Annotated in this window: 55 protein-coding genes and 7 tRNA genes (2 of these 62 running past the window's edge); 43 read left to right on the forward strand and 19 right to left on the reverse strand. The window is 53.7% G+C overall.

What is annotated here, in order from left to right:
* From ybfF to fur, 4 genes are all read left to right on the forward strand, one after another.
* Positions 1–482 carry the 3' portion of an esterase gene (ybfF, locus tag PanJK_RS10650; RefSeq protein WP_256695921.1) on the forward strand. 283 nt of this gene lie to the left of the window's left edge, so only the last 482 of its 765 coding nucleotides appear in the window; its start codon lies beyond the left edge, outside the window; it ends in the stop codon at positions 480–482.
* Positions 483–649: 167 nt separating this feature from the next.
* The gene (gene ybfE, locus PanJK_RS10655) at positions 650–925 is read left to right on the forward strand and encodes a LexA regulated protein (protein ID WP_007890670.1); all 276 of its coding nucleotides are present in this window, start codon (positions 650–652) and stop codon (positions 923–925) included.
* A gap of 137 nt (positions 926–1,062) precedes the next feature.
* Positions 1,063–1,593, forward strand: a complete 531-nt coding sequence (gene fldA / locus PanJK_RS10660; protein WP_265299559.1) for a flavodoxin FldA — start codon at positions 1,063–1,065, stop codon at positions 1,591–1,593.
* 354 nt (positions 1,594–1,947) lie between these two features.
* Positions 1,948–2,397 (forward strand): ferric iron uptake transcriptional regulator, encoded by a 450-nt coding sequence (gene fur, locus PanJK_RS10665; RefSeq protein ID WP_007890672.1) that lies wholly within the window; start codon positions 1,948–1,950, stop codon positions 2,395–2,397.
* A 58-nt stretch (positions 2,398–2,455) separates the two neighbouring features.
* On the opposite strand, the gene PanJK_RS10670 is transcribed toward fur, so the two are convergent.
* The 3 genes from PanJK_RS10670 to nagE form a co-directional block, all read right to left on the reverse strand.
* The gene (locus PanJK_RS10670) at positions 2,456–2,851 is read right to left on the reverse strand and encodes a hypothetical protein (protein ID WP_265299560.1); all 396 of its coding nucleotides are present in this window, start codon (positions 2,849–2,851) and stop codon (positions 2,456–2,458) included.
* Between the two features lie 235 nt (positions 2,852–3,086).
* The gene (glnS, locus tag PanJK_RS10675; RefSeq protein WP_256695920.1) at positions 3,087–4,754 is read right to left on the reverse strand and encodes a glutamine--tRNA ligase; all 1,668 of its coding nucleotides are present in this window, start codon (positions 4,752–4,754) and stop codon (positions 3,087–3,089) included.
* A gap of 152 nt (positions 4,755–4,906) precedes the next feature.
* A complete protein-coding gene (nagE, locus tag PanJK_RS10680; protein ID WP_265299561.1) occupies positions 4,907–6,940 on the reverse strand; it encodes an N-acetylglucosamine-specific PTS transporter subunit IIBC in 2,034 nt (677 codons plus the stop codon).
* Positions 6,941–7,276: 336 nt separating this feature from the next.
* On the opposite strand from nagE, the gene nagB reads away from it, so the two are divergent.
* The 12 genes from nagB to PanJK_RS10740 all read left to right on the forward strand — a co-directional run bounded on the left by nagB (position 7,277) and on the right by PanJK_RS10740 (position 14,168).
* Positions 7,277–8,077: a glucosamine-6-phosphate deaminase gene (gene nagB, locus PanJK_RS10685; RefSeq protein ID WP_061717380.1), complete on the forward strand. Its 801-nt coding sequence runs from the start codon at positions 7,277–7,279 to the stop codon at positions 8,075–8,077.
* A gap of 59 nt (positions 8,078–8,136) precedes the next feature.
* Positions 8,137–9,285: an N-acetylglucosamine-6-phosphate deacetylase gene (nagA, locus tag PanJK_RS10690; RefSeq protein ID WP_256695916.1), complete on the forward strand. Its 1,149-nt coding sequence runs from the start codon at positions 8,137–8,139 to the stop codon at positions 9,283–9,285.
* Positions 9,286–9,292: 7 nt separating this feature from the next.
* A complete protein-coding gene (gene nagC / locus PanJK_RS10695) occupies positions 9,293–10,513 on the forward strand; it encodes a DNA-binding transcriptional regulator NagC (protein WP_137385370.1) in 1,221 nt (406 codons plus the stop codon).
* Positions 10,514–10,555: 42 nt separating this feature from the next.
* Entirely contained in the window at positions 10,556–11,308 is a 753-nt protein-coding gene (locus PanJK_RS10700) for an HAD-IIA family hydrolase (RefSeq protein WP_036649098.1), read from the forward strand.
* 317 nt (positions 11,309–11,625) lie between these two features.
* Positions 11,626–13,293, forward strand: coding sequence for an asparagine synthase B (asnB, locus tag PanJK_RS10705; RefSeq protein WP_265299562.1), 1,668 nt, complete (start codon positions 11,626–11,628; stop codon positions 13,291–13,293).
* A gap of 215 nt (positions 13,294–13,508) precedes the next feature.
* A tRNA-Met gene (locus tag PanJK_RS10710) sits at positions 13,509–13,585 on the forward strand.
* Between the two features lie 7 nt (positions 13,586–13,592).
* Positions 13,593–13,677: transfer RNA gene (locus tag PanJK_RS10715), tRNA-Leu, on the forward strand.
* 21 nt (positions 13,678–13,698) lie between these two features.
* Positions 13,699–13,773: transfer RNA gene (locus PanJK_RS10720), tRNA-Gln, on the forward strand.
* Positions 13,774–13,807: 34 nt separating this feature from the next.
* Positions 13,808–13,882 (forward strand) — tRNA-Gln (locus tag PanJK_RS10725).
* 26 nt (positions 13,883–13,908) lie between these two features.
* Positions 13,909–13,985 (forward strand) — tRNA-Met (locus PanJK_RS10730).
* A gap of 6 nt (positions 13,986–13,991) precedes the next feature.
* Positions 13,992–14,066, forward strand: a tRNA-Gln gene (locus PanJK_RS10735).
* Between the two features lie 27 nt (positions 14,067–14,093).
* Positions 14,094–14,168: transfer RNA gene (locus PanJK_RS10740), tRNA-Gln, on the forward strand.
* A 103-nt stretch (positions 14,169–14,271) separates the two neighbouring features.
* Here the strand turns inward: PanJK_RS10740 and ubiF are convergent.
* Entirely contained in the window at positions 14,272–15,444 is a 1,173-nt protein-coding gene (ubiF, locus tag PanJK_RS10745; RefSeq protein WP_265299563.1) for a 3-demethoxyubiquinol 3-hydroxylase, read from the reverse strand.
* Between the two features lie 169 nt (positions 15,445–15,613).
* Here ubiF and miaB point away from each other — a divergent pair, with 169 nt between their 5' ends.
* The 9 genes from miaB to PanJK_RS10790 all read left to right on the forward strand — a co-directional run bounded on the left by miaB (position 15,614) and on the right by PanJK_RS10790 (position 24,920).
* Complete coding sequence (gene miaB, locus PanJK_RS10750) at positions 15,614–17,038, forward strand: tRNA (N6-isopentenyl adenosine(37)-C2)-methylthiotransferase MiaB (RefSeq protein WP_008103648.1); 1,425 nt, start codon at positions 15,614–15,616, stop codon at positions 17,036–17,038.
* Between the two features lie 207 nt (positions 17,039–17,245).
* Positions 17,246–18,319 carry a PhoH family protein gene (locus PanJK_RS10755; protein ID WP_008103649.1) on the forward strand — a complete coding sequence of 358 codons (1,074 nt, stop codon included), beginning with the start codon at positions 17,246–17,248 and terminating at the stop codon, positions 18,317–18,319.
* Positions 18,316–18,789, forward strand: coding sequence for an rRNA maturation RNase YbeY (ybeY, locus tag PanJK_RS10760; protein WP_256695912.1), 474 nt, complete (start codon positions 18,316–18,318; stop codon positions 18,787–18,789). Before PanJK_RS10755 ends, ybeY begins: the two co-directional genes overlap by 4 nt.
* 82 nt (positions 18,790–18,871) lie before the next feature.
* Positions 18,872–19,753, forward strand: coding sequence for a CNNM family magnesium/cobalt transport protein CorC (gene corC, locus PanJK_RS10765; RefSeq protein ID WP_256695911.1), 882 nt, complete (start codon positions 18,872–18,874; stop codon positions 19,751–19,753).
* A 4-nt stretch (positions 19,754–19,757) separates the two neighbouring features.
* A complete protein-coding gene (lnt, locus tag PanJK_RS10770; protein WP_265299564.1) occupies positions 19,758–21,284 on the forward strand; it encodes an apolipoprotein N-acyltransferase in 1,527 nt (508 codons plus the stop codon).
* Between the two features lie 437 nt (positions 21,285–21,721).
* Entirely contained in the window at positions 21,722–22,615 is an 894-nt protein-coding gene (locus PanJK_RS10775; RefSeq protein ID WP_265299565.1) for a glutamate/aspartate ABC transporter substrate-binding protein, read from the forward strand.
* Positions 22,616–22,776: 161 nt separating this feature from the next.
* On the forward strand, positions 22,777–23,517 hold the full coding sequence (locus PanJK_RS10780) for an amino acid ABC transporter permease (protein ID WP_008103659.1): 741 nt from the start codon (positions 22,777–22,779) through the stop codon (positions 23,515–23,517).
* Positions 23,517–24,194 (forward strand): glutamate/aspartate ABC transporter permease GltK, encoded by a 678-nt coding sequence (gene gltK / locus PanJK_RS10785; RefSeq protein WP_007890689.1) that lies wholly within the window; start codon positions 23,517–23,519, stop codon positions 24,192–24,194. The genes PanJK_RS10780 and gltK overlap by 1 nt, the downstream gene beginning before the upstream one ends.
* The gene (locus PanJK_RS10790) at positions 24,195–24,920 is read left to right on the forward strand and encodes an amino acid ABC transporter ATP-binding protein (RefSeq protein WP_008103661.1); all 726 of its coding nucleotides are present in this window, start codon (positions 24,195–24,197) and stop codon (positions 24,918–24,920) included.
* A 96-nt stretch (positions 24,921–25,016) separates the two neighbouring features.
* Here PanJK_RS10790 and PanJK_RS10795 read toward each other — a convergent pair whose 3' ends face one another.
* On the reverse strand, positions 25,017–25,499 hold the full coding sequence (locus PanJK_RS10795) for a zinc ribbon-containing protein (protein WP_007890691.1): 483 nt from the start codon (positions 25,497–25,499) through the stop codon (positions 25,017–25,019).
* Between the two features lie 222 nt (positions 25,500–25,721).
* On the opposite strand from PanJK_RS10795, the gene leuS reads away from it, so the two are divergent.
* The 14 genes from leuS (at position 25,722) to PanJK_RS10865 (ending at position 40,374) form a co-directional block, all read left to right on the forward strand.
* Complete coding sequence (leuS, locus tag PanJK_RS10800) at positions 25,722–28,304, forward strand: leucine--tRNA ligase (RefSeq protein ID WP_256695908.1); 2,583 nt, start codon at positions 25,722–25,724, stop codon at positions 28,302–28,304.
* A 14-nt stretch (positions 28,305–28,318) separates the two neighbouring features.
* Positions 28,319–28,918, forward strand: a complete 600-nt coding sequence (lptE, locus tag PanJK_RS10805) for an LPS assembly lipoprotein LptE (RefSeq protein WP_008103668.1) — start codon at positions 28,319–28,321, stop codon at positions 28,916–28,918.
* Positions 28,915–29,946 (forward strand): DNA polymerase III subunit delta, encoded by a 1,032-nt coding sequence (gene holA, locus PanJK_RS10810; protein ID WP_265299566.1) that lies wholly within the window; start codon positions 28,915–28,917, stop codon positions 29,944–29,946. The genes lptE and holA overlap by 4 nt, the downstream gene beginning before the upstream one ends.
* Positions 29,939–30,583 carry a nicotinate-nucleotide adenylyltransferase gene (gene nadD, locus PanJK_RS10815; protein WP_265299567.1) on the forward strand — a complete coding sequence of 215 codons (645 nt, stop codon included), beginning with the start codon at positions 29,939–29,941 and terminating at the stop codon, positions 30,581–30,583. Before holA ends, nadD begins: the two co-directional genes overlap by 8 nt.
* A gap of 91 nt (positions 30,584–30,674) precedes the next feature.
* Positions 30,675–30,992: a ribosome silencing factor gene (gene rsfS, locus PanJK_RS10820; protein ID WP_061717393.1), complete on the forward strand. Its 318-nt coding sequence runs from the start codon at positions 30,675–30,677 to the stop codon at positions 30,990–30,992.
* 3 nt (positions 30,993–30,995) lie between these two features.
* A complete protein-coding gene (rlmH, locus tag PanJK_RS10825) occupies positions 30,996–31,466 on the forward strand; it encodes a 23S rRNA (pseudouridine(1915)-N(3))-methyltransferase RlmH (RefSeq protein WP_008103678.1) in 471 nt (156 codons plus the stop codon).
* Positions 31,467–31,499: 33 nt separating this feature from the next.
* Positions 31,500–33,404, forward strand: a complete 1,905-nt coding sequence (mrdA, locus tag PanJK_RS10830) for a peptidoglycan DD-transpeptidase MrdA (RefSeq protein ID WP_265299568.1) — start codon at positions 31,500–31,502, stop codon at positions 33,402–33,404.
* 8 nt (positions 33,405–33,412) lie between these two features.
* On the forward strand, positions 33,413–34,525 hold the full coding sequence (gene mrdB, locus PanJK_RS10835; protein WP_036648258.1) for a peptidoglycan glycosyltransferase MrdB: 1,113 nt from the start codon (positions 33,413–33,415) through the stop codon (positions 34,523–34,525).
* 10 nt (positions 34,526–34,535) lie between these two features.
* The gene (gene rlpA, locus PanJK_RS10840; RefSeq protein ID WP_265299569.1) at positions 34,536–35,627 is read left to right on the forward strand and encodes an endolytic peptidoglycan transglycosylase RlpA; all 1,092 of its coding nucleotides are present in this window, start codon (positions 34,536–34,538) and stop codon (positions 35,625–35,627) included.
* A 117-nt stretch (positions 35,628–35,744) separates the two neighbouring features.
* Entirely contained in the window at positions 35,745–36,956 is a 1,212-nt protein-coding gene (gene dacA, locus PanJK_RS10845; protein ID WP_256695901.1) for a D-alanyl-D-alanine carboxypeptidase DacA, read from the forward strand.
* 97 nt (positions 36,957–37,053) lie between these two features.
* A complete protein-coding gene (gene ybeD / locus PanJK_RS10850; protein ID WP_008103691.1) occupies positions 37,054–37,317 on the forward strand; it encodes a DUF493 family protein YbeD in 264 nt (87 codons plus the stop codon).
* A gap of 69 nt (positions 37,318–37,386) precedes the next feature.
* Complete coding sequence (gene lipB, locus PanJK_RS10855) at positions 37,387–38,037, forward strand: lipoyl(octanoyl) transferase LipB (RefSeq protein WP_008103694.1); 651 nt, start codon at positions 37,387–37,389, stop codon at positions 38,035–38,037.
* Between the two features lie 176 nt (positions 38,038–38,213).
* Positions 38,214–39,179, forward strand: a complete 966-nt coding sequence (gene lipA / locus PanJK_RS10860) for a lipoyl synthase (protein WP_265299571.1) — start codon at positions 38,214–38,216, stop codon at positions 39,177–39,179.
* Between the two features lie 148 nt (positions 39,180–39,327).
* Positions 39,328–40,374, forward strand: a complete 1,047-nt coding sequence (locus PanJK_RS10865) for a hypothetical protein (protein ID WP_265299572.1) — start codon at positions 39,328–39,330, stop codon at positions 40,372–40,374.
* Positions 40,375–40,462: 88 nt separating this feature from the next.
* Here PanJK_RS10865 and tatE read toward each other — a convergent pair whose 3' ends face one another.
* From tatE to PanJK_RS10895, 6 genes are all read right to left on the reverse strand, one after another.
* Positions 40,463–40,666 (reverse strand): twin-arginine translocase subunit TatE, encoded by a 204-nt coding sequence (gene tatE / locus PanJK_RS10870; RefSeq protein ID WP_256695897.1) that lies wholly within the window; start codon positions 40,664–40,666, stop codon positions 40,463–40,465.
* Between the two features lie 94 nt (positions 40,667–40,760).
* Positions 40,761–41,531 carry an amino acid ABC transporter ATP-binding protein gene (locus tag PanJK_RS10875; RefSeq protein WP_256695896.1) on the reverse strand — a complete coding sequence of 257 codons (771 nt, stop codon included), beginning with the start codon at positions 41,529–41,531 and terminating at the stop codon, positions 40,761–40,763.
* The gene (locus PanJK_RS10880) at positions 41,528–42,487 is read right to left on the reverse strand and encodes an amino acid ABC transporter permease (RefSeq protein WP_256695895.1); all 960 of its coding nucleotides are present in this window, start codon (positions 42,485–42,487) and stop codon (positions 41,528–41,530) included. Before PanJK_RS10880 ends, PanJK_RS10875 begins: the two co-directional genes overlap by 4 nt.
* A complete protein-coding gene (locus PanJK_RS10885) occupies positions 42,484–43,371 on the reverse strand; it encodes an ABC transporter substrate-binding protein (RefSeq protein WP_265299577.1) in 888 nt (295 codons plus the stop codon). Before PanJK_RS10885 ends, PanJK_RS10880 begins: the two co-directional genes overlap by 4 nt.
* A gap of 19 nt (positions 43,372–43,390) precedes the next feature.
* Positions 43,391–44,185, reverse strand: a complete 795-nt coding sequence (locus PanJK_RS10890; RefSeq protein WP_265299989.1) for a deaminated glutathione amidase — start codon at positions 44,183–44,185, stop codon at positions 43,391–43,393.
* Between the two features lie 2 nt (positions 44,186–44,187).
* Positions 44,188–45,147, reverse strand: coding sequence for an ABC transporter substrate-binding protein (locus PanJK_RS10895; RefSeq protein WP_256695893.1), 960 nt, complete (start codon positions 45,145–45,147; stop codon positions 44,188–44,190).
* Between the two features lie 137 nt (positions 45,148–45,284).
* Here PanJK_RS10895 and PanJK_RS10900 point away from each other — a divergent pair, with 137 nt between their 5' ends.
* A complete protein-coding gene (locus PanJK_RS10900; RefSeq protein ID WP_256695892.1) occupies positions 45,285–46,640 on the forward strand; it encodes a PLP-dependent aminotransferase family protein in 1,356 nt (451 codons plus the stop codon).
* Here PanJK_RS10900 and PanJK_RS10905 read toward each other — a convergent pair.
* The 3 genes from PanJK_RS10905 to pagP form a co-directional block, all read right to left on the reverse strand.
* On the reverse strand, positions 46,624–47,049 hold the full coding sequence (locus tag PanJK_RS10905; protein WP_256695891.1) for a GNAT family N-acetyltransferase: 426 nt from the start codon (positions 47,047–47,049) through the stop codon (positions 46,624–46,626). The genes PanJK_RS10900 and PanJK_RS10905 overlap by 17 nt on opposite strands.
* A 195-nt stretch (positions 47,050–47,244) precedes the next feature.
* Entirely contained in the window at positions 47,245–47,454 is a 210-nt protein-coding gene (gene cspE / locus PanJK_RS10910) for a transcription antiterminator/RNA stability regulator CspE (protein WP_007890714.1), read from the reverse strand.
* A 150-nt stretch (positions 47,455–47,604) separates the two neighbouring features.
* Complete coding sequence (gene pagP / locus PanJK_RS10915) at positions 47,605–48,177, reverse strand: lipid IV(A) palmitoyltransferase PagP (protein WP_372340019.1); 573 nt, start codon at positions 48,175–48,177, stop codon at positions 47,605–47,607.
* A gap of 947 nt (positions 48,178–49,124) precedes the next feature.
* On the opposite strand from pagP, the gene PanJK_RS10920 reads away from it, so the two are divergent.
* Positions 49,125–49,370: a hypothetical protein gene (locus PanJK_RS10920; protein ID WP_008103719.1), complete on the forward strand. Its 246-nt coding sequence runs from the start codon at positions 49,125–49,127 to the stop codon at positions 49,368–49,370.
* Between the two features lie 107 nt (positions 49,371–49,477).
* Complete coding sequence (locus PanJK_RS10925; RefSeq protein ID WP_265299583.1) at positions 49,478–50,560, forward strand: malate/lactate/ureidoglycolate dehydrogenase; 1,083 nt, start codon at positions 49,478–49,480, stop codon at positions 50,558–50,560.
* 39 nt (positions 50,561–50,599) lie between these two features.
* Here the strand turns inward: PanJK_RS10925 and gntT are convergent, their stop codons facing one another.
* Positions 50,600–51,916, reverse strand: coding sequence for a gluconate transporter (gene gntT, locus PanJK_RS10930; RefSeq protein ID WP_256695889.1), 1,317 nt, complete (start codon positions 51,914–51,916; stop codon positions 50,600–50,602).
* A gap of 125 nt (positions 51,917–52,041) precedes the next feature.
* Between gntT and PanJK_RS10935 the strand changes: the two genes are divergently transcribed.
* Positions 52,042–53,352, forward strand: a complete 1,311-nt coding sequence (locus PanJK_RS10935; RefSeq protein WP_265299586.1) for an iron-containing alcohol dehydrogenase — start codon at positions 52,042–52,044, stop codon at positions 53,350–53,352.
* A gap of 33 nt (positions 53,353–53,385) precedes the next feature.
* On the opposite strand, the gene PanJK_RS10940 is transcribed toward PanJK_RS10935, so the two are convergent.
* The 4 genes from PanJK_RS10940 to PanJK_RS10955 form a co-directional block, all read right to left on the reverse strand.
* Positions 53,386–55,314 (reverse strand): methyl-accepting chemotaxis protein, encoded by a 1,929-nt coding sequence (locus tag PanJK_RS10940; RefSeq protein ID WP_265299588.1) that lies wholly within the window; start codon positions 55,312–55,314, stop codon positions 53,386–53,388.
* 125 nt (positions 55,315–55,439) lie between these two features.
* Positions 55,440–56,264: a Cof-type HAD-IIB family hydrolase gene (locus PanJK_RS10945; protein WP_265299590.1), complete on the reverse strand. Its 825-nt coding sequence runs from the start codon at positions 56,262–56,264 to the stop codon at positions 55,440–55,442.
* Positions 56,265–56,373: 109 nt separating this feature from the next.
* Positions 56,374–56,865, reverse strand: a complete 492-nt coding sequence (locus PanJK_RS10950; protein WP_265299592.1) for an RcnB family protein — start codon at positions 56,863–56,865, stop codon at positions 56,374–56,376.
* 797 nt (positions 56,866–57,662) lie between these two features.
* On the reverse strand, positions 57,663–57,671 hold the final stretch of the coding sequence (locus PanJK_RS10955; protein ID WP_256695884.1) for a DUF1272 domain-containing protein. It continues 222 nt past the right edge of the window; the window shows 9 of its 231 coding nt (coding positions 223–231); its start codon lies beyond the right edge, outside the window; it ends in the stop codon at positions 57,663–57,665.

Here is a 57,671-nt window from a genome sequence, read left to right on the forward strand (position 1 = left end):
CCATGGCGCTCAGTGCCATCGCGCCGGAACGTATCGAAAAAATGGTGATGATCGATATCGCGCCCGTTGATTACCAAACGCGCCGCCATGACGAAATTTTTGCCGCTATTCGGGCCGTGAGCGCCGCGGGCGTCACGCGCCGCAGCGAAGCCGCTGAAGTAATGCGTCAGCATATTGATGAAGAAGGCGTGATCCAGTTCATCCTCAAATCTTTCGCAGAGGGCGAATGGCGCTTTAATGTGCCGGTGCTGTGGGATAACTACAGCACCATTTCCGGCTGGGAAGAGATTCCTGCGTGGCCGCATCCGGCACTGTTTATCCGCGGCGGCGACTCGCCTTATCTGGATAATCAGCATCGCGATGCGCTGCTGCGTCAGTTCCCGCAGGCGCATGCACATGTGATCAGCGGCGCTGGACATTGGGTGCACGCCGAGAAACCCGATGCGGTGTTACGCGCCGTTCGGCGTTTTTTTAACCTGTAAAAGCAAAAGCTTGCCGCTTGCGCTTTAGGGTTGGCGTCAGGGAAGGCGCTGGAGTATGATGTCGCGCTAAAAATTTGCCACGGATATTTTTTCACCGTGGTCGGGCCGATAATGTTTTAATCGCGCAGCGCCTTTCCGCCGTTCGCGCCCACTCAGTTTTACAAACCATGGCAAAAGAACAGACAGACCGCACGACGCTTGATCTCTTCGCAGACGAGCGGCGTCCTGGTCGCCCGAAAACCAGCCCGCTGACGCGTGATGAACAGTTACGCATCAACAAACGCAACCAGCTCAAGCGCGATAAAGTGCGTGGGCTGCGTCGTGTTGAGCTGAAGATGTCGAGCGAGGCGGTTGACGCGCTCAGCACGCTGGCCGATCAGCAAAACATCAGTCGCAGCGAATTGATTGAACAAATGCTGCTGGCACAGCTCAAACTGTCTTAACGCGCGAAGACCGCACGCTGGAACACAAAGTCACGGCTTTACAAGTTCCGCACTTTTTACCGGTCTGCTATTATTCGCATAACTGTGCAGTCAACTGACTTACTTTCACAATCAGGATTCAAGAGGTTACCTAACCCATGGCAATCGTAGGCATTTTCTTCGGCAGCGATACCGGCAACACTGAAAACATTGCAAAGATGATCCAGAAACAACTGGGTAAAGATGTCGCCGAAGTGCATGACATTGCTAAGAGCACCAAAGAAGATCTCGATGCGTTCGACATCCTGCTGCTGGGCATTCCAACCTGGTATTACGGCGAAGCGCAGTGCGACTGGGATGATTTCTTCCCGACGCTGGAAGAGATTGATTTCAATGGCAAGCTGGTAGCGCTGTTTGGTTGTGGCGATCAGGAAGATTACGCCGAATACTTCTGTGACGCGATGGGCACCATCCGTGACATCATCGAGCCTAACGGTGCGGTGATTGTGGGTCACTGGCCAACCGAAGGCTATCACTTCGAAGCCTCTAAAGGCCTCGCCGATGACAAAAACTTCCTCGGTCTGGCAATTGATGAAGATCGTCAACCAGAATTGACCAACGAACGTGTTGATAAATGGGTGAAGCAGATCTTCGACGAGTTGCAGCTGAAAGAGATTATTGAAGCTTAATTCCCTCCTCTGCCCGATGTGCGCGCTGCCTCACATCGGGCAACGGAATTACCTATAAAAATAATAGCTACGGTTTTTTAACTTTTCCCCGCAAATCTGTAGAATACCCGCAATGGTCATCCGCTTATTCCTCTGGCAGTAGAATGAGGCTGAGTGAAATGGAATCCAAAACCCAAGCGTCCTGAAGACATTAGTGACGTTATCCTTACAACCTTTGGTGATTAAGGACGTTGCCTTGGTTTTCATTTCACTGCTTGAGTTCTATAATGAGACGCAAATGAGAATGCGCGTTGACCTAAACATTCAAGGCCCCTGCGCCGCAAGTGACTAGCAAAGTAACAGGACAATATCCGCATGACTGACAACAACTCCGCATTGAAGAAGGCTGGCCTGAAAGTCACGCTACCCAGACTGAAAATTCTGGAAGTGCTTCAGGGACCCGGCCCCGAGTCCCATCACGTCAGTGCGGAAGATTTGTATAAGCGCCTGATCGATATGGGCGAAGAGATTGGTCTGGCAACGGTTTATCGCGTTCTTAACCAGTTTGACGACGCGGGCATCGTAACCCGTCATAACTTTGAAGGCGGTAAGTCTGTCTTCGAACTGACTCAGCAACATCATCACGATCATTTGATCTGCCTGGATTGTGGCAAAGTTATCGAATTCAGCGATGAATCAATCGAAACGCGTCAGCGTGAAATTGCTACTCGCCACGGCATCAAGCTTAGCAACCACAGCCTGTACCTGTATGGTCACTGTGCTCTGGGAGACTGCCGCGAAGACGATACGCTCCACGATAAGTAATTGAGTGTGCTATGCAGTATAAAAAAACCGGCTTAAGCCGGTTTTTTTATATCTGAAATCAGGCAACGAGCGTTTCCTGCAAGTAGCGCCAGCGCGGAATGGCGGTGCTGCAATCCAGCACCGCAAGAGAAATGCGGCTCTGATTGATGCCATTCATCATCTGCAATTCACGATACTGAATCGTGACTTCCTCACTTTGCTGCGAAATGATGGCGTGCTCACTGGTGGCAATTCGCATCCCTTCACGCTGTCCCTGCAACTGGCGAAACAGTGTTTCCATCTCATTAAGATCAAGCTGTTTACCCTGTGGCGTGACCATTTTGAAGTCGGGATGAAAGTACGACAAGAACAGATCAATGCTGTCATCACTGCCTTCTGCCTGATTAAAAATACGTTCGATAAGCTGATGTAAAACCACCACGCTATGTTTGGCTTCCAGGGCGAGACTTGTCATTTTTTATCCTTTGATTACCCGCAGAGCAACGGCTGAGAGCGCATAGCCTACCTGAAAAAAAGTTTTTCACACTGGCAAATGGTTTAATTTTGCTAAAGTCAGAATAGTCGCAAATAAGGAATTAATGGCTAATTGCAGGGAGCAGCATAAAAGGTCGTATCTGGTTAAATCGAGACAATAAAAAAGGGCGATTGCTCGCCCTTTCATGATCATATCGTGCTAGCGACAAAAAATATTAATCGCCGATTTTTGCCCAGGTATCACGTAAACCAACGGTGCGGTTAAACACCAGCTTGGATGGCTGTGAATAGACGCTATCCGCACAGAAATAGCCTTCACGTTCAAACTGGTACGGCGCCATTGGATCGGCTGCACGCAAACCTGGCTCCACGAAGCCCTGTTTGATTTCCAGTGAGTTCGGGTTGATGGTGGTGAGGAAATCCTCCGCCGCGCCCGGATTTGGCACACTGAAAAGACGATCGTACAGGCGGAATTCCGCTGGCAGCGCGTGAATCGCAGAAACCCAATGGATAACGCCTTTCACTTTGCGGCCATCGGCCGGATCTTTGCTCAGCGTATCAACGTCGCAGGTACAATAGATGCAAGTGATATTGCCCTCATCATCCTTCGCTACTCGCTCGGCACGGATCACGTATGCATTACGCAGACGCACTTCTTTGCCCAGTACCAGACGTTTGTACTGCTTGTTGGCTTCTTCACGGAAATCCGCGCGATCAATCCACACTTCACGACTGAATGGCACTTCACGCGTGCCCATCTCCGGTTTATTCGGATGATTCGGCATGCTGATGATCTCTTCGTGACCGGCAGGCAGGTTCTCGATCACCACTTTAAGCGGATCCATTACGGCCATCGCACGCGGTGCGTTTTCATTAAGATCGTCACGAATGCACGATTCCAGTGAAGCCATCTCCACGATATTGTCCTGTTTGGTCACACCAATACGGCGGCAGAATTCACGGATGGAAGCGGCGCTGTAACCACGACGACGCAGACCAGATACGGTCAGCATGCGCGGATCGTCCCAGCCTTCGACAACCTTCTCGCTCACCAGCTGAGTCAGTTTACGCTTCGACATCACCGCGTATTCCAGATTCAGGCGTGAAAATTCGTACTGCCGTGGATGAACCGGAATGGTGATGTTATCCAGCACCCAATCGTACAGACGACGGTTGTCCTGGAACTCCAGCGTACAGAGTGAGTGCGTAATGCCTTCAATCGCATCCGAAATGCAATGGGTGAAGTCGTACATCGGATAGATGCACCACTTGCTGCCAGTCTGATGGTGATCGGCAAACTTAATGCGATACAGCACTGGATCACGCATCACGATGAAACTGGACGCCATGTCGATTTTGGCACGCAGACAGGCTTTGCCCTCTTCGAAACCGCCATCGCGCATCTTCTGGAACAGCGCTAAGTTCTCTTCCACGCTGCGATCGCGATACGGACTGTTTTTGCCCGGTGCCGTCAGGGAACCGCGATATTCACGGATCTCATCTGCTGACAGTTCATCAACATAGGCCAGGCCTTTGTTGATCAGCTCAACCGCATAGTTGAACAGTTGGTCGAAGTAGTCTGAGGAGTAACGAATGTTGCCGCTCCACTCAAAGCCCAGCCATTGCACATCACGCTTAATGGATTCAACAAACTCCAGATCTTCTTTTACTGGGTTAGTGTCGTCGAAACGCAGATTGCACTGACCTTGGTAGTCTTGCGCGATACCAAAGTTCAGGCAGATAGATTTCGCATGGCCAATATGCAGATAACCATTGGGCTCAGGCGGGAAACGGGTATGCACACTGTTGTGCTTACCGCTCGCCAAATCTTCGTCGATGATCTGACGAATAAAGTTCGTTGGGCGGGCTTCAGCCTCACTCATCTCAAAATCCTCAAAAACTATAACGGGTGATTTGTACCACGAAGTAACGGAGTATGATCCACAAAGCACAGGAGGGAAACAACCGTTTGTTGGTCGTTTTAAAACAAAAAAGGCAGGAATCGCTTCCTGCCTTCTGGCTCAATCACAAGGACTTAGCCTTTAACCTCGTACAGCGGGGTTTGGCCTGCAACCACTGAACCGGTTGCCAGTAAATTCAGACCAGCGAAATCATCGCTGTTGCTGACCACAACCGGACTGATCATCGAGCGGGCGTTGGCATTGAGGAAGTCTAAATCCATTTCCAGGATTGGCTGACCTGCAGTGACCGTTGTGCCCTCTTCAACCAGACGCGTGAAGCCTTTACCTTCCAGTGCCACCGTATCCAGCCCCATGTGCACGACGATCTCGACACCGTTTTCCGCTTCGAGGCAGAACGCATGGTTAGTATTGAAGATTTTCACTACGGTTCCGGCGGTTGGCGCAACCACAGTTTTACCGGTTGGTTTGATCGCCAGACCATCGCCGACTGCCTTACTGGCGAACGCTTCGTCAGGCACATTTTCCAGCGCAACAATGTCACCGGTTACTGGTGCCAGCAGCGTAGCAATCACAGCTTTTTCGCTGTTTAGCACCGCCTGTGGTTTCACAGCCGCAGCAGGCGCAGCCGTTGACGCGGCAGCAGATGCCGCAACCGGACCTTTGCTCAGGACAGTTTTCATTGCCATCGCAATGCTTTCCGCCTGAGTACCGACGATGACCTGCACGCTTTGTTTGTTCAGACGAATCACACCGGAAGCACCGAGACGCTTAGCCACACCTTCATTAACCTGCGCAGAATCTTTAACGTTCAAACGCAGACGAGTGATACAGGCATCGATGTGGGTCAGGTTTTCTGAGCCCCCCACCGCCGCAATGTAACGACGTGCCAGCGATTCAGTTTGGCTTTCACCGTTGCCGCTGTTATCGACATTGACGTCATAACCATCAGTTTCATCGCCCGCAGAGAGTTCGCGGCCCGGCGTCATCAGGTTAAATTTCTGGATGGTGAAGCGGAACACCGCGTAGTAGATAACGAAGAACACCAAACCTTGTGGGATCAGCATCCACCAGTGGACCGCCAGCGGGTTTCGCGTTGACAGCACCATATCCACCAGACCCGCACTGAAGCCGAAACCGGCAATCCACTGCATGCTCGCGGCGATGAACACAGAAAGACCTGTCAGTGCCGCGTGAATCACATACAGCACCGGCGCCACGAACATGAAGGAGAATTCCAGCGGTTCGGTGATACCGGTAAAGAAGGCTGCAAAAGCCGCCGCCAGCATGATACCGCCGACTTTGGCGCGGTTTTCTGGGCGTGCGCAGTGGTAAATTGCCAGCGCTGCACCTGGGAGACCGAACATCATGATTGGGAAGAAGCCCGCCTGATAACGACCGGTGATGCCTGGGATACCGGTACCTTCAGCGATAGACTGCGCGCCGCCGAGGAATTTAGGAATATCGTTAATGCCAGCAACGTCGAACCAGAATACCGAGTTCAGTGCGTGATGCAGGCCAACAGGAATCAGCAGACGGTTAAAGAAGGCATAGACGCCCGCACCGATTGAACCCATTTTTTGGATGTGCTCACCAAAGCTTACCAGTCCACCGAAAATGATCGGCCAGATGTACATCAGTACGAAGGCGACGACGATCATCAGGAAGGAGACAAGGATCGGCACCAGACGGCGGCCGCTGAAGAATGACAGCGCTTTTGGCAGCTCAACATGGCTGAAGCGGTTATAAACCTCAGCAGAGAGAATACCCACCAGGATACCAACAAACTGGTTATTGATTTTACCGAAGGCGGCAGGCACTTGCTCCACCGGTATTTTCTGAATCATCGCTACCGCAGCCGGTGAACAGAGTGTGGTCACCACCAGGAAGCCGACGAAGCCGGTTAACGCTGCTGCACCATCTTTATCTTTTGACATACCGTATGCCACACCAATGGCAAACAGCACGGACATGTTGTCGATGATCGCCGAACCGGATTTGATCAGCAGTGCCGCCAGCGCATTACCTGCGCCCCAGCTATCTGGATCGATCCAATATCCAACACCCATCAAGATTGCCGCTGCCGGCAGAGTCGCTACTGGCACCATAAGCGCGCGGCCGACCTTTTGCAGATATCCTAATACACTCACCTTATTCTCCCCCTATGAGACTGGCGTTTTGCCGTGACGCAGGTTGATTTTATTATCCTGTCGCCCGGTACCTTGATGACACTTTTCACCACGAGGCGCAGTGTAAAGACAAATTAATTCGCCTCGCAAATTAAAACCACTACAACTGTGACTTTAATCACCAAAATGGTGGTTTGATAATGCGAAATGCTAGCCAGCACCACAAACTTATTTTATGATGAAAAATATCGAGTCGCACTTTTCCCGGATGGCTACGCTTAAACGCATTACGCTTAAAGCAGAAAACTGTCAGAGAAACGGCAACTCCACATTTCCAATCTTAATTGAGGTGAAGACATGAGACTGATCCCGTTGGCCACACCGACCCAAGTGGGTAAATGGGCTGCACGCCACATTGTTAACCGCATTAATGCGTTTAAGCCTAGCGCAGAACGTCCTTTCGTGCTGGGTCTGCCAACCGGTGGAACACCACTGGAAGCGTACAAGCACCTGATTGACATGCACAAAGCGGGCCAGGTTAGTTTCGAGCACGTTGTCACCTTCAATATGGATGAGTACGTTGGCCTGCCAAAAGAGCATCCGGAAAGTTACCACAGCTTTATGTACCGTAACTTTTTCGATCATGTTGATATTCAACCGAAAAATATCAATCTTCTGAATGGCAATGCCGAAGATATTGACGCAGAATGTCGTCAATACGAAGAGAAGATCCGCGCTTACGGCAAAATTAACCTGTTTATGGGCGGCGTGGGCAACGACGGTCACATCGCCTTCAACGAACCGGCTTCTTCACTCTCCTCACGTACACGCATCAAAACCCTGACGCACGACACGCGCATCGCAAACTCACGTTTCTTTAACGGTGATGTGGATCAGGTGCCGAAATACGCCCTGACGGTCGGTGTCGGTACGCTGCTGGATGCCGAAGAAGTGATGATTCTGGTTACCGGCCATCTGAAAGCGCAAGCGCTGCAGGCGGCGGTTGAAGGTAACGTCAACCACATGTGGACCATCAGCTGCCTGCAGCTGCATGCCAAATCTGTCGTGGTCTGTGACGAGCCCGCCACCATGGAACTGAAAGTGAAAACCGTGAAATATTTCCGCGAAATGGAAGCGGAAAATATGAAAGGTGTGTGAGAACACGTTGTAACAAAACCTGCTGCGTTCAGGCAGCAGGCTTAGCTGGGAGAGAAACGATGTACGCATTAGTAAACGGCCGAATTTTTACCGGTCATGAAATACTGGACAATCATGCGGTTGTGATTGCGGATGGCCTGATTGAGCGCGTGTGTCCGCGTGATGCCCTGGACGCGGCAATTGCACAGCAGGATGTGGCTGGTGCGTTTATCGCTCCTGGTTTTATTGATTTGCAGCTCAACGGCTGCGGTGGCGTGCAGTTCAACGATGACATCAATGCACTGAGCGTTGAAACGCTGGAGATCATGCAGCGCGCCAACGAGAAGTCAGGCTGCACCAGCTATCTGCCGACGCTGATTACCAGCACCGATGCGCTGATGAAACGCGCCGTCGAAACCATGCGCGCCTATCTGGAAAAGCATCAGAATCAGGCCATCGGCCTCCATCTGGAAGGTCCGTGGCTGAATAAAGCCAAGAAAGGCACGCACAATCCTGAACTGATTCGTTTGCCGGATGCCGAGCTGGTAGATTTCCTGTGCGCCAATGCCGATGTCATTACTAAAGTCACGCTGGCACCTGAAAATGCAGGCAGCGAAGTGATTCGGAAGCTGCGCAATGCCGGCATCATTGTTTCAGCCGGTCACTCCAACGCAACTTATGAAGAAGCAAAAATTGGCTTCAGCGCGGGCGTCAGTTTTGCCACGCATCTTTATAATGCTATGCCAACCTTTGCCGGACGTGAGCCAGGTCTGATCGGTGCGCTGTTTGATTCGCCTGATGTATACTGCGGCATCATTGCGGATGGTTTACATGTCCATTACGCTAATGTGCGCAATGCAAAACGCATTAAAGGCGACAAACTGGTGTTAGTGACGGATGCCACAGCACCGGCGGGCGCGTCGATTGATCAATTCATTTTTGCAGGCAAAACAATATACTATCGCGATGGCCTGTGCGTTGACGAGAACGGTACGCTCAGCGGTTCTGCCTTGACCATGATTGAAGCGGTGCAGAACAGCGTTGAACATTGCGGTATCGCTCTTGATGAAGCGCTGCGTATGGCGACGCTCTATCCGGCGCAGGCGATGGGTGTGGAGAAGCAGTTAGGCACGGTCGAAGCAGGAAAAGTCGCCAACCTGACTGTCTTTACCCGCGATTATCAAATCACTAAGACGTTCGTCAACGGAGACAACGTCCTCAGCGAGTAAGCATTGAATGACCACTGGCGGCCAGTCTCAAATAGGAAATGTTGATCTTGTTAAACAACTTAATAGTGCAGCCGTCTATCGGCTAATCGATCAACAGGGGCCGATTTCGCGCATTCAGATTGCCGAACACAGTCAACTTGCGCCCGCCAGTGTCACCAAAATTACCCGCCAGCTCATCGAGCGCGGCCTCATCAAAGAGGTGGAGCAACAGGCCTCCACCGGTGGGCGTCGCGCCATCTCCATCATTACTGAAACCCGGCATTTTCATACTATAGGCGTGCGCTTAGGGCGTAATGACGCCACGTTGACGCTGTTTGATCTGAGTGGGAAATCGCTGGCGCAGGAAGATTATCCGCTGCCGGAGCGCACCCAGGAAACGCTGGAGAATGCGCTGTTCAATGCCATCAGCGCCTTTATGGCGGCGCATCAGCGGAAGATTCATGAGCTGATTGCCATTTCAGTGATTCTGCCCGGTTTGGTCGATCCCATTAACGGCATCATTCGCTATATGCCGCACATCGCGGTAAGTCACTGGCCTCTGGTTTCCAGCCTGAAAAAACGCTTTAACGTCACCAGCTTTGTGGGCCATGACATTCGCAGCCTGGCGCTGGCCGAGCACTACTTCGGTGCAAGTCGCGACTGCGCAGACTCCATTCTGGTGCGTTTGCATCGCGGAACCGGTGCCGGAATCATCGCCAACGGCCACATTTTCCTCGGCAGTAACGGTAACGTCGGTGAGATTGGTCATATTCAGGTTGATCCTTTGGGTGAACGTTGCCACTGCGGCAACTTTGGCTGCCTGGAAACCATTGCAGCGAACGGTGCGATTGAAAACCGCGTGCGCCACCTGTTGAACCAAGGCTATCCCAGTTCATTAACCTTGAATGACTGTCTGATGCCGCAGATTTGCCGCGCCGCTAATCACGGCGACGCACTGGCGTGTGAAGTAATTGAATATGTCGGCCGCTATTTAGGAAAGGCGATTGCTATCGCCATCAACTTATTCAATCCACAAAAAGTGGTGTTAGCCGGTGAAATCACTGAAGCCGATAAAGTGCTGTTTCCTGCCATTGAAGGGTGCATTAACACGCAGACGCTTCCCGCTTTTCGTAAAAACTTGCCGGTGGTGCGTTCCGAGCTCGATCATCGCTCGGCTATTGGCGCCTTTGCGCTGGCAAAACGCGCTATGCTGAATGGCATTTTGCTGCAACATCTGCTGGAAGAGTAATCACCAGCCTGCTTTTTTAGCGGGCCCGACCGGATGCAATTTATGACGATTAAAAGCGTAATCTGTGACATCGACGGCGTGTTGATGCACGACAATACCGCCGTTCCCGGCGCGAACGAATTTCTGCAGCGCATTCTGGCGAAGGATATGCCGTTGGTGGTGTTGACCAACTATCCTTCGCAAACCGCGCTGGATCTAGCGAACCGTTTTGCCAACGCTGGCATTGACGTCCCCGATTCAGTGTTTTACACCTCGGCGATGGCGACCGCCGATTTCCTGCGCCGCCAGGAAGGGAAAAAAGCCTACGTGATCGGTGAAGGTGCGCTGATTCATGAGCTGTATAAAGCCGGCTTCACCATCACTGATGTCAATCCAGATTTCGTCATCGTTGGAGAAACGCGCTCCTTCAACTGGGAGATGATGCATAAAGCCGCTTTCTTCGTGGCCAATGGCGCACGTTTTATCGCCACCAATCCCGATACGCACGCGCGCGGCTTTGTTCCGGCGTGCGGAGCGCTCTGCGCGGGCATCGAAACCATTTCCGGCCGTAAACCGTTTTATGTCGGCAAGCCGAGTCCGTACATCATGCGCGCAGCGTTAAACAAGATGCATGCGCATTCGGAAGAGACGGTGATTGTCGGCGATAACTTGCGCACAGACATTCTGGCAGGCTTCCAGGCGGGTTTGGAAACCATTCTGGTGCTGTCTGGCGTATCCACGCTGAGTGATATTGATGCCATGCCTTTCCGCCCGGATTGGATTTATCCGTCGGTTGCCGATATCGACCTGTTCTGAACCCAGTCATCACCTCTTCTTATAGCCCTGCTCATGCAGGGCTTTTGTTTTTTCTGGGGTTAAGCCTGAGTTTGCCGCTCGCAGCATGACCACAAAATGAACAAAAAGGCCATTTCATTAGATGACATCTAAAATAACCACGCATAAAGTGAATAATATTCAATATTACTTGCCCATCAACATTCTTTTTATCAAAGAATCGCAATTTTGCTTGCGCTAACACCACCATTTAGCGCATTTTCTTATGCATCACGCAGTCAAGGCTGCCGGACAAACGTAGAAATAACTTCGCCACAAGGTGAGATCAGGAGTCAGTTATGTGTTCAATTTTTGGTGTGCTGGATCTGAAAAGCGATCCTATTGAGCTGCGCAAGAAAGCGCTGGAATCTTCTCGTCTGATGCGTCATCGCGGCCCGGATTGGTCAGGTGTTTATGCAGATGATAAAGCCATTCTGGTGCATGAGCGTCTGTCGATTGTTGACGTTAACAACGGCGCACAACCGCTGTATAACGCTGACCACACCCACGTACTGGCTGTTAACGGCGAAATTTACAACCATCAGGCGCTGCGTGCTGCGTTGAGCGATCGTTACGCTTTCCAAACCGGTTCTGACTGTGAAGTTATCCTCGCGCTGTATCAGGAAAAAGGCGTTGATTTCCTCGACGAACTGCAAGGCATGTTCGCCTTCATCCTGTGGGACAGCGTGAAGCAACAATATCTGATTGGCCGCGACCATATCGGCATTATCCCGCTGTATATGGGCAACGACGAGCACGGCAATCTGTATGTCGCTTCCGAGATGAAAGCACTGGTACCGGTGTGCCGCAGCATCAAAGAATTCCCGCCGGGAAGCTACATGTCGAGCGCCGATGGTGAAATCCGTCGTTACTGGCAGCGTGACTGGATGGAATATTCCGCCGTTGAACACAACACCACAGATGCCGCCGAATTGAAGCATGCTCTGGAAGAGTCCGTAAAAAGTCACCTGATGTCTGACGTGCCTTACGGCGTGCTGCTGTCCGGCGGTCTGGACTCATCCATCATCTCTGCCGTGACCAAACGCTTTGCTGCCAAACGCGTAGAAGATGCGGATAAAAGCGATGCATGGTGGCCGCAGCTGCACTCCTTCGCGGTTGGCCTGGAAGGTTCTCCAGACCTGAAAGCGGCGAAATCGGTCGCAGAACATCTTGGCACCGTGCACCACGAAATCCATTTCACCGTGCAGGAAGGTCTGGATGCGATTCGTGACGTGATTTACCACATCGAAACCTATGATGTGACCACCATTCGCGCCTCTACGCCGATGTATTTAATGTCGCGTAAGATCAAAGCGATGGGCATCAAAATGGTGTTGTCCGGTGAAGGTGCAGATGAAGTCTTTGGCGGCTACCTCTATTTCCATAAAGCGCCAAATGCCAAAGAATTCCACGAAGAGAACGTGCGTAAACTGCTGGCTCTACACATGTTTGACTGTGCTCGCGCCAACAAAGCGATGTCCGCATGGGGCGTGGAAGCGCGTGTGCCGTTCCTCGACAAGAAATTCCTCGACGTGGCGATGCGCATCAATCCGGCAGACAAGTTGTGCGGCAGCAACGGTAAGATGGAAAAACACATCCTGCGTGAATGCTTCTCTTCTTATCTGCCAGAAAGTGTGGCGTGGCGCCAGAAAGAGCAGTTCTCAGACGGTGTTGGCTACAGCTGGATCGATACGTTGAAAGAAGTGGCGGCGAAGCAAATCACTGACCAACAGCTGTCGACTGCGCACTTCCGCTTCCCGTACAACACGCCGAACTCGAAAGAAGCGTATCTGTATCGCGAGATCTTTGAAGAGTTGTTCCCGATCGCCAGCGCTGCTGAGTGTGTGCCGGGCGGTCCATCGGTGGCCTGCTCTTCTGCTAAAGCGATTGAGTGGGATGAAGCCTTTAAATCAATGGATGACCCTTCAGGTCGTGCCGTTGGCGTGCATCAGTCCGCGTACAAATAAGGTTTTTACTCAACAAGATAAGGGGCTCATTCGAGCCCCTTTTTTATGCAATCTATCGTACAACCTTTGAAATTTGCCGAATAAATCACCAGCCTGGTTACAAGCCAGACAAACAGGCGTTTTAAGGCGAAAAACGGCAAAAAAATTGTTGACGCTACAAGACTCAATACGCATAATGCGCCCCGCAACGCCGATGAAGGTTACGCGAAAAAGATGGCTACGTAGCTCAGCTGGTTAGAGCACATCACTCATAATGATGGGGTCACAGGTTCAAATCCCGTCGTAGCCACCATCTTTTTGCGGGAGTGGCGAAATTGGTAGACGCACTAGATTTAGGTTCTAGCGCCGCAAGGTGTGCGAGTTCAAGTCTCGCCTCCCGCACCATTTCAGTCTTCGGCAGCCGGATGGGGTATCGCCAAGCGGTAAGGCACTGGTTTTTGATACCAGCATTCCCAGGTTCGAATCCTGGTACCCCAGCCAATCCGGAATATGTTGTGGATACAAAATCGACGAATGGGATATCGCCAAGCGGTAAGGCACCGGTTTTTGATACCGGCATTCCCTGGTTCGAATCCAGGTATCCCAGCCATCGTCGGACGCAGTAAGCAGTACCAAGGCTACGTAGCTCAGCTGGTTAGAGCACATCACTCATAATGATGGGGTCACAGGTTCAAATCCCGTCGTAGCCACCAAATTATTGGGGTGTCGCCAAGCGGTAAGGCTCTGGTTTCTGATACCAGCATTCCGGGGTTCGAATCCCTGCACCCCAGCCATAAAAGACAATTTGATAAAACACCTATTGGGGTGTCGCCAAGCGGTAAGGCACTGGTTTCTGATACCAGCATTCCGGGGTTCGAATCCCTGCACCCCAGCCAAATTGCACAATAAAGCCCGCTTATGCGGGCTTTATTGTTTTCTGCGTTTGGCAAAGTGGTGAGCACACTTTTAACCAGGAGCGCGTAAATGCGCTCCCTACAATCACAAACCTAATGCGTAACGCAGCACCTTGCGTTTCAACGCTCCGGCATTCTCCGCCGCAATCAGCGCCAGGTTTCGCGCAAAGCGCAGCGGCGGCAGTTTATTGCTGAAGGTGAAGTAGAACAGATCCATCCCGCCCTGCATCAGTAAATTATCTTTGTAACGCTGACGATGATAACGCTGCAGCACAGCGTCCGATGACCAGAGCTCAGCCTGGTTGCGCGCCTCGACCAGCGTAGTGATCAACGCATCCACATCCCGATAGCCCAGATTAACGCCCTGCCCGGCCAGCGGATTGATGGTGTGCGCCGCATCGCCCACCAGCGCCAATCCCGGCATCACATAACGTGTGGCATGGCGTCGCACCAGCGGGAAAGAGGCGGCGGTTTTGACCCGAATACGCCCAACACGTGCTGGGAAGTGGGCATAAATCTCTTTCTCCAGTTGCTGGAGTGGCAAACTTTGCAGCTGACGGATGCGCGCGGGCGCGTCGTACCACACCAGCGAAGCACGACGATCAAACAGCGGCAGGAAAGCGCGCGGCCCTTGTGGCGTAAACTGCTGCCAGGTGGAATCGCCTGCATCCTGCTCGCACTCCACGCTGATCAGCATGCAGGATTGCGCATAGTTCCAGCCACGCACGCCAATGCCCGCTAACTGCCGCACACGCGAGTTGGCTCCATCTGCGCCGACCACTAAACGCGCATCCAGCGTTTGGCCGTTATCGAGTTGCACATGCCAGCCAGCACGGTGCGGCTGCAAACCCTGTAAGCTCGCCGGGCAGATCAGCGTGATGCCCTCTTCCTGCATTTTTTCCCACAGCGCACGTTGCAGCACGCTATTTTCCACCATAAAGCCCAGCTCAGGCAGCCCAAGCGACGCCGCATCAAACTTCACATGTGCGTTTTGCCACTCCCAGGTTTCCAGCTGACGATAAGGTGCACAACGCATCGCCTGCACGCGCGACCAGACATCCAGTTGCTGCAACAACGCCACCGACGAGGCACCAATGGCGGAGATGCGCACATCCGGCTCGCTGCTGGCATCAAAGATTGCGGGTTCCGCCCGTTCAATCACCGCTACGCGGAACTGCTGCTGCGCCACACCACATGCCAGCGCCGCACCGACCATGCCACCGCCCACGATCACCACATCAAAATGTGAATCCTGCATCGACTCTAATCCTTCTTTTTGCCGTGAGGCCTTCCAGCATCACGTTGATAGCTAAAGTGTACCGGAAATTAGCCACGTGATGCGATGCAGATGCGTGAAGCCTGGTAACAACAGCGTCGAAGCATTACAATACGCGCCCTGCACTTCGCTTGAATCAATGGCTAGTTCGATGACCAAAAAACTGCACATCAAAACCTGGGGCTGTCAGATGAATGAATACGATTCATCGAAGATGGCCGATCTGCTGAACAGTACGCACGGCTACACTCTTACCGAGGAAGCTGAAGAGGCGGATGTTCTGCTGCTCAACACCTGCTCTATCCGTGAAAAGGCGCAGGAGAAGGTTTTTGCTCTGTTAGGCCGTTGGAAAAAGCTGAAAGCAACCAATCCCGATCTGATTATCGGCGTGGGTGGCTGTGTCGCCTCACAGGAAGGTGAACGCCTGCGTCAGCGCGCCAGTTACGTCGATATCGTCTTTGGCCCGCAAACGTTGCATCGCCTGCCGGAGATGATCAACACCGTGCGCGGCAGCAAAAGCCCGGTTGTTGACATCAGCTTTCCGGAAATCGAGAAGTTTGACCGCCTGCCAGAACCGCGCGCCGATGGCCCAACTGCCTTCGTATCGATCATGGAAGGCTGCAATAAATATTGTACTTTCTGCGTGGTGCCTTACACCCGTGGCGAGGAAGTCAGCCGCCCAAGCGACGATATTCTGCTGGAAATCGCGCAGCTTGCCGCTCAGGGCGTACGTGAAGTTAACCTGCTGGGCCAGAACGTCAACGCCTATCGCGGTGCCACTTTTGATGGCGACATCTGCACCTTTGCGGAATTGCTGCGCTTAGTGGCGGCGATCGACGGCATTGACCGAATTCGCTTCACTACCAGCCATCCGATTGAATTTACCGATGACATCATCGAGGTTTACCGCGATACGCCTGAGCTGGCGAGTTTCCTGCACCTGCCGGTTCAAAGCGGCTCAGATCGCATCCTGACGCTGATGAAGCGCGCGCACACCGCACTCGAGTACAAAGCGATTATCCGCAAGCTGAAAGCTGCGCGTCCGGATATCCAGCTGAGCTCGGATTTCATCATTGGTTTCCCCGGCGAAACGCAGCAGGATTTTGAGCAGACCATGAAGCTGGTTGGCGAAGTTAATTTCGATGTTAGCTTCAGCTTTATCTACTCGATGCGTCCAGGTACGCCGGCCGCCGATCTGCCCGACGATGTAACAGAAGAGGAGAAAAAGCAGCGTCTCTTCATTCTGCAGGACCGCATCAATCAGCAGGTGATGGCGTGGAGCCGCCGCATGCTGGGCACCACACAGCGCGTGTTGGTAGAGGGCATTTCACGTAAGAATGTGATGGAGCTGACCGGCCGCACCGATAATAACCGCGTGGTGAACTTTGAAGCGCCGGTAGAAATGATCGGTAAGTTTGTTGATGTCGAAATTGTTGATGTCTATGCCAGCTCCCTGCGCGGCGTGCTGGTGCGCACCGAAGATCAAATGGCGCTGCGTGTGGCCGAAAGCCCGGCGTCGGTGATTGCCCGTACCCGCAAAGAGAACGACATCGGCGTCGGCATGTTCCAGCCTTGAAACCTCGAACGTTGAGCGACAGCGCACAACGCGCTGTCGCCTGTTTCATCCCAAAGCCCTTGCTTTCCACAAGTGCTGCCCAAATATCGTTTCTGAAGCTTGCGCCTCGGCGTAGCGCCATAAATAATTCCCTAAAGATGTTGAGAGATTGCTCTTCAGCATCCGGCACACTTTTTCAACTGGCCCTGAGTGACCTTAAGGATTCATTTGAATATCGAAACGCGTGAAATCGCCCTTGAACCGGCAGATAACCAACGACTGATGAGCTTGTGCGGTCCGATGGATGACAATGTGAAACAGCTGGAGCGCCGTTTGGGCCTTGAAATCAAACGCCGCGATAACCAGTTCACCCTCACTGGCCGCTCGCTGTGCGTGGACGCCGCCGTCAATATTCTGCGCACGCTGTACGTTGATACCGCCCCGATGCGCGGTCAGATTAAAGATATCGAACCGGACCAGATTCACCTAGCGATCAAAGAGAGCCGCGTGCTGGAACAGAGCGCTGAGAGCGTGCCTGAGTTCGGCAAAGCGGTGAACATCAAGACCAAACGCGGTGTAATCAAACCGCGTACGCCTAATCAGGCGCAGTACATCGCCAATATCTTCGCGCACGACATCACCTTTGGTATCGGCCCAGCCGGTACCGGTAAAACCTATCTGGCGGTCGCTGCGGCAGTGGATGCGCTGGAACGTCAGGAGATTCGCCGTATTCTGCTGACGCGTCCTGCGGTTGAAGCCGGGGAAAAACTCGGCTTCCTGCCCGGCGATCTCAGCCAGAAGGTCGATCCCTATCTGCGCCCGCTGTACGACGCGCTGTTCGAAATGCTGGGCTTTGAACGTGTAGAGAAGCTGATTGAGCGCAACGTGATTGAAGTGGCTCCGCTGGCCTATATGCGCGGACGTACGCTCAACGACGCCTTTGTGATTCTCGATGAGAGCCAGAACACCACCATCGAGCAGATGAAGATGTTCCTGACGCGTATCGGCTTCAATTCCAAAGCGGTCATTACCGGCGACATCACGCAGATTGACTTGCCGCGCAGCACCAAATCCGGCCTGCGCCACGCCATTGAAGTGCTGGCAGAAGTCGATGAGATTAGCTTTAACTTTTTCCACAGTGAAGACGTGGTGCGTCATCCGGTTGTCGCACGCATCGTGAATGCTTATGAAGCCTGGGAAACCGCCGACCAGAAACGCCGTGATCAACAGGCAGAAGAGCGCAAACGCGAAGCTATTGCAGCGCAGCTTGCCAGCCAAACCAGCCCGCAGGAGCGTTCATGAGCGCGGTGATTCTTGATTTACAACTGGCCTGTACTGATGAAAACCATCTGCCGGCAGAGAGTGATTTTCAACGCTGGCTGGAAGCGGCGGTAACGCCGTTTCAACCAGAAAGCGAAGTCACGATTCGTCTGGTGGATGAAGCTGAGAGTAATGAGCTTAATCTGACTTATCGCGGCAAAGATAAGCCGACCAACGTGCTGTCATTCCCGTTTGAAGCACCGCCGGGGATTGAACTGCCGTTGCTCGGCGATCTGATTATTTGCCGTCAGGTTGTCGAGCAAGAGGCTGCTGAACAAGGCAAAACCGTCGAAGCGCACTGGGCGCATATGGTGGTGCACGGTACGCTGCATCTGCTGGGTTACGACCATATCGAAGATGAAGAAGCCGAAGAGATGGAGGCGCTGGAGACCGAGATAATGCTTGCTCTTGGTTATCCTGATCCGTACATTTCGGAGAAAGAAGACGCCTGAGCCGCTGGTTCAGGTTATTGCGCTGCTGGCGCGGATGCCGGCAGCCCCAATCCCTCATTAGAGAGAACTAAATAAAAACGCCATGAGCGACGACCATTCTCAAAACAGCGACGCACCCAGTAGTAAAAAGGGATTTTTCTCCCTGTTAATCAACCAACTGTTTCACGGTGAACCTAAAAACCGTGATGAACTGCTGGGGTTAATCCGCGATTCTGAGCAAAAAGAGCTGATCGATCAGGACACCCGCGACATGCTCGAAGGGGTGCTGGATATTGCCGAACAGCGCGTGCGCGACATCATGATCCCACGCTCGCAAATGATCACCCTGAAACGCAACCAAACTCTGGAAGAGTGCCTTGCGGTGATTATTGAATCCGCGCATTCACGCTTCCCGGTGATCAGCGAAGACAAAGATCACGTTGAAGGCATTTTGATGGCCAAAGACCTGCTGCCGTTTATGGCCAGCGCGTCTGAGCCGTTCAGCATCGAAAAAGTGCTGCGTCCCGCCGTGGTGGTACCGGAAAGCAAGCGCGTCGATCGCATGCTGAAGGAGTTCCGCTCGCAGCGTTATCACATGGCGATTGTGATTGATGAATTTGGTGGCGTCTCGGGTCTGGTGACCATTGAAGATATTCTTGAGCTGATTGTCGGCGAAATTGAAGATGAGTATGACGATGAAGAAGATCGTGATATCCGCCAGCTCAATCGTTACACCTATACCATGCGCGCCTTAACGCAAATTGAAGATTTTAATGAGGTCTTTGGCACCGATTTCAGCGATGACGAAGTCGATACCATTGGCGGATTGGTCATGCAGGGATTCGGCCACCTTCCCGCTCGCGGCGAAAGTATTGTCATTGATGGCTATCAGTTCAAAGTCGCCATGGCTGACAGCCGCCGTATCATCCAGGTGCATGTAAAAATTCCCGAAGACTCACCACAACCGCAACTGGAAGACGAATAATTTTATGGCTTTAGCCTCTCTTTACTCGCAGCAGCGGGTTCGCCTGCTGCTGGCGTTAATTACGGGTGCCATTGGCACCCTTTCCTTTTCCCCCTACGATTTCTGGCCCGCAGCGTTAATTTCGCTGTTTGGTCTGCAACTGTTGCTGCTGGAACGTCGCACTGCGCAGGCAGCAGCGATCGGCTTTGTTTGGGGCTTTGGACTATTTGGCAGCGGCATCAACTGGGTTTACGTCAGCATCGCCACCTTTGGCGGCATGCCCGGCCCGGTGAATATCTTCCTGGTGATTCTGCTCGCGGCCTATCTGTCGCTTTATCCATTGCTGTTTGCCCTCGTGCTCAACCGTTTCTGGCCGCGCGCCACAATCTGGCGTTTGGCATTAGCGGCACCGGCACTGTGGCAGATTAGCGAGTTCCTGCGCGGTTGGGTGCTTACCGGTTTTCCGTGGCTGCAGTTTGGCTACAGCCAGATCGATGGTCCGCTAAAAGGCCTCGCGCCGCTGGCGGGCGTGGAAACCATTACCTTCCTGTTAATGGTGATTGCGGGCCTGCTGGTGCACGCATTGCATCATCGTACCGTGAAAAGTTTGATTGCCGCCGCGCTACTGCTGTTATTGCCGTGGCCGCTGCGCATGTTGCAGTGGTATCAACCGCTACCTGAACGCAGCGTTGATGTTGCGATGGTGCAAGGCAATATTCCGCAGTCGATGAAGTGGGATCCGCAGCAGCTGCTGAACACGCTGCGCGTTTACACCTCATCCAGCCAGCCATTTATCGGCAAAGCGCCGATCATTATCTGGCCCGAATCAGCGATAACCGATTTAGAAAGCAACCAGCAGCCGTTCCTTCGAGCGCTGGACGCTAACCTGCGCGCACGCGGCAGCTCACTGATTACCGGTATCGTGGATTCACGGGTGGAAGGCGATAATCGTTATCACGACTACAACTCGGTGATCGTGCTGGGTGGCGAGCAGCCTTACAGCTATCAGAGCCAGAACCGCTATCAGAAGAATCATCTGGTGCCATTCGGTGAGTTTGTGCCGCTGGAAGCGTTGCTGCGTCCGCTGGCGCCGTTTTTCGATTTGCCAATGTCCTCTTTCAGCCGTGGCGCCTATGTCCAGCCGCAGCTAAAAGTGTCGGGTTATAACCTGACCAGCGCTATCTGCTATGAGATTGTGCTGGGCGAACAAGTGCGCGCTAACTTCCGTCCCGATACCAACTTCCTGCTAACCGTCTCCAACGATGCCTGGTTCGGTCACTCCATCGGGCCGTGGCAGCATTTCCAGATGGCACGCATGCGCGCACTGGAGCTGGGACGTCCGTTACTGCGCTCCACCAATAACGGTGTCACAGCGGTGGTGAATGCCAACGGTGAGGTGGAGAAAGCGTTGCCACAGTTCACCCGTGATGTGCTGGAAGCCAAAGTGACGCCAACAACCGGCGAAACGCCGTATGCCAAAGCGGGCATCTGGCCGGTGTGGATGCTGACATTGATTGGCATTGTGGTGGCCATTCTGCGCCGTCGCCACTAGTTCAGGCTGCTATGCAAACAGGCGAAGTGAATACTTCGCCTTTTTTATGCGCTGTTTTCTCTTCCTTCCGTTGTGCTTTCCCCGATTCTCTGCTGGCTTTTTACACTTATTCATCGTGCTGGCACGATCATTGCTATTTATTTCAGTGATTTTCGCAAACATCGGCTTTTGTAAGCGTAGTGCAACCTTGACGCACTAATTTATGGCAATGATGCGCACTCTATTAGCGCATCGGTGAATTTTTGCCTTTTATTGGTGCGGAGCGGCTCGCAAAAAAGAAACTTTTTTGTTTCATTGCGTTAACAATTCGCTATGTTAATCACTATCCTGCGTGCAGTTGCGCTATGGGATAACTAAAAAAGCAGCACGAAATACACACAACATCACAATCTGCGCAGTTTATGTTCTGCGCGACATCCATACGAAGGAGTTGGAACATGCAGATACGCAAAGTGGCATTATCTCTTTTGCTGTTGGGAGCAGCAGCGGGAGCGGCCCAGGCGGAAGATCTCACTGGTACCCTGAAAAAAATCAATGATAGCGGCGTGATCGTCGTTGGGCATCGTGAATCATCAGTTCCCTTTTCTTACTATGACAACCAGCAAAAAGTGGTTGGCTATTCACAGGATTATTCAAACGCCATCATTGCGGCTATCAAGGCCAAACTGAATAAGCCTGATTTGCAGATCAAAATGCTGCCGATTACCTCGCAGAACCGTATTCCCCTGTTGCAGAACGGGACTTACGATTTTGAGTGCGGCTCTACCACCAATAACCTGGAGCGCCAGAAGCAAGCGGCATTCTCTGACACCGTATTCATCATCGGTACGCGTCTGCTGGTGAAAAAAGGCGGCGACATCAAAGATTTCCCTGATCTGAAGGGCAAAACCGTTGTCGTGACCTCCGGAACCACCTCTGAAGTTCTGCTGCACAAGCTGAACGACGAGCAGAAAATGGATATGCGCATCATTAGCGCGAAAGACCATGGCGATTCTTTCCGTACGCTGGAGACCGGTCGTGCTGTGGCCTTCATGATGGATGACGCGCTGCTGGCGGGTGAACGTGCCAAAGCCAAGAAGCCAGACAACTGGGATATCGTGGGTACGCCGCAATCGAAAGAAGCTTACGGCTGCATGCTGCGCAATCAGGATCCACAGTTCAAACAGCTGATGGATGAAACCATTGCTAAAGCGCAGACCTCTGGCGAAGCCTCAAAATGGTTTGAAACCTGGTTCAAACAGCCGATTCCACCGAAGAATCTGAACCTGAACTTCGATCTTTCAAGCGATATGCAGGCCCTGTTCAAAGCACCGAACGACAAAGCACTCTGAATTAACAACGACAACAAGGGCAGCCCCGCTGCCCTCTCGATTGCTGAACATGCGGTGCGGACAGACAGACTGTAACAGGCCGTTCCCCTGAAGCAGGATGCAAGACACCGCTCAACAATCTTATGGGTAGCCTCGCTACCCTTTTTTTACCGGAGCTCGTTATGGGTATCGATTGGAACTGGGGCATTTTTCTTGAACAGGCCCCGTTCGGCAATACGACTTACCTCGGCTGGCTGTGGTCCGGTTTTCAGGTCACCATTGCGGTGTCCTGCTGCGCCTGGATTATCGCCTTCCTGGTAGGTTCCTTATTTGGCATTCTGCGTACCGTGCCCAACCGCCTGCTGGCGGCGATTGGCACCTGCTACGTGGAACTGTTCCGTAATATCCCGCTGATTGTGCAGTTCTTCTTCTGGTATCTGGTGGCGCCAGAACTGGTGGGCGAAAAGCTGGGCATGTGGTTTAAGTCGGAGCTGGATCCGAACATTCAGTTCTTCCTCTCTTCCACCATCTGTCTCGGCTTGTTCACCGCCGCACGCGTGTGTGAACAGGTGCGCGCCGCGATTCAGTCGCTGCCACGTGGTCAGAAAAATGCAGGCTTAGCGATGGGCCTGACGCTGCCGCAAACCTACCGCTATGTGCTGTTGCCGAATGCGTATCGCGTGATTGTGCCGCCGATGACCTCGGAAATGCTTAACCTGGTGAAGAACTCGGCGATCGCCTCGACCATCGGTTTGGTGGATATGGCCGCGCAGGCCGGCAAGCTGCTGGATTACTCCGCGCATGCCTATGAATCCTTTACCGCCATCACTCTGGCGTACGTCGGCATTAATCTGGTGATCATGCTGATTATGAGTGTGGTAGAACGCAAAATTCGCCTGCCTGGCAATATGGGAGGCAAATAATGTACGAGTTTGACTGGAGTTCGATTGTTCCCAGCCTGCCTTACCTATGGAATGGCTTGATCATTACCTTCAAGATCACCGCGATTGCCGTGGTGTTTGGCATTATCTGGGGCACGATTTTGGCGGTGATGCGCTTATCGCCAATCGCGCCGGTGCGCTGGTTTGCCAAGCTGTACGTCAACCTGTTCCGTTCCGTACCCCTGGTGATGGTGCTGCTGTGGTTTTATCTGGTGGTGCCCGCATTCCTGCAGCAGGTACTGGGCTTATCGCCTAAATCGGATATCCGCCTGATTTCCGCCATGGTGGCATTTGCGCTCTTTGAAGCGGCGTACTATTCGGAAATCATCCGTGCCGGTATTCAGAGCATCTCTCGCGGCCAATCCAATGCCGCACTGGCGCTTGGCATGACGCATTGGCAATCGATGAAACTGATCGTGCTGCCGCAAGCGTTCCGCGCCATGGTGCCGCTGCTGCTAACCCAGGGCATCGTGCTGTTCCAGGATACCTCGCTGGTCTATGTACTGAGCCTGGCTGATTTCTTCCGCACCGCGTCCACCATTGGTGAGCGTGACGGAACCCAGGTTGAAATGATTTTGTTTGCTGGTCTGGTCTACTTTGTGATCAGCCTGAGCGCTTCGCTGTTGGTTACCTATCTGAAAAGAAAGAGGACGGTTTAAATGATTAGCCTGAAAAATGTTTCAAAGTGGTATGGGCACTTTCAGGTGCTGACCGACTGCTCCACCGAAGTGAAAAAAGGTGAAGTGGTGGTGGTCTGCGGTCCGTCTGGCTCAGGTAAATCAACGCTGATTAAAACCGTGAACGGCCTGGAGCCGATTCAAAAGGGCAGCATTCAGGTGACCGGCACCGAAGTGAACAACAAAAAAACCAACCTTGCTCAGTTACGTAGCAAAGTCGGCATGGTGTTCCAGCACTTTGAGCTGTTCCCGCATCTTAGCATCATTGAGAACCTGACGCTGGCGCAGGTTAAAGTGCTGAAGCGTGACAAAGCGGCCTCGCGTGAGAAAGCACAAGGCCTGCTAAAACGCGTCGGGCTCTCTGCGCACGCGGATAAATTCCCTGGTCAGCTTTCCGGTGGTCAGCAGCAGCGCGTGGCAATCGCGCGTGCGTTATGTATGGATCCGGTGGCGATGCTGTTTGATGAGCCAACGTCAGCGCTTGATCCTGAAATGATCAACGAAGTGTTGGACGTGATGGTTGAATTAGCCAATGAAGGCATGACCATGATGGTGGTGACGCATGAGATGGGCTTTGCACGCAAAGTCGCCAACCGCGTGATCTTTATGGATGAAGGGAAAATTATTGAAGACACCAATAAGGATGACTTCTTTAATAACCCGCAATCCGACCGTGCAAAAGACTTCCTGGCGAAGATTCTGCACTGATTCAATATCCTCAAGCCAGGTGCGCATTAATGCGCACCCTACAAAATCACCTCACTTTTGTAGGGTCGTCATTAATGACGACCTGGCTACCTTTCATCAGGGTTCAAACGGCTGACGCTGGAACTGATCGTGCCCACACTCCGGGCAGCGCGTTAAGCTCTCTGGCGTATAAATCGCCCGCGTGAAGCCGCACTTCTCACAGACTAAATTCCCCAGGCCGACCACTTCGCCGCTCTGGTAAACGCCGTGATGGCGCAAATCCTGAAACACCTCACGCCACTCCAACTGACTTTTATCGGTGATATCCGCCAGCTCCTTCCACAGGCTTTCGCGGATTACGCGCAAAAACACCGAATCGCCAACCACATCAGAAGACTCCTGATAGCTCAGCGCAAACTCGTGTAAATCACGGCGCACAGCACGCATTACTTCATTCACCTCGGCGGGTGACAGCGTTTTTTTCGCCAGCAAACTTTGCCGCGCCTCGGCCACCAGCGCATCAACATCGCGCTCGCCATGATCCAATCGCTGGGATAATGCTTCAATCGTTGCACGGTATTCCTGCGCCACGTTATTCATTTTGTTCTCCTTTTCGCTGCGGATACTGCTGTTAAGTTTAGCGGTTTTGTCACAATTGCATGGGCAGCAACCGAAGAAATCACAAAAGGGTGAAAGCGGCGGCGCATTCGGCAGAAATCCGGCCTGCGAGGGCGTGAAAAGTTGTTGAGGCGCAGCCTTATGGGTATGCTATGCGGATCTAAAAGTATGCTTAGCGATTTTCACAAAGGACCACAGGCAGCCATGCAAGAGCAATACCGCCCGGAAGAGATAGAATCCCGCGTCCAACAACACTGGGACGAAAACGAAACCTTTAAAGTGACCGAGCAGGAAGGCAAAGAGAAATATTACTGCCTTTCGATGCTGCCCTATCCTTCTGGCCGCCTGCACATGGGTCACGTGCGTAACTACACCATTGGCGATGTGATTGCGCGCTACCAGCGTATGCTCGGCAAAAACGTCCTTCAGCCGATTGGTTGGGATGCATTTGGTCTGCCAGCTGAAGGCGCTGCGGTAAAAAACAACACTGCGCCTGCGCCGTGGACCTACGACAATATCGCCTACATGAAGAACCAGCTGAAATTGCTGGGCTTTGGCTACGACTGGAGCCGCGAACTGGCGACCTGCCAGCCAGAATACTATCGCTGGGAACAGTGGTTCTTCACAAAGCTGTATGAAAAAGACATGGTCTACAAAAAGACCTCTGCGGTGAACTGGTGCCCGAATGATCAGACCGTACTGGCCAACGAACAGGTTATCGACGGCTGCTGCTGGCGCTGCGATACCAAAGTTGAGCGCAAAGAGATCCCACAGTGGTTCGTTAAAATCACCGCCTATGCGGAAGAGCTGCTCAACGACCTCGACAAGCTGGAAGATTGGCCGGAACAGGTCAAAACCATGCAGCGCAACTGGATTGGCCGTTCTGAAGGCGTGGAAATCACCTTTGACGTTGCCAACAGCGCCGAGAAGCTGACCGTTTACACCACCCGTCCAGACACCTTTATGGGCGCTACTTATGTAGCAGTAGCTGCAGGTCATCCACTGGCGCAGCAAGCGGCTGCCACTCATCCTGCGCTGGCTGAATTCATCGACGAATGCCGTACCACCAAAGTCGCCGAGGCTGATATGGCAACGATGGAGAAAAAAGGCATGGCCACCGGCCTGTTTGCTATCCATCCGCTGACCGGTGAAGAGATTCCGGTGTGGGTTGCTAACTTCGTATTAATGGAGTACGGCACCGGCGCGGTAATGGCCGTTCCAGGCCACGATCAGCGTGACTGGGAGTTCGCCACCAAATACAACCTGAACATCAAGCCAGTGATCCTGAATCTTGACGGTTCAGAACCGGATGTAAGTGCTGCCGCGATGACCGATAAAGGCGCGCTGTTCAACTCAGGTGAATACAACGGTCTGGATCATCAGGCGGGCTTCAACGCCATCGCCGACGCGCTGGCAGCCAAAGGCGTGGGCGAGCGTAAAGTAAATTACCGTCTGCGCGACTGGGGCGTTTCCCGTCAGCGTTACTGGGGGGCACCAATCCCAATGGTGACGCTGGAAGATGGCACCGTGATGCCAACGCCAGAAGATCAGTTGCCGGTCATCCTGCCAGAAGACGTAGTGATGGACGGTATCACCAGCCCAATCAAAGCCGATCCTGAATGGGCCAAAACCACCGTTAACGGTCAACCTGCGCTGCGTGAAACCGACACCTTCGACACCTTTATGGAGTCATCCTGGTACTACGCGCGCTATACCTGCGCCAACTACCATGAAGGCATGCTGGATCCGGCGGCGGCGAACTACTGGCTGCCAGTCGATCAGTATGTTGGCGGTATCGAACACGCCATCATGCACCTGATGTATTTCCGCTTCTATCACAAGCTGCTGCGTGATGCTGGCCTGGTCAACTCGGATGAGCCGGCCAAACGCCTGCTGTGTCAGGGCATGGTGCTGGCTGATGCGTTCTATTACCTCGGCGTGAACGGCGAGCGTAACTGGGTTTCTCCGGTTGACGTCACCGTGGAGCGCGATGAGAAAGGCCGCATTATTAAAGCCATCGACCACGAAGGTCGTGAAGTGGTTTACGCCGGCATGAGTAAAATGTCGAAGTCGAAAAACAACGGCATCGATCCACAGCTGATGGTTGAGCGTTACGGTGCAGATACCGTGCGCCTGTTCATGATGTTTGCTTCGCCAGCAGAGATGACGCTGGAGTGGCAGGAATCGGGCGTTGAAGGTGCCAACCGCTTCCTGAAGCGCGTATGGAAACTGGCTTACGAACACATTGCTAAAGGCGCGACCGTGGCGCTGGACGTCAACAGTCTGAATGACGATCAGAAAGCGCTGCGTCGCGATCTGCACAAAACCATCGCCAAAGTGGCCGATGACGTCGGTCGTCGTCAGACGTTCAACACCGCCATCGCCGCCATCATGGAACTGATGAACAAGCTGATCCGTGCCCCGCAGGAGAGCGAGCAAGATCGCGCGCTGCTGCAGGAAGCGCTGGTCGCTGTGACGCGTCTGCTCTATCCGTTCACCCCGCACGCCAGCTTTGTATTGTGGCAAGCGCTGGGCGGCGAAGGCAGCATTGACGAAGCCAGCTGGCCGGTAGCCGATGAAGCGGCCATGGTGGAAGATTCGCTGCTGGTCGTGGTGCAGGTGAATGGCAAAGTGCGCGGCAAGATTACCGTTGCGACGGATGCCACGCAGGAGCAGGTGCAGGCGCGTGCTGCGCAGGAGCATTTGGTGGCGAAATATCTGGATGGCGTCACCATTCGTAAAGTGATTTATGTCCCCGGCAAACTGCTTAACCTGGTCGTAGGTTAAGTTCAGGAGGAACTGTGCGACAACTGATTATCAGGCTGTTTGTCCTGCTTGCGGTATTGATTACCGCAGGCTGTGGTTTCCACCCGCGCGGCACCACGTCGGTGCCGAGTGAGATGAAAACCCTTATCGTCCAGAGCGGCGATCCCTATGGCCCACTGGCGCGAGCCGTGCGCCAGCAGCTGCGGATCAACAATGTCACCATCATTGAAGACAGCAAAGCAGCCAGCGCCAAATACCCAACGCTGCGTTTGGGTGCTGAAGGCCAGGGACGTGATACCGCTTCGGTGTTCATCAGCGGTACTACCGCAGAATACTCGCTGGTGATGACGGTCACTGCACAGGTTCTGCTGCCGGGTAAAGGTATCTACCCGATCAGCACCACCGTGTATCGCTCCTTCTTCGACAACCCGAATGCCGCACTGGCGAAGGATGCCGAACAGGATATGATCGTGCAGGAGATGCGTCAGCGCGCGTCCGAGCAGTTAGTCCGTAAACTGCTGACCGTGCATGCCGCGCAGGAAAGCAACAAAGATACTTTGCCGCAGCCTGAGACGATTGCACCGGGACAGAACTCACCGGAAGTGTCTTCTTCGTCAGCCACCAGTCTGCAATGATCAGGATTTATCCTGAACAACTGAGCGCGCAGCTCCGAGAGGGGCTGCGCGCCTGTTATTTTCTCACCGGTAATGAACCTCTGCTGATTCAGGAAAGCGCGGATGCGATCCGAGCTACCGCCAGCGCACAGGGATTTGAAGAGCACTTCAGCATCACCATCGATGCGCAAACCGATTGGGATGCGATCTTCGTTAGCTGCCAATCGCTCAGCCTGTTTACCCAACGCCAAACCCTGACGCTGCAACTGCCAGAAAACGGTCCAAACGCCGCTATCGCCGAGCAGTTGGTGAAACTCGCCACGCTGCTACACAGCGATATTTTGCTGGTGTTGCGCATGGCGAAATTAACTAAGGCGCAGGAAAACAGCGCCTGGTTTAAAGCGCTGAGCGCGCAGGCGGTGTTGGTGCCGTGCCAGACGCCTGAACAAGCGCAACTGCCGCGCTGGGTGGCGAGTCGCGCCAAAGCGATGAAGCTGAGCGTTGATGATGCAGCGATCCAGCTGCTTTGCTACTGCTATGAAGGGAATCTGCTGGCGCTGTCGCAGGCGCTGGAACGCTTATCGCTGTTGTGGCCGGATGGCAAATTGACGCTGCCGCGCGTCGAGGCCGCCGTCAACGATGCCGCGCACTTTACCCCGTTCCATTGGGTGGATGCGCTGCTGGCGGGAAAAAGCAAACGCGCCCTGCACATCCTGCATCAGCTGGAGAAAGAGGACAGCGAAGCGGTGATTCTGCTGCGCACGCTGCAACGCGATTTACTCACGCTGCTGCATCTGCAACGTAATCAGGCCAAACAAGCGCTGCGCACGCTAATGGATCAGCAACGCATCTGGCAAAACCGCCGCGCGTTGTTTACCGAAGCCTTGCAGCGCCTTGATGCGCAGCGTTTACAGCGTGCGGTGCATTTGCTGGCAGAGCTGGAACTCAGCATGAAGCAGGATTACGGCCAAAACCTGTGGCCGCAGCTGGAAACGCTGTCGCTGCTGCTGTGTCACCGCGATTTCCCACTGAGCTTTACCGATGTCTAAACTCTACTCCCTGTTTGGCGGCACCTTCGATCCGATTCACTACGGCCATCTCCGCCCGGTTGAAGCGCTGGCCCAGCAAGTGGGTTTGAAAAAGGTCACATTGCTACCCAACAACGTGCCGCCGCATCGCCCGCAGCCGGAAGCCAGTGCGCAACAGCGCGTTGAGATGCTGCGCTGTGCCATCGCCGATCGCCCACTGTTTGATATCGATACGCGTGAACTGGAGCGTGCAACGCCGTCCTGGACGGTGGCTACGCTGGAAGCACTGCGTGCGGAACGCGGCACAGAACAGCCCCTCGGGTTTATCATCGGCCAGGATTCTCTGCTAACGTTAGCCAAATGGCATCGCTGGCAAGATTTGCTGTCGCTGTGCCATTTGCTGGTGTGTAAGCGTCCGGGTTACGCCGCCCAGATGGAAACCCCTGAGATGCAGCAATGGCTTGATGAGCATCTCGCCGATGATGTGCAGCAGCTTCATCACTCACCAGCAGGACACATCTGGCTGGCAGATACGCCGCTGCTCGACATTTCCGCCACCGAAATCCGTCAGCGCCGCCATGCCGGAATCTCCTGCGCGGATTTACTGCCAGATGCAGTGATCGACTACATCGATAGCGTTGGCTTATATCGCTGCTAAAGGCAGCATGCTATACTGCGCCGCTTCATTTTCGGCTACCTTTCTCGCATCGTTAGCCCGTCCGTAATCACCTGTTTTTAAGGGGAACCTTTTGCAAGGTAAAGCACTCCAAGAGTTCGTTATTGATAAGATTGATGATCTCAAAGGCCAGGACATCATTGCTATTGATGTTCAGGGCAAATCCAGCATCACCGATTGCATGATTATTTGCACCGGCACTTCAACACGTCACGTCGCTTCTATCGCCGATCATGTGGTGCAGGAATCGCGCACTGCGGGCCTGAGGCCACTGGGTGTTGACAGCAAAACCGCCTCCGATTGGGTGGTCGTTGACCTGGGTGACGTGATTGTGCACGTGATGGAAGCAGAGAGCCGCCAGCTGTACGAGCTGGAAAAACTCTGGAGCTAAGACGTGAAACTGCAGCTTGTAGCCGTCGGCACTAAAATGCCCGACTGGGTTCAGACCGGTTTCATGGAGTATCTGCGCCGCTTCCCGAAAGATATGCCGTTTGAACTGATCGAAGTGACTGCCGGCAAACGCGGCAAGAACGCCGACATCAAACGCATTCTGGAAAAAGAAGGTGAAGCGATGCTGGCCGCCGTGGGCAAAGGCAATCGTATTGTCACGCTGGATATCCCCGGACAGCCGTGGGAAACCCCACAGCTGGCGCAGCAACTTGAACGCTGGAAACTGGATGGCCGCGATGTCAGCCTGTTGATCGGCGGTCCGGAAGGACTGGCACCCGCGTGCAAGGCCGCTGCCGAACAAAGCTGGTCACTGTCAGCGCTCACGTTGCCACATCCGCTGGTGCGTGTGCTGGTAGCGGAAAGCCTGTATCGTGCGTGGAGCATCACCACGAATCATCCTTATCATCGTGAATAAACGCCTGACAACCCCAGACAATAAATGTAGCGGATGAAATTACAGAGCAACGCCTTTCGCGATTACACTGCCGAACAGAAACTTTTTGTCCGCCGAGCATTGGTGGCTTTTGTTGGCATCCTGCTGCTCTCCAGCATTCTGGTGGTCAATATGTACCACCTGCAAATACTGCGCTTTGACGACTACAGCACCCGTTCGAATGAAAACCGCATCAAACTGGTGCCGGTGGCGCCGAGTCGCGGCATTATTTTTGATCGTAACGGCGTGCCGCTAGCGTTAAATCGCACCATCTATCAGGCCGAACTGATGCCGGAAAAGGTCGAAAACCTGAAGCAGACCTTGCAGGATCTGCGTCCGGTGCTGGATCTGACCGACGACGATATCGATACGTTTGAAAAAGAGCGCAAACGCTCACGCCGCTTTACCTCGATTCCGGTCAAAATCGGTTTAAACGAGGTGCAGGTAGCGCGTTTTGCCGTCAATCAGTACCGTTTTCCTGGCGTGGAAGTAAAAGGCTATCAGCGCCGCTACTATCCTTACGGCCAGACGCTGACGCACGTGGTGGGCTACGTCTCTAAAATTAACGATCGCGATGTCACACGCCTCGATCAGGAAGGCAAATGGCCGAACTATGCGGCTACCCATGATATCGGCAAGCTCGGCATCGAGAACTATTACGAAGATGTGCTGCACGGTAAAACCGGTTATGAAGAGGTTGAAGTTAACAACCGTGGCCGCGTCATCCGCCAGCTGCACGAGCAGTCTCCGCAGGCCGGACGCGATATTTATCTGACGGTTGACCTCAAGCTGCAGCAATACATCGAAACCTTGCTCACCGGCAGCCGCGCGGCGGTGGTGGTGAGCGATCCGCGCACCGGCGAAATCCTTGCGCTGGTGTCAACGCCGAGCTATGACCCGAACCTGTTTGTCGACGGCATCTCCAGCAAAGATTACAAAGCACTGTTGAGCGACGAAAACCGTCCGCTGTACAACCGTGCGCTGCAAGCTTCCTATCCACCGGCTTCTACGGTGAAACCTTACGTGGCCGTGTCGGCACTGAGCGCAGGCGTAATCAACCGCAACACCAGCCTGTTCGATCCCGGCTGGTGGCAACTGCCCGGCTCGGAAAAGCGCTATCGCGACTGGAAAAAATGGGGCCACGGCCGCCTGAACGTCACCAAATCGCTGGAAGAATCAGCGGATACCTTCTTCTATCAGGTCGCCTACGATATGGGCATCGATCGCCTGTCGGAGTGGATGACTAAGTTTGGTTACGGCCATCGCACCGGCATTGACCTGCCGCAGGAGAGCGCGGGCAACATGCCTACACGCGAGTGGAAGCTTAAGCGCTTTAAGAAACCGTGGTATCAAGGTGACACCATTCCGGTGGGTATTGGTCAGGGCTACTGGACCGCGACACCGATTCAGATGAACAAAGCGATGATGATTCTGATTAACGACGGTGTGATCAAGGTGCCGCACTTACTGCGCGCCACGCGTGAAGGCCAAACCATGGTGCCCTATCGCCAGCCGCCGGATGCACCGATTGGCGACATTCACTCAGGCTACTGGGAAATTGCTAAAGACGGCATGTATGGCGTAGCGAACCGCGCCAACGGTACGGCACACAAGAGTTTTGCCGATGCGCCTTACAAAATCGCCGCCAAATCCGGTACCGCACAGGTTTACGGCCTGAAAGAAAATGAAGTCTATAACGCGCACAAGATTGCAGAGCGCTTGCGCGACCATAAATTAATGACCGCTTACGCGCCGTACGATAAGCCGCGCGTGGCCGTCACCATGATTCTGGAAAACGGCGGCGCAGGTCCGGCTGTTGGCACCGTGATGCGCCAGATTCTCGACCACATTATGTTAGGCGACAATAATACCGTGCTGCCAGAAGCCGCACCGATGCCGCCCGGCTACGAAGGTGAATAACAATGTCCATGAACGATAGTCCGCAGAAAAGATCGATCTGGACGCGCATCCATATCGACCCGCTGTTTATGCTGATCATTCTCAGCTTGCTGACCTACAGCGCCATTGTCATCTGGAGCGCCAGCGGACAGGATCCCGGCATGACCGAGCGTAAGTTCGGGCAGATTGCCATGGGCATCGTCATCATGCTGGTGCTGGCGCAGGTGCCGCCGCGCGTTTACGAAAGCTGGGCACCCTATCTCTATATTGTCTGCGTGATATTGCTGATCGCGGTGGATGCCTTTGGCCACATCAGTAAAGGCGCACAGCGCTGGCTCGATTTGGGTTTTGTGCGCTTTCAGCCCTCGGAGATCGCCAAGATTGCCGTGCCGCTGATGGTGGCGCGCTTTATTAACCGCGATGTCTGTCCGCCGACGCTGAAAAACACCGGCATCGCGCTGGTGCTGATTTTCATGCCGACGCTGCTGGTGGCGGCACAGCCTGACCTGGGTACGTCGATTCTGATCGCCGCTTCCGGTCTATTTGTGCTGTTTTTATCCGGTATGAGCTGGAAGCTAATTGGTATCGCCGTGCTGCTGGTGGCGGCCTTTATCCCGATTTTGTGGTTCTTCCTGATGCACGATTATCAGCGTGACCGCGTGATGATGCTGCTGGATCCGGAAAGCGATCCGCTCGGCGCCGGTTACCACATCATCCAGTCGAAGATTGCTATCGGTTCCGGTGGCCTGCGCGGCAAAGGCTGGCTGCATGGCACCCAATCGCAGCTGGAATTCCTGCCTGAGCGTCATACCGACTTTATTTTTGCCGTGTTAGCGGAAGAACTCGGCCTGGTTGGCGTGTTGTTATTGCTGGTACTCTATTTGCTGCTGATCATGCGCGGACTGATTATTGCGGCGCGCGCGCAAACCACCTTTGGTCGCGTGATGGCGGGCGGTTTGATGCTGATTTTATTCGTTTATGTTTTCGTTAACATTGGCATGGTAAGTGGTATCTTACCGGTGGTTGGCGTACCGCTGCCGCTGGTGAGCTACGGCGGATCGGCATTGATTGTGTTAATGGCTGGATTTGGCATTGTGATGTCGATCCATACTCATCGAAAAATGTTATCTAAAAGCGTTTAAGAGGCTGCACATGCGTAAGGACTGGCTTGGGGTTGCACTGGCATCATTGGTACTGGCTGCCTGTTCCACACCGGAACCGCAGAATAATACTGCGCCACCGCAACCGGCCTATAACGGCCCGGTAGTGGAAATTCCTGGCGTGGAACCACGCTATGAACCGATCAATCCTTCCACCAGCCAGGATTACAGCGTCAACGGTAAAAACTACCGCGTGATCAAAGATCCGTCGAACTACAGTGAAGTGGGTTTAGCCACCTGGTACGGTGACGAAGCGCAGGGTAATCGCACTGCTATCGGTGAATCTTACGATCCGGAAGGCATGACAGCCGCGCACCCTACGCTGCCGCTGCCGAGCTATGTGCGCGTCACTAACCTCGCCAACGGTCGCCAGATTGTGGTGCGCGTTAACGATCGCGGTCCTTATACGCCAGGCCGCATTATCGACCTGTCGCGTGCGGCGGGCGATCGCCTGAATATCTCTAACAATACCCGCGTGCGCGTTGATTACATCAAAGTGGCTCCGGATGGCTCAGTTTCTGGTCCCGGCACCATCGGAACCACCGTCGCCAAACAGAGCTATGCCCTGCCCGCGCGTCCGGACCTCGGCGGCGGTATGGTGATGATGGGCGGTAGCGCCAATGCGGCACCCGCGCCTGCACCGCAAGATGTGCGCGCCGTAGATAACAGCACCTTGCAAAGCAGTGACAGCATGGGTGCGCCAGTGCAAAGCAGCGGTTTTCTCGGTGCGCCGCAGCCGTTAGCCACGGGTGTGCTGGAAGGCAGCGAGCCGGTTGCCGCGCCAGCAGCACCAACCTCTCCCGCACCAGCCGTAGCCGCGCCTGCCAGCAGCCAGAATGCCCATGCTGGCAGCGGTTATGTGGTGCAGGTTGGTGCGATTAACGATCCAGCGCGGGCGCGCCAGCTGGCGGAAAGCCTGGGTAAACGTTTTGGCGTACCGGGCGCCGTTGAAGCCAATGGCAACGTCTATCGTATTCAGTTAGGTGGCTATCAAAGCCGTGCCGAAGCCGCCGCGTTGCAGCAGCGTCTAAACACTGAAGCGCAAATGAGCTCATTTATTACCACTGCCCGTCCATCAATGTAACGGACAGTGACATTTCCTGCTGAAACTGATTTGCAAAGCAAGATGTCGCCCGATCGGGCGTTTGCTATAGTTAGGCACTTTTTTCACTCTAAACCCACGGATGTTGTAGTCCTGAACATGAATACGCTGAAACCTTCTCGTTTTCTGAAACGCCTGACAGTGGGATCACTGGTCGCTCTTTCTCTCAGCCATGCCGCTTTTGCGGACGATATTAACCTTAAGACTATGATTCCGGGCGTACCGGACATTGATGCTGAAGCTTATGTGCTGATCGACTATAACTCCGGCAAAGTGCTGGCCGAAAAGAACGCGGATGCACGCCGCGATCCGGCAAGTTTGACCAAAATGATGACCAGCTACGTTATTGGTCAGGCGGTCAAAGCGGGCAAAATCCATAACGATGACATCGTGACCGTGGGCAAAGATGCCTGGGCAACCGGTAATCCGGTATTCAAAGGTTCATCCCTGATGTTCCTGAAGCCTGGCGATCGTGTACCGGTTTCTCAGCTGACGCGCGGCATCGTGCTGCAATCAGGTAACGACGCTTGTGTGGCGATGGCGGATTATGTTGCCGGCAGCCAGGACGCATTCGTTAACCTGATGAACAACTACGTTGGCGCACTGGGCCTGAAAAACACCCACTTCCAGACCGTGCACGGTTTGGATGCCGAAGGCCAATACAGTTCGCCGCGCGATATGGCGTTGATCGGCCAGGCGCTGATCCGTGACGTGCCCGATGAGTACGCGGTTTACCGTGAAAAAGATTTCACCTTTAACAACATCAAGCAGACTAACCGCAACGGTTTGCTGTGGGATACCAGCCTGAACGTGGATGGCATCAAAACTGGTCACACAGACGCAGCGGGCTACAACCTGGTTGCCTCTGCCACTGAAGGCCAGATGCGTTTGATCTCCGCAGTGATGGGCGGTCGGACTTATAAAGGCCGTGAAACCGAGAGCAAGAAATTGCTGACGTGGGGCTTCCGCTTCTTCGAAACCGTGGCACCGCTGAAAGCAGGCAAAGAATTTGCGTCTGAGCCCGTGTGGTTCGGTGACAGCGATCGTGTTCAGCTGGGCGTGGAAAAAGATGCCTATCTGACCATCCCACGTGGCCGCATGAAAGACCTGAAAGCCAGCTATGTGCTGAACAACACTGAACTGCACGCACCGCTGCAGAAAAATCAGGTCGTGGGCAGCATCAACTTCCAGTTGGATGGCAAAACCGTTGAACAGCGTCCGCTGGTGGTGCTGAACGAAGTGAAAGAAGGCGGTTTCTTCGGCCGCATCATCGATTACATCAAACTGATGTTCCACCACTGGTTTGGCTAAGGCGCGCTTGAAAAAACGCCAATTTGCCCCCAAATAAGCTACTATCTTTGCTCCCGCCTCGGCGGGAGCCTGTTTTTTTAAGCACCGGAGTCAATGTATGAAAACCAAATTGAATGAACTGCTCGAATTCCCTACGCCTTTCACCTACAAAGTGATGGGTTTGGCGCAACCGGAGCTGGTTGATCAAGTGGTTGAAGTGGTGCAGCGCCACGCGCCAGGCGATTACAAACCGGATGTTAAGCCAAGCAGCAAAGGCAACTATCACTCGGTTTCCATTACCATCATCGCCACCCACATTGAGCAGGTTGAAACCCTGTACGAAGAGCTGGGCAACATCGAAATCGTGCGTATGGTGCTGTAATTCTGGCGCTGGCAAAGTCCGCTTTGCCAGCGTTATACTCTGCCTTCCACTCTTTACCGGATCTCTGCTTTGTCAGCTAATACGCTTCTTGTTCGTCAACTCGGCCAGCGCGATTGGCAACCCATCTCCGATGCGATGCATCACTTTACCGATCAACGCGACAGCAACACCGCCGATGAAATCTGGCTGGTGGAACATCATCCCGTGTTTACCCAAGGTCAGGCAGGTAAAGCCGAACATCTGCTGATGCCGGGCGATATTCCGGTGGTACAAAGCGATCGCGGCGGCCAGGTCACCTATCACGGCCCCGGCCAACAGGTGATGTATGTGCTGATCGACGTGAAACGCCGCAAGATGGGCGTACGCGAGTTAGTGACGGCACTGGAAGAAACGGTGATCGCCACGCTGGCCGACTATGACATCAGCGCGCGCGCGCGACCGGATGCGCCAGGCGTGTACGTGGGCGATGACAAGATTTGTTCGCTGGGGCTGCGCATCCGTAAAGGCTGCTCGTTTCACGGCCTGGCGCTGAATGTGGCGATGGATCTCGCGCCCTTCCTGCGCATCAATCCGTGCGGTTATGCCGGGATGCAGATGACGCAGCTCAGCCAGCTGCAGCCGGGCGTTACGCCCGCAGATGTGCAGCCGCGTCTGGTGCAGCATTTCGCCCGTTTAAGCGGATTTACCCAACTGGAATGGCAAAGTGATGCTGCGGTCTGACCTTGACTGTACGTGCGCATTTACAAAATTGTAACTTTTGCACTGGCTAATCGGCTGCTTATGGGCAGACGAGATGATATAATTTTTGCCATATTTTCAAAAAAAGTTGAAAGCCTGGTTCTCAGTTTGAGTGAGGAAGCTTTCAAATCGCAATCCCGACCGGAACCTGCAGATTTATGAGTAAACCAATTCAGATGGAACGTGGCGTCAAGTATCGCGATGCCGACAAAATGGCGCTAATCCCGGTGAAAACCGTGATGGTTGAGCGTGAAGAAATTCTGCGTAAGCCGGAATGGATGAAGATCAAACTGCCTGCGGATTCCAGCCGCATTCAGGGCATCAAAGCCGCGATGCGTAAAAACGGTCTGCACTCAGTGTGTGAAGAAGCCTCCTGCCCTAACCTTGCCGAGTGTTTTAACCACGGCACCGCGACCTTTATGATCCTCGGCGCGATTTGTACCCGCCGCTGCCCATTCTGCGACGTGGCGCATGGCCGTCCGAATATGCCTGACGCTAACGAACCGCTGAAACTGGCCCAAACCATCGCCGACATGGCGCTGCGTTACGTGGTGATTACTTCGGTGGACCGCGATGACCTGCGCGACGGCGGTGCTCAGCACTTTGCCGACTGCATCAGCGCGATTCGCGAAAAAAGCCCAACCATCAAAATTGAAACGCTGGTGCCGGACTTCCGTGGTCGTATGGATCGCGCGCTGGACATCCTCACCGCGACGCCACCTGATGTGTTTAACCACAATCTGGAGAACGTGCCGCGCGTTTACCGTCAGGTCCGTCCAGGCGCCAACTACGATTGGTCACTGAAGCTGCTGGAGCGTTTCAAAGAAGCACATCCGGATATCCCGACAAAATCGGGTTTGATGGTGGGCCTTGGCGAAACAAATGCCGAGATCATTGAAGTGATGCGCGATCTGCGTCGCCACGGCGTCACCATGCTGACGCTGGGACAGTATCTGCAACCGAGCCGTCACCACTTGCCGGTACAGCGCTACGTTAGCCCAGCCGAGTTTGATGAGATGAAAGAGGAAGCGATGGCGATGGGCTTCACCCATGCTGCCTGCGGCCCGTTTGTGCGCTCGTCTTATCACGCCGATATGCAGGCCAAAGGTCTGGAAGTTAAGTAATATTCCTCGCGATTGCGTTCTTAATAGGGCGCAATCGCAAAAATCCCCCCACACCCCACTTAATCTTTGTCGCAAACCTGACGCTTTAACCGCTGAGGCCATAAGAGCCTGTTCATTTTTTCTCAGTGTATTTTTTGAAGGTCAGATTATGCAAACTTCCTTTCATAGAAAGGCGCTCGATGTACTACGAGCACCGGATGTGTCAGGTCCATCCTCAGAAGTGCGGCAATATGGCACATCAGAAGAGAGCCTGGAGGCGCTAAAAATGCGCACCACGCCGAAAGACATCACCAATCCCTATACGTCAGCGCACGCGTCCTGTGCCAATGCCTTTATCGCTACCGCCATAAGTATTGAGCATCGTTACAACGAGATGCATCTGCAGCTGCCGCTTCCTGAAAAGGCGTGGGTTAACGCGGAAGTGGCCCTTGCTCAGCCAGCAGTGACGATCCTGCCAGCAATCTCCCCGTCCCCAACCCTGCACATGACGCATTCATTGATTGCATATGATGCAGAAAACCAATGGAACTTTGAGCTGCTGGGGGCGGAGATTGCGATGCCAGTTTCATCAAACTGGGCAGCAGAATCCAACCCGCAATTTATTGACGTGGCGATACATGAACTGTTGGCATTGCCTGAACAGCCTGCCAGCGAACCGGCATCGTGGGTAACGATCACAACGCTTGCCGCAGTGGAGAGCGAAGTAACCATCAACCGCAATACACAGGATAAAAACGGCAATACCCTATTCAGTGGTGATGCGCCTGTAGGTTCTATCTTGCTTTTCTACATTGATGATGTGCTGGTTGGAAGCCAGGAGATTGCGGATGACGGTCAATGGCAGTTTGCACTGCCTGCGGATTTGCCCGCCGCTCAGCATACGTTCAGTGCCATGCCGACCAGTGCGCAGGGCGTGGTTGGCAACAAAATCGACTGGCTATTTGTCATCGAAGCCAAACCCAGCATCATTCTGTTGCCAATCGAGGACGGTCAGCTGGATATGATTGATGCGGCGCTAATCGACTGGGTCCCTCCACAGGATGAAACGCCAGTGTCACTGTTGCCGTTGGTTTTAACTGACCTGATGCTTGATGACTGGCAAACCCAGGATGGGACCACTACCTATCCATCAATGGTTCACACCAGCTTGTTTGATCTACATGAACAAGGTGTTGCCAGCATTGTTTGGCACTAAGACGCAAAAAACAAAAACCAGACTGACAACAGTCTGGTTTTTTATTAACGTAATAAATATTTACACTTATTGACGTTCGGCGCAGAAATTACTCTTTGTGGCTGACACGTTCAGCAGGCGCTTCTTCAACGCTGCTTTTGGATGCGCCGGATTCATCATCTTTCATGGCTTTCTTAAAGCCTTTGATTGCGGAACCCAGATCGCCACCCAGTGAACGTAACTTGTTGGTGCCAAAAAGCAGTACGATGAGCGCACCGATGATCAGCAGTTTGGCAATACTGATACCTTCCATAATTTACCTTTCAACCAATGTGAAAAACCGACCTGACTATTAACGCGCAGTTTATAAACGGCCTCAACTGCAATCTGTAACAGAGTGAGACCGCCTAAATAAAGCGGCTGAGAAACGCCTGCGTGCGCGGATGCTGCGGATTACCAATCACTTGCTCCGGACTGCCCTGCTCCACCACCACGCCACCATCCATAAACACCACGCGATCGGCCGCCTCGCGCGCGAAACCAATTTCATGGGTCACCACAATCATGGTCAGACCTTGATCGGCTAATGTGCGCATGGTGGCCAGCACTTCGCCGACTAACTCCGGATCGAGTGCCGAAGTGGGTTCATCAAACAGCATCAGCGCCGGTTTAATCGCCAGCGCACGCGCAATCGCCACACGCTGCTGTTGCCCCCCTGACAGATGACGCGGCCAGGCATCAGCTTTATCACTCAATCCCACGGTCGCCAGCAGTTCACGGGCATGCTTGAGCGCGTCCTGCCGCGCAAATTTGTGCACACCAATCGGCGCTTCAATGATGTTTTGCAGCACCGTCATGTGCGGATAAAGATTGAACTGCTGAAACACCATGCCGATTTTCTGACGCTGATGAGCAATTTTACGCGCCGACAGGCGATGCAAAATACCACGCTTCAGCTCGTACCCGATCTGGTCGTCACCCACCATAATCGAACCGGCATTCATGTCTTCCAGATGATTAATGCAGCGCAAAAAGGTAGATTTACCCGAACCCGATGGCCCGAGAATCACCACCACTTCACCGGGAAACACATCGAGATCGATGCCTTTCAGCACCTCATTATCGCCATAACTCTTCTGCACATTACGCGCACGCACCAGCGGCTGAACGTCACTCATACATCCTCCTTCAGACGGTGCGCGACGGCTGGCGCGGCTTCGTTAGCGGCAACACGACGTTTGTTCACCACCGTGCGGGTAGTGCCGCGTGCGTAGTAACGCTCGATGGCGGACTGGCCGACATTGAGAATCGAGGTGATAAACAGATACCAGATCACCGCGACCATCAACATCGGGATAATTTCAAAGGTGCGGTTATACACGGCCTGCACCGAGTACAACAGATCGCCCATGGCGATCACACTCACCAGCGAGGTCGCTTTGATCATGCTAATCAACTGGTTGCCGGTTGGCGGAATGATCGAACGCATCGCCTGTGGAATGATGACACGGCGCAGCGCGCGGCTGCGGCTCATGCCAAACGCCTGCGTGGTTTCAACCTGACCGTTATCCACGGACAGCAAGCCAGCGCGAATGATCTCGGCCATATAGGCCGCTTCATTAAGCGCCAGTCCAGCAATCGCTGCGGTCAATGGCGTAATCAGATCGTTGGTATTCCAGCTGGCAAAGGTGATATCCGTCCACGGAATAGTGATCGAGATCGTGGGAAACAGCGTCGACAGGTTGTACCAAAAGATCAGCTGCACCAGCAGCGGCGTACCACGGAAAAACCAGATGTAGAGCGACGATAAGCCGCTCAGCAATTTGTTATCCGAAAGACGCCACACGCCCAGCAACAGCCCCAGCAGCGTGCCAAGAATCATCGACACCACCGTTAAGCCGAGCGTAACCTGCAGGCCTTTCATCACCGAACCTTCGGTGAACCACTGTAGCACGACGTTCCACTCAAAATTGGGGTTGGTCGCCACCAGCCAGAGGAAGTCTGCGGCAATAACCAGCACCAAAATCCATGAGATCCAGCGCCCATAAGTGGGCGCACTACGGGCAAAAGCCACATCGCGCTGCTGCACGTCGGCCTTATCCCTGGCTCGCGAATTGTTGGTGACCGGACTCATTTTGTTGCCCCTTGCGCCAGGTTACGTCCCGGTTGCTGCAACATGTTGCCGTCTAACTTCCACTTCTTCATGATGGCCGCGTAGGTGCCGTTACTGAACAGCTCTTTGTAAGCATCCAGCACCACATTGCCGAGTTCCGACCCCTTCGGTACCACGGTGCCCTGGAAAATGTCGCCAAAGCCGTTTTTCTGGCCTTTGCCCGACAGCTCCAGCTGACCGTTAGCCTGTTCGATAAAGTAAGTCAGTGGCGCCTGCGATGAGAAGAAGGCATCGGAGCGTTTTGAGCGCACGGCTAAAATCGATGAGGGTTGATCGGTAAAGGATTGCACCACCACCGCCGGTTTACCCGCCGCGACACAGGCATCGGACTGCTTACGAATCACCTGCTCCGCTGAACCCGCCGCCATCACCGCAATGCGTTTGCCGCAGGTATCTTCCAGACCGTTAATCTTGGATGGATTGCCTTTCTGCACGCCAAACACCACGAACTCCTGTACGAAGTCGATAAAATCGACCTTCTGCTGACGATCCGGATAATCCCCAATCGGCCCAATCGCCATCTGGTAACGGCCAGAATTAATGCCGGTGAGCACGCCCGATAAACCGCTGACGGTGGCATGTTCAATCTTCACGCCCAGCAGCTGTGCCAGCGCTTCGGTGAGATCGGCGGAGGCACCATCCATTGAGTGCGGACCGTTAACGATCTCGTACGGAGGAAAGGAGCCGTTGTTCACCGAGATCATTTTGCCGCTGCTTTTAATCTCTGCTGGCAGACGATCGTGCAGTGCCTGATCCACTTTTTGCGTTGGAATAGCGTCAGCCGCCTGAGCGAAACAGGCCGTCAGGCCCAATGAAAGCGCGATGGCGGTAGCAAGAATTTTCATCAGTCAGATTCCCCAGCGATCAAAGTGGTTTAAGTTCGGGACGAGCGAAACAACGATTCTCCAGCACCGGCAGTACGCTGCGTGCATAGGCGATGCGCTGTGGATCGAGATCGGCAAACACCAGCGCGGCTGATTCCGGCGCTTTGGCGATCGCCACGCCCAACGGATCGATCACCAGACTGTTGCCGATGTTGCGTGGACCGCATTCGCCCACCGCCACCATGTAGCAAGTGTTTTCCAGCGCACGCACGGTGGTCAGCAATTCCCAGTGCATCTCTTTTAGCGGCCCTTTCACCCATGCAGCCGGCAGCACCAGCACATCGGCGCCGTCGAGCACTAAGCGACGTGCCAACTCCGGGAAGCGCACGTCGTAGCAGGTCATCAACCCGACTTTCATGCCCGCGACTTCAACCAGCGGCGGAATCTCGCGCCCTGGATTGACGCGCTGCGACTCCTGCATGGCGAAGGCATCGTACAGGTGCAGCTTCACGTATTTGGCGATGATTTCACCGTTACGAATGGCGATCAGCACGTTGAGCGCCTTCTGCCCTTCTGTCGGCACGTGTACGCTCATCATGGTGGTCAAGTTGTTGCCTTTGCTAACCGCCAGCAACTGCGTGACGAAAGGACCATCCAGCGGCTGCGCCGCTTTCAGCACCAGATCGGGATCGGCGATATCACGCGCCAGCACGCCTTCCGGCAGCACCAGCAGATCCGCGCCGCCCGCCAGCGCCTGGTTCATCAATCCGATGCAGATATCAGTGTTTTCCTGCCATTCACGGCTGACGGCAAATTGCCCCATTGCTACTTTCATCATTATTCTCCTCGCGCCGCAGCCGGGAAAATCGCTTCCGGCGTCAGCAATGTTTGGGTTAGGCCTTGCTGGAACAGCTCATTCGCAAAATCGGCAATCATCTTTTTGTTAACCGAAAATCCGTTCTGATTCCAGTTGGCGGGTAATTCCTGCGCGGTGCGCCGCAAATCGTCCAGCAGCCACGGCGTGGTGTCGGCGTATTTCTCGCGCTTCTTCATCCACATCTGGTATGAACGATCAATGATGTCGCTCAGCGCCTGCGGCAGCCACGGATGCGCCTCGGCTAAAGCGGGCTTCAGCGCCAGCAAGTGAATGCCCGGCACATAACCGACGCGATTAAAATAGTCTCGCTCAGCAGCGGCAAAATCCACCTGCAACTGGCGCAGACCTGAATCGGCGAGGAAGAAACCTTCCGGCATAAAGGGCGTAAAGACCGCATCCAGCTCGCCCGCCTTCAGCAGTTCAATTAGGGGGCGCTCGCCTGGCGCCGGTTCAATGCGGCCCGGGCGGCCAAAACCGGCCAGACGATCAACAATCGGATGATCTTCGGTCAAACGTCCGGCAAACCAGTACGCATCATCAATCTCCACGCCCGCTTCACGCAGCACGGTGCGCGTCCAGGTGTTGCCTGAATCCTGCCAGCCGGTTACGCCAATCTTTTTTCCTTTCAGCTGCGCTGGCGTGGTAATCGGGCTGTCGCTGCACGTGATGATGCAGCGCTGGCGGAAACCGCGCATCAGGAAGTGTGGCAGGCCCAGCAGCGAAGTGTCACCTTTAGCCCGCGCCTGAGCAAAGCGGCTAAACGACACTTCACCGGCATCGTATTTATCGCTGCTGGCGAGGTTATCCACCAACGTGCCAACGCGATCGATCTCCAGCGTGAAACCTTCCGGTTTGATATCGCCAAGTGCCAGCGGTGTGAAGTAATCCCAGTCACGTACCGCCAGTCTGATGGTTACCATAGTTATGCCTTCCCCGTCTGTTCTGCCAGCCCTGCGACTGTGATTATTTATGCAGCAAATAGTGCTTGAATTTGAGTCTAAAACGCGAATACTAATCTGAACAATCTATTATTTGTTACTGAACAAAGGATTTTCTTATGACGCAAAGTGTGGATTTGGAGTGGCTTAGCCAGCAGATCACGGATGCCTCCGTCAAAGGCATCACGCATGCGGCATCAACACTGATTCGCGATGGGCAGATTACAATTGGCATGCAAATGCCGGCGGTGCGTGAGTTGGCTGAGCGACTAGGCGTGAGTCCGGCAACGGTTTCCGCAGCCTGGGCGCAACTGAAGAAGCAGAAAGTGCTGGCGGGGAAAGGTCGCAGCGGCGTGTGGGTGAGCGGCAACAGCGTAATGCCGCGTCCGATTCGTTTCGAGAAGATCGGTAATTACGGTGAGAATGTTCAGGCATCACTGGCGATGGCCTCACCGGATCCAGACTTGTTACCGGATCTGCGTCAGGCGATGCTGGCTGGCATTGGCTCACCGCAACTGAATAGCTACCAGCGCGAGGCGATTTCACCGCAATTGCAGGATGCCGTGACGCCGCGCTGGCCCTATCCCGCCGAAGCCTGGCTGGCGACCGACGGCGGTTTTGATGCCATGAACCTGATTGTGCAAACCTTGCTGTCTCCGGGCGATCGTGTAGTGATTGAAGATCCTACAGCCACGCGATTACTGGATATTTTAGACAACATTGGCGCTGAAATTTTGCCGTTGCCGTGCGATGAGCAAGGGCCGATTCCCTCGGCGCTGAGCACGCTGATGCAGAAATCTCCGGCGATGTTTATCTATCAGCCGCGCACCCATTCAGCCACCGGACACAGCGTGAGTCAGCGACGCAGTGCAGAGCTCGCACGCGTGCTGGCGAACAGCAGCACCATCATCGTGGAAGATGATGGCATTGGTGATCTGTCGCGCTGGCCGGTGTTTAGCCTCGGCTTCCACTATCCCGAACGCGTGCTGCATGTGCACTCGTTTTCCAAAGCTTATGGGCCGGATTTGCGTCTGGCGGTGTTATCAGGCACTGCGGAAATGGTGAAGCGCCTGCAAGCGTGGCGCAATTTTGGCGTGAGCTGGACCAGCCGTATTTTGCAGGATGCCGTGGCGTGGATGCTCAACGACGAGCAGACTCAGCAGCGTATTCAGCAGGCCAAAGCCACCTATGCGCAACGTCGCCAGCAACTACTGGCAGCGCTGGCGAAACGCGGTTTAGTGCTGGAGGAGCGCGATGGATTAAGCGTGTGGATTCCAGTGGAATCGGAGCAGTACGCGATGATCACGCTGGCCGCGCGAGGCATCGCCGTGCTGCCCGGTGAACGCTGTAGCATTAACAGCCGGCAATTTATTCGCGTCAGCGCGGCGCTGCTGCCTTTTGCACAACTCGACAGCATCGCCGACGCCATTGTGATTGCCAGCGGACGCGAGCTAAATCTCAACCCAGAGCTTTAATATGATAGCGCGGGGATTCCACATAGCCTTCGCGCGCATAGAACTGGTTGGCTTTGAGACGCGATGAGTGGCAATGCACTTCCATGCGATCGCAACCACGTGAACGCGCCAGCTGTTCGGCGTGATTCAAAAGCTGCTGTCCACTGCCCTTGCTGCGTTCACCTTCGGCAATACAGAAGTAGCTGATGCGGGCAAAATCGCCGGCCAATGCCAGCTGCGGGATAAAGTGCAATGACAGAAAACCCAGCACCTGATTGCCGTGTTCAGCGACCAACAACGTTTCATCGGGATGATCAATAAGCTGCGCCAAACGCGAATCGATAAATCCTTCCGTCGCGCTATAGCCTAATTCGGTCAACAACGCGCTTAATGCAAAACTGTCTTTTGCCTGTGCCTGACGTATGTTCATCCTGCCTCCTCATTTTCCCTGAGCAGTTATATAGCGTTGCCGGATAAAAATCTGCAAGTAAGCATTGGTGTGGCTGTGTTACGGAAGTTAACTGTGAGATGTGCCGCAGAATCTATCTGCAGACAAAGCAGCGAGCTGATTTAAGAATAAAAAAAACCCGCCAGAAGGCGGGTTTTCAGAATTCGAACTGTTAAATTACAGTGCGATAACGTTAGCAGCTGATGGGCCTTTAGCACCGTCAGTGATTTCGAACTCAACGCGCTGACCTTCAGCCAGAGTTTTGAAACCGTTGCTGTTGATTGCAGAGAAATGTACGAATACATCTTTGCTGCCATCTTCTGGAGTAATGAAACCGAAGCCTTTCGACTCATTAAACCACTTTACGTTACCTTTGATCTTAGACATCTATATTACCTTTACATGAAAAAAGGACACTAAACTGTGTCGACGTCTAGTACAGCAATTGCGGTGACATTTGTCCAGTGCGATTTGATGAAAAAGTGATAAATATTGATTTTTTGCATGCCGATCACACTTTCTGCACGCTACCAATGCTTAAAACTCAAATCTCAGCCAGGCAAAATAGACATTACCGTTATTGTAAGTGCCGGGAATATAAGTCATTTGGAAAGTGGCTGGACCATATCCGATTGATGCTAAAGGCAATATCAGCGGAACCGGAATATATTTCCAGTTATCCCGTGCCGTTACGCCCGCCGTATATCCCGCCCCCAAATGGAAGTTTTGATCGTTAAGCGGTCGCCAGGTCGCTTCCCAACCGTAACCACCAATCGGCTCCCATTTGTTAAACGAGTCTTTAAACGCCATCAGATACAGGCCGTGCCAGTTACCTTTTTCATCCCAGCGCGAGACGCCAGCACCCGCGCCCCACGGGCGTTCGTTGTACTTATCGATGTGTTCATCGTCGTAAGTCCAACGGTTATGCCAGGTAATCGCTGGCAGATAAAAATCATAATTCTGCGGTTGCGACCAGGTTTGCGACACGTTGTCGCTAAATGTGTTCCAGCCTGATTTGATGGCTTGTGACGTGGTTACCGCTGATGCTGAAAATGAGACCGATGAGGTCAAAATGCAGCCAAACAAAGCTGCAGAAAAATGCCGATTCACAACGTAATTTCCTGTTATGTCATGCTGAAAAATTCATTATCCGAAGGCAGATTTTTCAGCTTCCTGTACGACGAGTGCCTAACGTAATTGCCAGGATAATAGTAAAAATTGCGCTTAATCTCCCCAGGCTAATTCTTGGTTATTGACGAATTTTACCTCAAGCGAGGCGCGAAATTGAAACGTCAGATAAACGGATAGGTATTACCGGAGGATGTGCATAAAGTGCAAACCTGTTGTAATGATAACGGCAAGCAATAAGGTGGTTTTCAGAGACTTAGCGCAAACAATTCACATACGGAATAAGTTAATAAAATTTATCAATTGAACTCGTCCGACGAATAAGATAAATCTCGATACTCCAGGACGGAGATGGGGAAAAAACTGACATGACTATTCGTTGTAGCCGCTGCGGTTGCGCTAAATTTTTTTATACCTTATCGGACTGCGAAAAGGTCGATTTGCCAAATCATCATGGCGCCTGCTGCGCACGATGTCAGAAACCGCTAAATCTGCACGATCTCATTCTGCCTGTCGCGTCCTGTAAAGACAGCGAAAAATCCTATGCTGAATAAAAAATTCAGGCACCCGCAGGTGCCTGTCGTTGTCAGAAAATCAGTTTAAAGACGCCTGTAATTGTCAGTAACCCAACGATGAAGATGATGGCGATGACCCACAGAATTATTTTCATTGTTCGCTCCTTCAAGTATGAAAAATAACGTGTCTGTTAACCAGTATAGATGATCATTCTGCTTTCGCTGGGCGCTGCGAGCGTGGTCACAGTCCTATGTTCTCGTTTCGTTTGGCGCAGATTATTTTCTGCGAGACGGGTCGCATCATTCGCTTTTCCTTCCCCGTATTGCCGCACTTAGCGCCCGTCTACAGGCTAAACTTACTTCGCCTGAAGAGGCCTCAATTGTTATCAATGCCTACGTAACAAGGAGATTCTTATGAGCACGATTAATACCAGCATGGGGCGTTACAGCCTTAAGGCAAAGGATTACGGCAACCACATCAGCGGCAGTATTGCGATAAATGATGAAGGTGGCACGCAACTCACCATGCAGGAGTTTGAAGAGCATTATCTTGACGATGTCGTCAACAACGTCATTTATCCGGTCACCGGCGGGAACCGAGAAATTACCCGCGCGTTACGTGATCAAATGGTCAAAGCGGGTTTTGAACAGCCGCACTGAGTTTTTGGGCCACACCTTGTGGCCCTTTACTTCTTTATCGCTGACTTGCGGTAATCACGGGTTTCGTCGCAGGATGCAATATCGTTCATGATAAGGAGATTAACCGCGTGAGTACGCTGCATCTTATTCCCCCTTTCCACCTTCATCAGTTTGTTCAAGCCATTTGGTCACATGCGGGCAGCAGCGCCGAAGAAGCGCGCCTGGTCGCTGACCATTTGGTGGCAGCGAATCTGGCGGGCCACGATTCACACGGCGTTGGCATGATTCCGAGCTACATGAATTCGCTGGCGCAGGGCTTTTTGCAACTCAACCAACATGCCAGCATTGCAAAAGACGCCGGTGCGGTGTTGACGCTACAGGGTAATAACGGTTTTGGTCAGGTCGCGGCGTTTGAGGCGATGCAGCTCGGCATTGAGCGCGCCGCCAAACTCGGCATTGCGGCAGTTGGTCTACACCATTCGCACCACATTGGTCGCATCGGCCATTGGGCGGAACAGTGTGCAGCCGCCGGTTTTGTCTCGTTCCACTTCGTCAACGTGATGGGCGATCCGATGGTGGCGCCGTTCAACGGTAGCGATCGTCGTTTTGGCACCAATCCTTTCTGCGCCATTTTCCCGCGCCGCAATGCCAAACCGCTGCTGCTCGATTTCGCCACCAGCGGCATCGCCTTTGGTAAAACGCGGGTAGCGTGGAACAAAGAGCAGCAGGTCGCGCCAGGTTATCTGATTGATCATCAGGGCCAGCCGACCACCGAACCGGGCGTGATGCATCAGGCGCCGTATGGTTCGCTGATGCCGTTCGGTCTGCACAAAGGTTATGCGCTGGCGACCATGTGCGAAATCCTCGGCGGCGCGCTGTCGGGCGGCCGCACCACGCATGATGAGACGCTGGTCACCAGCCACGATGCCATTTTCAACTGCATGACCACTATCATCGTTAATCCGGATGCGTTTGATGCGCCCGTGATGCAGGAAGAAGCAGAATCATTCCTTGATTGGGTGAAACAGTCGCCGCAAAGTGGCGATGCGCCGATTCAGGTGCCCGGCGAGTGGGAAGAGCAGAACCGCGTGGCACGCGAAAGGGATGGCATTCCACTGGATAGCAATAGCTGGGAGCAAATCTGTGACGCGGCGTTACAGGCAGGTATGCCGCAAGAGGAGCTCGCGGCGTTCCGCGCCTTAATGCAGTAAACCGCAAGCGGCTGAGGCGCGATGCCTCAGCCTTGATGCTTAGATGACGTTGGCAAGCAGTAAACAGCCCACCAAACCGCACACTGAAATGATGGTTTCCAGTGCTGACCAGGAACGGAAAGTTTCGCCGATGGTCAGGTTGAAATACTCCTTAAACAGCCAGAAGCCTGGATCGTTGACGTGAGAGAAAATCACGCTGCCGGAGCCGACCGCAATCACCATCAGTTCCGGGCTGGCGCCGCTGGTGACGATCAACGGTGCGACAATCCCGCCTGCCGTAATCGCCGCCACGGTCGCGGAGCCCAGCGCAATACGCAGCACGGCCGCAATCGACCACGCCATGAAGATCGGCGACAAATTGGTTTCATGCATCATGCTGGCGATATATTTATCGACGCCGCTGTCCACCAGCACCTGTTTGAACGCCCCGCCACCGCCAATCACTAACAGCATCATCGCGATGATCTTGATCGAATCGGTGATGGTGCCCATCACTTCATCCATGCTGCGGCCACGGTTCAGACCGAACGTGAAGATGGCAATCAGCACCGCAATCAGGGTTGCCATGATTGGGTCGCCAAAGAACTCAGCATACGGCAACAACACATGACCTTTCGGCAGCAGCATTTCCGCCACTGCGCGCAATGCCATCAGCACCACCGGCACCAATGCCGTCCAGACGCTGACGCCAAAACCAGGCATCTCAGCTTCAGTAAAGGTTTTCGGGTTCCACAAACCTTCCGGAATCGGCTTATCAATGCCTTTCAGGAAGCGCGCATAAACCGGACCGGCAAGAATTACGGTTGGAATTCCCAGCAGCGTTCCAAACAGCAGCGTTTTACCCATATCGGCGTTGAACAGCGTGGCAATCGCGGTTGGACCCGGATGCGGTGGCAGGAAACCGTGCGTAACGGAAAGTGCTGCCGCCATCGGCACACCGACGTACAGTAATGGCACGCGTGCGGAAGCGGCGATGCTAAATACCAGCGGCAGCATCAGTACAAAACCTACTTCGTAAAACAGTGCAAAGCCGACGGTGAAACCGGTCAGCACCAGCGCCCACTGAATGTGTTTCTCGCCGAACTTAGCAATTAACGTGGTGGCGATGCGCTGCGCTCCGCCGCAATCCGCCAGCAGTTTACCCAGCATCGCGCCGAAGCCCATGATTAGCGCGAGGCTGCCCAAGGTGCCGCCGACACCGGTTTTAATCGATACGATAACTTTGTTGACCGGCATGCCCTGCATCATGCCTACGGCCAGCGCCACCAGAATCAGCGCGATAAATCCGTTCAGTTTGAAACGAATCATCAGCAGCAGCAGTAACGCTACGCCAATCGCCACATAGAGTAATGGCATAATTTTTCTCCACTTTTGCGCGCGGTGAATCACCGGCAGCGGTTTATTTTGGTTATCCCAGAGGACATGAGAATCAACAGCGTGCGCCGCAGGAAAACATCCTGCTGAGCAATGTTACGGGTATCATGTTAAGGGTAACATTGCGTACAAAGCACCAGGCGCAGCGGCGGAATTTCTGTTTTGCGAAGGTGATCAACTTTTTGCTGGCGCGTTATCAGAATGTTTGCAGCGGGAGTGTCACGGCTTTTGGTTACACTAAGGTCTTTACGCCAAACAAGAAGGGCATGCAGGTGAGTGAGAATCTGATCGAGCTGTACAGTAATCAACAAACCCTGTTTGGTCGCGGCAGTATTGACCAGCTGATACCGCTGCTGGCGGCCAATACCCAGCCGACGCTGCTGTTTTGCGGCCGATCATTCCTTAACGGTCCAGCCTGGGCGCGCCTGGGCGCCGCGCTCAACGATCAGATTATCGGTTACGAGATCGTCAGCCATGAAGCCTCGCCGGATGAAATTGATGGTTGGGTGCGGCGCTGGCGCGGCCATGTTGATCGCGTGGTGGCGATTGGCGGCGGCAGCGTGTTGGATGCGGCCAAAGCCTTCAGCGCGATGATGCAGCACCCGCGGAATACCGCACGCTATCTGGAAAAAGTCGGTGATACGCCAGTGCAAGCGGTGACTTTGCCGCTGATCGCCATTCCTACCACGGCCGGCACTGGCAGCGAAGCCACGCAGAACGCGGTGGTGACCGATCAGCAGCACATTCAGGTCAAAGCGTCGCTGCGCCATCCGGTCTTTGTGCCGCAGGTCGCGATTCTCGATCCCGACCTGCTAAAAGGCGCGCCAGACAGCGTGCTGGCAACCTGCGCCATCGATGCCTTCACCCATTTATTCGAAGCCTATCTGTCGCGCAAAGGTAATCTGTTTACCCAACAAACCGCGCTCAATGGTCTGCGACTGTTCTTCAAAGCCTGGCCGGATTTAAACCGTGATGACGAGCGTGGTGATGCAGCACGAGAAGCGATGATGATGGCGTCGTGGCTGGGAGGCGTGTGCCTGAGCACTGCCGGATTGGGCGTGATCCACGGTATTGCTGGAGAGCTGGGGGCGATCAAACCGTTCCATCACGGCGAAGTGTGCGGACGCTTACTGTTCCCGTTCCTCGATGTGCTGGCGGAAACCGAACATGCTGAACAGCAACGTTTGATGGCGCAGCTCGGTCAACAGCTGTTGCCGGACGATCCCGCGCCGCCCGCGCTGGCGTTGAAAACCTGGATCCAGCAGCAGGCGATCGTGCCGTTCTGGTTAGATGGCCCAACGCTGTCAGCCATCGACGTCGACTGGATTGTGTCGCGGGCCAACAGCAAAAACGGTTGGATCAGCTACGATGCCCCCACGTTGACCGAGATGATCGCCGCCGCCTGGCGCATCGTCTAAATGATAACGGGCAGCCAACGCTGCCCGATTTTTTTACTGCTCAGCCACTTTAAACATTGCGATCTCTTGCGCCAACTGCGCCGCTTCATCACGTAGCGCCTGGGTATTTTCAGCGGTTTGCGTCACCAGCATCAGGTTTTGCTGAATACCGCGCTCCATCTGCGATACCGCCAGCGTCACTTCCGCGATACCTTTGCTCTGCTCATCCCCGGCCACGCGCATCTCGCTTACCACCTGCTTCACTTTATGCACGTCGGTGACCAGTTGCGAAAGCTGCTGCCCCGCGCCTTCCACCAGCTTACTGCCAGCCAATACGTTGCTGTCGGAATCGGCAATCAGCGCTTTAATTTCCTGCGCCGCCGTGGCGCTGCGCTGGGCTAAGGCGCGCACTTCAGAGGCCACCACGGCAAATCCGCGTCCCTGCTCACCGGCGCGCGCTGCTTCCACCGCCGCATTCAGCGCAAGGATGTTGGTTTGAAACGCGATGCTATCGATCACCGTCAGGATCTCCGCCACGCGGCGCGATGAGGATTGGATAGCGCCCATGGTGCTTACCACTTCGCCCATCACGTCGCTGCTGCTGCGGGCAATCTGCGCGGTCTGTTCGGCGGCGGCATCAGCCAGTCGGGTATTTTCGGCGTTTTGCTGCACGGTCGCGTTGAGCTGCTCCATCGCCGCCGCGCTCTGCTCAAGCGCCGCAGCCTGCTCAGCAATTTTCTCTGACAGCGCAGTGTTGCTGTGCGCCAATCCTGATGCATTGGCCGCCACCGTTTCGCCGCTGCCCTGCACGCGAGTAATCACGCCCGCGATCTTATCGACAAAGCTGTTGAACGCACCGGCGATATCCGCCAGCTCATCGCGTCCACTTTTGGTCAGGCGACGGGTTAAATCGCCATCGCCATTGGCAATTTCATCCAGCGCCGCATGCGTGGCTTTCAGGCGCTGACCAATGCGTTGGGTAAACGCCCAGGTTAACAGCAGCAGCACGATCATCGCTGGGATCAGGAAGGTAAAGATGTCACGCATCATGGTACGTGCCAGGCCACTAACCGCACTTTCAGGTGTCACCAGGCCAATCACCCAACCGGTGCCGGGCATGCGGAACAGCGTGACCTGCGCGCTGGTGTGCAAGTAGTCGTCATTGAAATCTGACAGCTGCAACACCTTGCCATCGCCTTTTAACTGAGCGACACGTGCGGCCAGCGGCGCCAGCCAGCTGGATTTTCCCGCCAGGCTGCTTAAGGTGGTGAGCGATTTCAGATCCTGGCCTGGGTAATAGAGCAGATTGCCCGCGCTATCGAGCGCAAAGGCATAACCGCCCGTCACCTGCCCTTTCTGCTGCATAAAGCCCGCAAGATTATCCAGTTGCACATCCAGCGTCGCCACGCCGGCAAAACGATCGCCCGCCGCGTACGGCACGCTGCAGGTCACCATTTTCACGCCGGATACCGGATCCTGATAAACCTCAGACCAGCCGCAACGATCGCGCGGCCCGTTGCGCACCGCGCTGTACCAGCTTTCCTGTTGATAACCGTTGCCCGCAGGCAGGTTGTAGTCATCGGAATAGGCCAGCGCGCCATCATTCTGCCGCGCCCAGAAGAAGCTGCGACGCTGCACACCGGCGCTAAAAGCATCGGGTTCCGGCCATACGCCGCCACCGGCAATGGTTTTATTGCCGCTGCTATTGATGATTTGCGGGAAACTTTGCTGCCACAACGTAGCATCGTGCGGCAACACTTCGGCAAGGCGCGCCATGCTGACGGCTTCGCCTTCAATGCGCACCAGTTGCTGATTTAATTGGCTGACCAGATTGCTACCGGCCTGCTCAATCAGCGTATGGCTGGCCTCGATGACGCGCGGTTGGCCGCGCAACAACAGAACGGAGAACACCACTGCGGTTGTGACGCACAGTAATAGCAGGCCACCCAGCGTCATGCGGGTAGCCAAACGGGTTGGCAACATAATTTATCCTTTCTAACCGACTGCATTAACGATTGAGATAAGAAGTGCCGCTCAGCGGCGAATTGTGCGTTCCGTCACAATCGAATATCGGCAAAGCAAAGAATAAATTCAGCTAGAAATGACAATTAAATGACAAACGGCGGTTTGCCGGCCAGCATCTGCTCAATCACCTGTAAAACGCCCTCGTCGTTATTGCTGGGTGCTTCAAAGCGGGCCGCATCTTTGACCTTCTGCGGTGCGTTCGCCATGGCAAAGCTGAAGCCAGACTGCTGCAGCATTTCGAGATCGTTACCACCATCGCCAAACACCAGAATTTCACTGCGTTCGATGCCCCAGCGTTTGCCCAGCAGATCGAGGCCGTGGCCTTTATGGTTGCCGGGCACAATCAAATCCACCGATCCGTGACCGCTGGACGTGGCCGCCGCTCCCTGATGCAGACGCTCAATGTCCGCCATCAGCGGTTCCACATAATCATCCGACAGATTCAGCGCGAACTTGAACAGCTTATCGCCCGCGACGTCATCGAGGCTGCGAATCGCCTTCAGCCGATGACAGTAGTGACGCATTTTCACCAGCCACTTTTCATCGAGGCCTTCGAAGTAGTACGCGCTGTCGCGTCCGCACAGGATGTAGCGCAGTTCGGGATAATTACCGTTGTGCAGCGTATCCAGCACTGCATCAATATCCTGGCGGGAGAACTCGCCGCAGAATAACTCTTCGTCACGATCGATAATCCACGCGCCGTTCTCCGCCACAAAGGCAATTTCGCTGGCGATCTCCGGGAAGAAGGATTTGAGTTGGTAATACTGGTTGCCGCTGGCTACCACAAACTTGATGCCGCGCTGCTTCATCTCCTGATAGCAGGCGTTAAAACGTGCGCGATTGTACTGTTTATTGTCGTCGAGAAAGGTGCCGTCTTTATCCACCGCCACCATTTTTACCACGGTCATCATCACTCCTTAACGTATCGAAAGGAAAAACGGGTCGTAGAGAGAATAACCTGGTGAGCGGATAAAGCGGAGAGAAACACGGATGGCCGAAGCCATCCGCTGGGGAAGATTAGTTGAACGCGCCGTTGAGCAGAATCGCGGTGATGATGCCAGTTGCTGCGGCCACCAGCACGTAATTGCCATCGATGTAAGCCCAATGTTCACCGCGCGGTGGCTCATACAGACCACGGTCGCGCCAGTCATCTACGCGATAGTGCGGACCCCGAAACTCCGGCGGTGCCGGATAGCCGCGACGGAAGTCATGGCCGCCCCAGGCAAAGCGGTCGCCGCCACGATGTCCTTCCGGCATCCGATGGTCAGCGTAATGGTCGTGACGATCCGGGCCAGGTCCGCGATCGTGATCGTGGCCACGGTCGTGATGATCACCGCGATCCGGTCCGCGGTCGCCGCCACGATCCGGGCCGCGTCCATGGTCCTGATGCTGGTCGCCGCCGTGCGACTGCCAGCGCTGGTCACCTGGGCCGTCTGCCCAAGAGACGCTAGAAAACAGTGTGCTGCATGCAATAAATGACGCAATAAGACTTAGTGTTGTTTTTTTCATGGTGTTGCCTCCAGGGATAACGGCGGTTGCTGTGCCGTTGAGCATTACTATTGATTAAATGGAGACAGAAAAGCATTTCCAAAACTCTTAAAAACCGGATACTTACAGGAAATTACGTCAAATTATCACTTTCTTAACGATTGTGTATTTTCTGACATTAACTGGATCGAACGCACGCATGCGCGTTTATTGGAGAGAAAGCGGGGAATATAAAGAAAAACCCGATCGCAAGGATCGGGAGGATAATTCAATTTCCATAAATTGCATAAAGGGGTAAACCCTGCAAAAGTGAGGGTAAAACTGAAGCACACAACGCCACATCACTAGCATTGCCAGCAAACAATACCATTTAAAATTGAAAACTTCTTTTGAAAAGGACTATTTTTCAGAAAAATACGCAAAAATTAAATGACAGAAAAAATATTATTTTAGGAACGTTGTTTCAGGATAAATAAGGTCTGTGCTCTGACCAGATTCGGCAAAGACAGAATAACAAGGCATTAAAGCAGCTAATCCATGCTATCAAGAATGGTGGATATCCCTTTAAAAACAACACCATTAACTTCTTAAACCTTTTAAATATCAGCACGCCGCACGCGCAACCCGATGAGTATTTAACAATCACTGCTCCTTATTAGGCCCCAATTGTTTATAACCAACATTAATACACGGCGGTGATTACTATCGTGCTCAAAATTCCCCTACTTTCGTCACGTTTAAATATCACGAGGCAGCCTGATAAACTATTTAGGGTAAACGTTTACATGGGCAGAATATTCGTTTGCACGCTCACTATCTCATGACGA

Origin of the sequence: Pantoea sp. JK, from assembly GCF_026130245.1 — a bacterium.
GTDB lineage: Bacteria > Pseudomonadota > Gammaproteobacteria > Enterobacterales > Enterobacteriaceae > Pantoea > Pantoea trifolii.

Coding starts and splice junctions, on each gene's coding strand:
- PanJK_RS10795 (WP_007890691.1), bottom strand. CDS start 25,499: ATGAATAACGTGGCGCAGGAATACCGTGCAACGATTGAAGCATTATCC.
- PanJK_RS10880 (WP_256695895.1), bottom strand. CDS start 42,487: ATGAGTCCGGTCACCAACAATTCGCGAGCCAGGGATAAGGCCGACGTG.
- mrdA (WP_265299568.1), top strand. CDS start 31,500: ATGAAATTACAGAGCAACGCCTTTCGCGATTACACTGCCGAACAGAAA.
- PanJK_RS10895 (WP_256695893.1), bottom strand. CDS start 45,147: ATGGTAACCATCAGACTGGCGGTACGTGACTGGGATTACTTCACACCG.
- nagC (WP_137385370.1), top strand. CDS start 9,293: ATGACCACTGGCGGCCAGTCTCAAATAGGAAATGTTGATCTTGTTAAA.
- PanJK_RS10670 (WP_265299560.1), bottom strand. CDS start 2,851: ATGACAAGTCTCGCCCTGGAAGCCAAACATAGCGTGGTGGTTTTACAT.
- PanJK_RS10790 (WP_008103661.1), top strand. CDS start 24,195: ATGATTAGCCTGAAAAATGTTTCAAAGTGGTATGGGCACTTTCAGGTG.
- nagB (WP_061717380.1), top strand. CDS start 7,277: ATGAGACTGATCCCGTTGGCCACACCGACCCAAGTGGGTAAATGGGCT.
- PanJK_RS10935 (WP_265299586.1), top strand. CDS start 52,042: ATGTTAAGGGTAACATTGCGTACAAAGCACCAGGCGCAGCGGCGGAAT.
- PanJK_RS10875 (WP_256695896.1), bottom strand. CDS start 41,531: ATGAGTGACGTTCAGCCGCTGGTGCGTGCGCGTAATGTGCAGAAGAGT.
- dacA (WP_256695901.1), top strand. CDS start 35,745: ATGAATACGCTGAAACCTTCTCGTTTTCTGAAACGCCTGACAGTGGGA.
- gntT (WP_256695889.1), bottom strand. CDS start 51,916: ATGCCATTACTCTATGTGGCGATTGGCGTAGCGTTACTGCTGCTGCTG.
- tatE (WP_256695897.1), bottom strand. CDS start 40,666: ATGGAAGGTATCAGTATTGCCAAACTGCTGATCATCGGTGCGCTCATC.
- PanJK_RS10905 (WP_256695891.1), bottom strand. CDS start 47,049: ATGAACATACGTCAGGCACAGGCAAAAGACAGTTTTGCATTAAGCGCG.
- PanJK_RS10900 (WP_256695892.1), top strand. CDS start 45,285: ATGACGCAAAGTGTGGATTTGGAGTGGCTTAGCCAGCAGATCACGGAT.
- ybeD (WP_008103691.1), top strand. CDS start 37,054: ATGAAAACCAAATTGAATGAACTGCTCGAATTCCCTACGCCTTTCACC.
- PanJK_RS10945 (WP_265299590.1), bottom strand. CDS start 56,264: ATGACCGTGGTAAAAATGGTGGCGGTGGATAAAGACGGCACCTTTCTC.
- PanJK_RS10950 (WP_265299592.1), bottom strand. CDS start 56,865: ATGAAAAAAACAACACTAAGTCTTATTGCGTCATTTATTGCATGCAGC.
- fldA (WP_265299559.1), top strand. CDS start 1,063: ATGGCAATCGTAGGCATTTTCTTCGGCAGCGATACCGGCAACACTGAA.
- holA (WP_265299566.1), top strand. CDS start 28,915: ATGATCAGGATTTATCCTGAACAACTGAGCGCGCAGCTCCGAGAGGGG.
- fur (WP_007890672.1), top strand. CDS start 1,948: ATGACTGACAACAACTCCGCATTGAAGAAGGCTGGCCTGAAAGTCACG.
- PanJK_RS10775 (WP_265299565.1), top strand. CDS start 21,722: ATGCAGATACGCAAAGTGGCATTATCTCTTTTGCTGTTGGGAGCAGCA.
- ybeY (WP_256695912.1), top strand. CDS start 18,316: ATGAGCGCGGTGATTCTTGATTTACAACTGGCCTGTACTGATGAAAAC.
- leuS (WP_256695908.1), top strand. CDS start 25,722: ATGCAAGAGCAATACCGCCCGGAAGAGATAGAATCCCGCGTCCAACAA.
- ubiF (WP_265299563.1), bottom strand. CDS start 15,444: ATGCAGGATTCACATTTTGATGTGGTGATCGTGGGCGGTGGCATGGTC.
- corC (WP_256695911.1), top strand. CDS start 18,872: ATGAGCGACGACCATTCTCAAAACAGCGACGCACCCAGTAGTAAAAAG.
- cspE (WP_007890714.1), bottom strand. CDS start 47,454: ATGTCTAAGATCAAAGGTAACGTAAAGTGGTTTAATGAGTCGAAAGGC.
- rlpA (WP_265299569.1), top strand. CDS start 34,536: ATGCGTAAGGACTGGCTTGGGGTTGCACTGGCATCATTGGTACTGGCT.
- gltK (WP_007890689.1), top strand. CDS start 23,517: ATGTACGAGTTTGACTGGAGTTCGATTGTTCCCAGCCTGCCTTACCTA.
- nadD (WP_265299567.1), top strand. CDS start 29,939: ATGTCTAAACTCTACTCCCTGTTTGGCGGCACCTTCGATCCGATTCAC.
- mrdB (WP_036648258.1), top strand. CDS start 33,413: ATGAACGATAGTCCGCAGAAAAGATCGATCTGGACGCGCATCCATATC.
- lipA (WP_265299571.1), top strand. CDS start 38,214: ATGAGTAAACCAATTCAGATGGAACGTGGCGTCAAGTATCGCGATGCC.
- asnB (WP_265299562.1), top strand. CDS start 11,626: ATGTGTTCAATTTTTGGTGTGCTGGATCTGAAAAGCGATCCTATTGAG.
- lnt (WP_265299564.1), top strand. CDS start 19,758: ATGGCTTTAGCCTCTCTTTACTCGCAGCAGCGGGTTCGCCTGCTGCTG.
- nagA (WP_256695916.1), top strand. CDS start 8,137: ATGTACGCATTAGTAAACGGCCGAATTTTTACCGGTCATGAAATACTG.
- PanJK_RS10780 (WP_008103659.1), top strand. CDS start 22,777: ATGGGTATCGATTGGAACTGGGGCATTTTTCTTGAACAGGCCCCGTTC.
- miaB (WP_008103648.1), top strand. CDS start 15,614: ATGACCAAAAAACTGCACATCAAAACCTGGGGCTGTCAGATGAATGAA.
- PanJK_RS10700 (WP_036649098.1), top strand. CDS start 10,556: ATGACGATTAAAAGCGTAATCTGTGACATCGACGGCGTGTTGATGCAC.
- ybfE (WP_007890670.1), top strand. CDS start 650: ATGGCAAAAGAACAGACAGACCGCACGACGCTTGATCTCTTCGCAGAC.
- PanJK_RS10885 (WP_265299577.1), bottom strand. CDS start 43,371: ATGAAAATTCTTGCTACCGCCATCGCGCTTTCATTGGGCCTGACGGCC.
- PanJK_RS10865 (WP_265299572.1), top strand. CDS start 39,328: ATGCAAACTTCCTTTCATAGAAAGGCGCTCGATGTACTACGAGCACCG.
- glnS (WP_256695920.1), bottom strand. CDS start 4,754: ATGAGTGAGGCTGAAGCCCGCCCAACGAACTTTATTCGTCAGATCATC.
- PanJK_RS10890 (WP_265299989.1), bottom strand. CDS start 44,185: ATGAAAGTAGCAATGGGGCAATTTGCCGTCAGCCGTGAATGGCAGGAA.
- PanJK_RS10920 (WP_008103719.1), top strand. CDS start 49,125: ATGAGCACGATTAATACCAGCATGGGGCGTTACAGCCTTAAGGCAAAG.
- PanJK_RS10940 (WP_265299588.1), bottom strand. CDS start 55,314: ATGTTGCCAACCCGTTTGGCTACCCGCATGACGCTGGGTGGCCTGCTA.